This window comes from Bradyrhizobium sp. 164 (assembly GCF_023073715.1).
Lineage (GTDB): Bacteria > Pseudomonadota > Alphaproteobacteria > Rhizobiales > Xanthobacteraceae > Bradyrhizobium.
Genome location: NZ_JADPKA010000029.1, coordinates 387,411 through 445,081 on the forward strand (window position 1 = coordinate 387,411; position 57,671 = coordinate 445,081).

The window sequence follows — 57,671 nt, forward strand, 5'->3', positions numbered from 1 at the left end:
CGTCACCTCGTATTCGTCGAGCCTGAGCAGCCCGGCACGCACCAGCGCGATCAGGCGGGTTGCTGCGTCCGGCGGGTACATCCAGACGCCGTGGATGCTGATGCAGTTGCGCATGATCCAGGGGTAGGGCAGCTCGAGCCCTGCACCGCCCGCCATCCCGACGCCGCCCATCAGCACGACGCGGCCATACGGGCGCACCGTCATGACCGCCGCGCGCACCACATTGGTGCTGACCGAGGGCGGCATGATGTCGAGCACGCAGTCGATCGGACCTGATGCCGCGTGCTTCATGCTCTCGCGGTCGTCGTCCTCAACGCCAGTGAGCTTGACCGGCTTCACGCGGCTGCCGAAGCGGCGGACGAGGTCGGCCAGGATTGTTTCGTTGCGGCCGGGCGCGATCACGCAGACCGCGCCCATTGCCAGCGCGACCGAGACGGCCGCGCTGCCGAAATTGCCGGTGGCCCCGCTCACCAGCACAGTTTCGCCTGGTCGCAGGTTCGCGGCAAGGAAGCCGCCATAGGGCACGAGCAGTGTCCCAAGGGCGCACCATTGCGCCGCTGCCTCCGGTGTGATCGCGCCGAGACGTGTGACGTTCTCGGTCGGGACCCGCATCTGCTCGGCAAACGAGCCGTGGCGAAAATGCTTTTGCAGGCGCATGCCGCCAGGGCCGGCGGCCGTGAGCCCTTGCAGGGCAATGTCGGGCGCAACGGCATCGTCGCGCGAACGCACCGTCGGATCGCAGAACACCCAGTCGCCGATCGCAAGCCTGGTTGCGTCCGGGCCGATCGCGCGCACCCGGCCGATGCCGCCGGGACCGGGGATAACCGGCAGGTCGAGCGCATAATTGCGTGTCCCGTCGAAGACCTCGTTCATGTAGGACAGCACGCGCGTGGCAACGACATCGACGATGACCTCGCCGGTGCCGAGCACCGGTTCGGGGGCATTCTCGATCACCAGTGGCGAGCCGAAGGATTTGAGTACGGCAGCTTTCACGATGTTCACCTCTCAAGGTCGGGTGAAGCGCATATGCGCTGCCTTGGAGGGGACAAGAAGGCCTGGTATTATCCTAGTATTGCAACGACCCTCCATCGCGGGAACGACATCATGGCCGACCCACGCCGCGTCGAATTCGGCGACTTCCTCAGGTCACGCCGCGAAAAGCTGTCACCGAAGGCAGTAGGTCTTCCGGCGGGCCGCCGGCGGCGCACGGCGGGGCTGCGGCGTGAGGAGGTCGCGCAGCTTGCCGGCATCGGTGTCGACTGGTACATCCGCCTCGAACAGGGTCGCACCGTCAGCCCCTCGATCACCACCGTCGATGCGCTCGCCCGCGCGCTGCGTCTCAGCAAGACCGAGCATGCGCATCTGAAGGCGCTGGCGCGCGACGGCGCGAGGGCGGCCTTCGTGCCCGAGATCGTGCCGCCGCCGATCCGGCGGATGATCGACAGCTTGACGCAGCCCGCCTATGTCACTGGGCGGCGCTGGGACGTGCTGGCCTGGAACGCGGCGGCCGAGGAGATCTTTGGCTTCGGCCAGCTGCCGGAGCAGGATCGCAATACGTTGCTCCTGGTGTTGACGAACAAGCAGACGCGAAAATTCTACGGCGCGAGCTGGACCGACGTGGCCAAGAGCATGGTCGCGATGTTTCGCGCCACTCACGACGTCTGGGCGGGCGATCCCGCCTTCACCGAGCTGCTCACGCGGCTGCGTCAGGGCAGTCCGGAATTCGTCAATTGGTGGGAGGCGCACGAGATCCGCAGCACCGCCTCGGGCCTGAAGACCATGAACCATCCGACCAAGGGCGTGCTCCGGTTCGAGCACACGAGTTTTCAGGCCAACGACGATCCCGCGCTGAAGCTCGTGATCTATACGCCGGTGTAGGGCACCAAGACATCGAGGCCAGCGCGTCTGCTTTCGAAAGGCAAGCGGAGACGCTGCGGTTCGGATTGCAACGCTTGATCAGGAAGAGGACCCTTCGAGGGTACTGAGAAGCGGATCAAGGGCTTGACCGCAACCACTGCGAAAAAGCCCGGATGGTCGTGCTCGCGGATGGCTTGGCTTACTGACCACATGGAAGCCGTAGCCAGGCAAGCTCAACTTGAACGCCTTCACGAGCGTGCCAGCTGCGAGCTCGTGTGCCACGGGCACATCACTGAAATCCCGACACCGTGTCCGGCGATCACCGCCTCGATGGCGTACAGTTCCTCCCGGAAGCTCAAATGCTGCATGTCCTTGAATTGGGGCACCTCGCGCCACCTGCGCTGAGCCGCAGCAAGCCATCTCTGCCATGTCGGTGGCTCACGATCGGCGGGCGACCAATAGGAGTGAATCAGAACGTGATTTGCAGGATCGATTGGTCTCTTCAGGCGCTCCGCTGCAAGCAAATGCGGACTGCAAACCGGCCAGAACGTATCGATGAAGAGATCATCGACCATTCCGTCTGTTGGCCGTGCTCGGCTGGTCGCATAGCGAATGGCGACATCGCCGTCTCCGGCCTGGACATGCACACCTGCGACCTGCTCAAGAGCGGCGTAAAGATCGAAAAGCTCGCGCTGGTGCAGGCGTGGGCCGAGGCTGGCAATCTCTTCGACGAACGCGAGCGCGCGGCTCTCGCATGGGCCGAGACGGTGACCTGCGTCGCTCAGACCAACGTTCCGGATGAGGCGTATCAAGCCGCCCGCACGGTCTTCAGCGAGCGCGAGCTGGTCGATCTCACGATCGCAATCAGCCTGATGAATGCATACAATCGAATGTCGATCAGCTTCCGGAATTCGCCGCAGGCGGCCGTGGAGAAAACAGCCTGACAGGCCGAACGGCGTCAGCCGAAATGCAAAGCAGAGCCTGAAAATGACGAGCGTGATTTCCGGCGTGAAAATTCCCGACAGCAAGCTGGCGCGCGAAGCCGCTGAACTGGTGCGCCAGTACGAAGACGAGATGTTGTTCAACCATTCGGTTCGCGTCTACGTATTCGGCGCGATCAAAGGACTGCGACAAAAGCTCAAATTCGATTCCGAGCTGCTCTATGTCGCGGCGCTGTTCCACGACCTCGGCCTGGTCGATCATTACCACACCGAGACCAAGCGGTTTGAGGTCGATGGCGCAGACGCGGCACGCGACTTTCTTCGAGCGCGCGGCATTGCCGAGCCGCAGGCCGATCTGGTGTGGGAAGCGATCGCGCTGCACACCACTCCCGGCATTCCGCAATATATGAGGCCGGAAATTGCTCTCACCAACGCTGGCGTTCTGGTGGACGTCGTCGGCGTTGGATTTGACGACTACACACCGGATCAACGCGAAGAGGTGATCACTGCGTTTCCGCGCGGTGACTTCAAGAACGAGTTCCTGAAGGTGCAGACCTGCTCGGCCCTGAAGAAGCCGCAGACGACGTTCGGAACGGTCAATTTCGACTACATCGAAGATCACGATCCGACGTTCCGCAAGCCAAATGCGTGTACGCGCATCCGCAACACGTCCTGGCAAAGCTGAGAGACGCCAGGCCATACGATCGCTGGGATTATCCGGCGCCAGCGGCGGCGCGGCTCGATCGGCGAGGGGACGTCGGTTTGCTTGCCGGGAAATAGGGATTCACGACGCAGCTCGCCGAACGTCCGACGGCGAGATATCTGCACTGCTCGAGCGAACCGTAGCGACAGTCGAAATAGCCGACGGGGCCGTAGATCTGCATGCAGACCGGATAGCGCGGATCATAGGTCTGCGCGTGCGCAAGAGTGCTCGTAAGGAGCAAGCCGATTGCGACGAGCGTGGTCCACGCGCCGCGTATTTCAGCGCGGCAAGGCATAGCCCGGCGTCTGCGCGCGCGGACGATTTTGATACGCGTAGGGATCATCGCTCTGGCCTGCGAAGAACGGATTGGCGATGCAGGTCAGCGCGCGGCCCGATGCGCTCGCCTGACACTGCGCATAGGTATCGAACCTGCAATTGCTCAGCCCCGGCCATTCATCGCCGGTGAGGCAGAATGGATGGTGCGTGCCGAAGGCGCGCGCCGGCGAGCTCGCGCTGAGCCCGAGCGCAAATGTGGCAAGCCCGAGCGAAAATGTGGCGACAATGGGGAGAGAAGCTTGGACTCGCATCTGAATTCTCCAATCACGCGAATGTGCCCGCGACGTTGTTACGCGCGCGTGCAGGTTAGGTCGTGTAGTCGACATTGGAACTCCTGAAAACACTAGTTTCAAAGGGTTTCCAGTGCGCTCTGCTAAATGTTCATTAATGAAGCGCGGCCCTTTGGCTCTAACTGTTGCGTCGCGGTTACAGCAATTCTGTCGATCGCTGATATGACGACGGCACGGCCCGGGGGCCTACTGAAGAAACTGGAACGGGAATCAAATGAAGAAGAATTTGTTGCTTGCCGCTGTCAGCCTGATTGCGCTCAGCGCGGCTGCGCCGGCGGTGGCTGCTGACCTGGCGGCGCGGCCTTACACCAAGGCTCCGCCGGCGGCGATCGCCGCAGTTTACGACTGGAGCGGCTTCTACATCGGCATCAACGGCGGTGGCGGTTCGGCTCGCACCACCTGGGATTTCGTTGGTGTCGGCCGCGAAGGCTCGCACGATGCGACCGGCGGCACGGTCGGTGGCCAGATCGGCTATCGCTGGCAGTCCGGCCAGTTCGTGTTCGGCGTGGAAGGCCAGGGCAACTGGGCTGACTTCACGGGCGACAACGTCAGCGCGCTGTTCGCCACCCGCAACCGCACCAAGATCGATTCGTTCGGTCTGATCACCGGCCAGGTCGGCTACGCCTGGAACAACGTGCTGCTCTACGTCAAGGGCGGTGCGGCTGTGGTCGGCGACAAGTACGAGATCTATGGCCTCGGCGGTCCCTTGCTCGCCTCGTCCAGCGACACCCGCTGGGGTGGTACGGTCGGTGCCGGCCTCGAGTTCGGCTTCGCCCCGAACTGGTCGGTTGGCGTCGAGTACAACCACATCTTCCTGGCCGACAAGGACGTGACGTTCGCTGGCTTCGCTGGCACCGAGCGCATCCGTCAGGACGTCGACATGGGCCTCGTCCGCCTGAACTACAAGTTCGGCGGCCCGATGGTTGCCCGCTACTAAGACGAACCGCTTCCTTCAGGAAGCGATCGTCGAAAAGCCCCGGCCTCGCGCCGGGGCTTTTTTGTTTTCGAATTCAACGAGTTAACCATTCCCTTTCGGAATGGTTGAGCTGGCTTGACTCCAGAGAACGAAATGAGAACAATGTTCTTCCTACGTTCTAGCAAAAGGAGCGAGACATGTTCAGGGTTTTCGTGGAAGAAGCCGCCGCACTGGCCTCGATCACACTGTTCGTCGGGATGATCGCGATCTGGGCCCAGGTAATTCCCCAGCTCTAGAGGACGCGGTTGGGGAAAAGCGGGACGACGCGGCGGATTGGCCGCTCCGCCGTGGACTCTCGCGGCGCCACACCGCACCATTAGGAGGCGAGTCGGCCGGGCGAGTGCATGATGCCTTGAGGAGCCGGCGACCGCTCCATTCCCCCTGCAAGAGGCCGTCACGCGACCATGCCGAGCGCCGGATTTGTCCACCTTCACGTTCACTCGGCCTATTCGCTGCTCAAGGGCTCGATCAAGATCGCCAAGCTCGCCGAGCTCGCCAAGAGAGACCACCAGCCGGCCCTGGCGCTGACCGATACCGACAACATGTTCGGTGCGCTGGAGTTCTCCGACAAGATGGCGGGTTCCGGCATTCAGCCGATCGTCGGCTGTGAGCTGGCGGTCGATTTCGGCGACCAGGATCCGAATGCGCGCAACGCGCTGGGGCCGTCGCGCGTGGTGCTGCTGGCGGCGCAGGAGCGCGGTTATCGCAGCCTGATGCGGCTGAACTCGCGGGCATTCCTGGAGACGCCCGACACCCACGCCCCCCACATCAAGTTCGACTGGCTCCAAGGTGAGACCGAGGGGCTGATCGCGCTCACGGGCGGTCCGGATGGACCTGTCTCGCTGGCGCTCGCCACCGGGCAGGCCGAAATCGCGGCGTCGCGCTGCGAGCGTCTCGCCAGCCTGTTCGGCAACCGCCTCTATGTCGAATTGCAGCGCCACAACACCGACAAGGAGCGGCGCGTCGAGAGCGGCCTGATCGACATTGCCTATGCCAAGGGCCTGCCGCTGGTCGCGACCAACGAGCCGTATTTCGCCGCGACCGACGATTACGAAGCGCATGACGCGCTGCTGTGCATCGCCGGTGGGCGCCTGATCGCCGAGACCGACCGCGAGCAGCTCACGCCCGATCACCGCTTCAAGACCCGCGCGGAAATGGCGGTGCTGTTCGCCGACATTCCGGAGGCGCTGGCCTCGACGGTGGAGATCGCCGAGCGCTGCTCGTTCCGCCCGATGACACGCAAGCCGATCCTGCCGTTCTTCACCGTCGGCGCCGCATCGAGTTCGGATGCCGCCGCAGTCGAGGCCGCCGAATTGAAGCGCCAGGCGGAGGAGGGGCTAGCCAACCGCCTGCGTGTCCACGGACTGTCGCAGGGCACGACGGAGGAGACATACGCCAAGCGGCTTGCCTTCGAGTTGGACGTCATCATCCGCATGAAATACGCGGGTTACTTCCTGATCGTGTCGGACTTCATCAAATGGGCGAAGTCGCAAGGCATTCCGGTCGGGCCGGGCCGCGGCTCCGGCGCCGGCTCGCTGGTCGCCTGGGCGTTGACCATCACCGATCTCGATCCGATCAGGTTCGGCCTGCTGTTCGAGCGCTTCCTCAATCCCGAGCGCGTCTCGATGCCGGACTTCGACATCGACTTCTGCCAGGACCGTCGCGGCGAGGTGATCCAATACGTGCAGCAGCGCTACGGCCGCGACCAGGTCGCGCAGATCATCACCTTCGGTACGCTGCAGGCGCGGGGCGTGCTACGCGATGTCGGCCGCGTGCTGCAGATGCCCTACGGGCAGGTCGACAAGCTGACCAAGCTCGTACCGCAGAATCCGGCCGCCCCGGTGACGCTTGCGGCTGCGATCGAAAGCGAGCCGAAGCTCCAGGCGTTCCGCGACGAAGACCCGGTGGTGGCGCGCGCCTTCGATATCGCCCAGCGCCTCGAAGGCCTGACCCGTCACGCCTCGACCCATGCGGCCGGCATCGTGATCGGCGATCGCCCCTTGAGCGAGCTCGTGCCGCTGTACCGCGATCCAAAATCCGACATGCCGGTGACCCAATTCAACATGAAGTGGGTCGAGCCGGCGGGCCTCGTCAAATTCGACTTCCTCGGCCTGAAAACGCTGACGGTGCTCGACGTCGCGGTGAAGCTCTTGAAACCGCGCGGCATCCACGTCGATCTGGCCACGCTGCCGATCGACGACGCCGAGAGCTACCAGATGCTGGCGCGCGGCGACGTGGTCGGTGTGTTCCAGGTTGAAAGCCAGGGCATGCGGCGCGCGCTGATCGACATGCGCCCCGACCGTTTCGAGGACATTATCGCGCTGGTGGCACTCTATCGCCCGGGTCCGATGGCGAACATCCCGACCTATTGCGCGCGCAAGCACGGCGACGAGGAGCCGGAATATCTGCATCCCGTGCTGGAGCCGATCCTCAAAGAGACCTTCGGCGTCATCATCTACCAAGAACAGGTGATGCAGATCGCGCAGGTGATGTCGGGCTATTCGCTCGGAGACGCCGACCTCTTGCGCCGCGCCATGGGCAAGAAGATCCGCGCCGAGATGGAGAAGCAGCGCGAGATCTTCGTCGCGGGCGCGGTGAAGAACGGCGTGCCCAAGGGGCAGGCCGAGACCATCTTCGAGCTGCTCGCCAAGTTCGCCGATTACGGCTTCAACAAGAGCCACGCCGCGGCCTATGCGCTGGTGTCCTATCACACCGCCTACATGAAGGCGCATTATCCGGTGGAGTTCATCGCGGCGTCGATGACGCTCGATCTCAACAACACCGACAAGCTCTCCGAATTCCGCTCCGAGGCGCAGCGCCTCGGTATCAAGGTCGAGCCGCCGAACATCAATCGCTCGGGCGCGACCTTCGAGGTCGGCGAGAAGACGATCTATTACGCGCTCGCCGCGCTCAAGGGCGTCGGCATCCAGGCGATCGATCAGATCATTGCGGAGCGGACCAAGAACGGCCTGTTCACCTCGCTCGCCGATTTTGCCGCGCGGGTGTCGCCGCGCGCGATCAACAAGCGCATCATCGAGAGTCTCGCCGCCGCCGGCGCCTTCGACACGCTGGAGCCGAACCGGGCGCGCGTGTTCGCCGGCGCGGACGCGATTCTCGCCGCCTGCCAGCGCGCGCATGAAGCCGCGACGATTGGCCAGAACGACATGTTCGGCGGCTCGGCTGATGCGCCCAGCATCATGCTGCCGCAGGTCGAGCCCTGGCTGCTGGCCGAGCGGCTGCGGCGTGAATACGACGCGATCGGCTTCTTCCTGTCCGGACATCCGCTCGACGATTACGCCACCGTGCTGAAGCGCCTGCGGGTGCAGAGCTGGGCGGAGTTCTCGCGCGCGGTAAAGACCGGCGCGACTGCCGGGAAGGTCGCGGCCACCGTGGTCTCGCGCATGGAGCGGCGCACCAAGACCGGCAACAAGATGGGCATCATGGGCCTGTCCGATCCGACCGGCCATTTCGAGGCCGTGCTGTTCTCCGAAGGCCTTGCGCAGTATCGCGACGTGCTGGAGCCGGGCGCCGCCGTGCTGCTCCAGCTCGGCGCCGAGCTCCAGGGCGAGGACGTCCGCGCCCGCGTGCTGCATGCCGAGCCGCTGGATGATGCCGCCGCCAAGACGCAGAAGGGCCTGCGCATCTTCGTGCGCGATACCAAGCCGCTGGAGTCGATCGCCAAGCGTCTCGCCGGGCCAGAGATGGCGCCCGCGAACGGTGCCGCGCCAAAGATCGGCAGTCCCGGCACCGCACCGCGCTCCAACGGCGACGGCGAAGTCTCGCTGGTGATGATGCTCGACCTGGAGACCGAGGTGGAGATGAAGCTGCCCGGCCGCTTCAAGGTCTCGCCGCAGATCGCCGGTGCGATCAAGGCGGTCGCTGGCGTGGTCGACGTGCAGCAGCTCTGACGTTGCCGGCACCGCCGCAAACCAAATCTTGACTATCATTCTTGCACGGTTTCGAAATCTGCCTGGCGCAGCTATCAGTTGTTTGCCGGATAATCGTGTTCGGCGGGTCTTCAGGGAGGACAACAGCCATGTGCGAAAAATGCTCTGAAAATCTGCATCAAACGGTTGCTCCCTCCCGGCGCTCGATGGTGCTTTTTGCCGCCTCGGCGCTCGGGATGGCGGCGTTTGGCGGGACGGCGGTGGCCAAGGAGGCAAAGGCGCCGCCCAAGCCGCAGAACGTGCTGTCGCCCGATGCCGCACTCAAGCGGTTGATGGAGGGCAATGCGCGCTATGTATCGGGCGTTTCCCGTCGCCACGACTTCACGCATGAGCGCGAGGCATTGGTCGGCGGTCAAAATCCGTATGCGGCCGTTCTGAGTTGCGCCGATTCGCGCATCGCACCCGAATATGCCTTCGACAGCGGACGCGGAGACCTCTTCGTGTGCCGCGTCGCCGGAAATTTCGCGGGCGATGAAACCGTTGCCAGCCTGGAGTACGCGGTCGCGGTGCTCGGCACGCCCTTGATCCTGGTGCTCGGCCACGACAGCTGCGGCGCGGTCGACGCGACGATCAAGTCGCTGAAGGACGACAAGCCGCTGCCGGGGCACATCCCCTCGCTCGTGTCCGCGATCGCGCCGGCGGTGAAGGCGGTTGCCCAGCAAAGTGGGAATGCGCTCGACAACGCCATTCGTCAGAATGTCATCGACAACGTCGCCAAGCTGAAATCGGCCGCCCCAATTCTCAACGCAGCGGTCGAGCAGGGCAAGCTCAAGGTGGTCGGCGGCATCTATCGGCTCAATACGGGGACCGTCGAGTTGATTGCCCAGGGCTGAATCCACCTCGCGAAGCATCGGGGGCGGTCGCGCCTCTTTCCGGCAGAGGCCGGCCGCAAGGTCGACCCGTAGCAATTGCAGTGGAGCGGCACAGGACAACCATGCTGACTGTGTTGCAATCAAAAGCTGTTTTGCGCTAGCCTCACGCCTGGGTAGGCGGGGGCTTCGATGGTTTTGCGTGGGGTTTTGCTGCTCATTGCGGCGGCTATGCTATGTGGCTGCCAAACAGAGCGGAGCGGGCTGGATTACGCGACCGCGATGCAGAAGATTGGACCGCCGAAAGCGGGGCAGGCGCGCATCGTGGTGTTCCGCGAGAAGGGTTTCGGTGGCGTAGCCGACGCGGGCTGGGAGTTTGCGTTGGATGGCGCGGTGCTCAAGGGACTGAAGACCGGCACCTACCTCTACACCGATCGGCCGGCCGGCGAGCATCAGTTTTTCGCGGCAGAGCCCGGTTTTCCTGGGAAGACGCGTCAGGACATCTCGGTCCAATCCGGCCGAACGTATTTCTATCTGGCCCGAAACAGCGACCGCAAGAACGCCGTGATCGCGAATGCCAGCACCGGATTGCTGGGATATGGCCTCACCCTGGCCATGACTTCGGCCTACAAGAATCCGGGCCCGGTGGATTTCTCGCCGGTTGATGAGGCGGCTGCGAGGACGACCGTCGCGGAGCTCCGGCTGGCGGAGTAGTGCGCTTTCATATTTTCGAGTGAGGTGGCTTGCCGAACAGACGTTGGCTAGGGCCATCGGCTGCCGCAATCCGTTCAAATTCCGTTCAGGCTGCCACGGGCCTAGTGTACGGTAGGGACTTCAACAACAACAGCGGCGGACAAGCCATGCGTGGGACAAACCGGGTTCTTATCTTCGCCTTGCTGCCAATGCTGTTGCTTGCGGCCGCTAACATCGCGGGCCCCGCAAACGCGCAGCAGCCGGAGAAGCGCATCGCGCTCGTGGTCGGCAATGGCGCTTATGCCAAGTCGCCGCTGGCCACGACTGCGAACGATGCCGGCCTGATCGCGCAGACGCTGCAGGCCGCGGGCTTCGACGTCGTCGGCGCGCGCGATCTCGACGGCGACACGTTGCGCAAGAGCCTTCGCGACTTCATTCAGAAGGCGCAGGCCTCAGGCCCCGGCACCGTCGCGATGATCTATTTCGCAGGCTATGGGGTACAGCTTGCCGGCGAGAACTATTTCATGCCGGTCGATTCCAACGTCACCCGCGACACGGATATTCCGACCGAGGCCCTGCGCGTCAGCGACTATATCCGCCAGCTCGCCGCCATTCCGCTCAAGGCGAGCATCGTCGTGCTCGATGCGGCCCGCGCGCAGCCCTTCATCGAGGGCGGCCAGCCGATCGCGAGCGGCCTTGCGCTGGTCGAGCCCGAGGCGAACATGCTGATTGCCTTCAATGCGGCGCCCGGCACGGTAGCGCCGGAGGAGGCGGGGCCCTACGGCATCTATGCGCAGTCGCTAGCCGAAATGATCCGCACCGGCGGCCTGCCGCTGCCCGAGGTATTCGACCGCGTCCGCCTGCGCGTCAACGAGGCCTCCAAGGGTGCGCAGGTGCCCTGGAACGAGCAGAAGATCACCACCCAGTTTTCCTTCTTCGAGCGGGCGCCCGACGCGCCGCCGCCGGAGGCCGCGCCCGACCAAGTCGCCGCGATCCGGAGCAAGCCGATCCGCGATCTCGGCGTGCAGGATGCCTACGCCGCCGCGCTCGAGCGCGACACGCTGGCGGCCTATGAGGAATTCCTCGCCGCCTTTCCGAATGATCCGCTCTCCAAGCGGGTCATGGCGATCGTCGCGGCGCGTCGCGAGGCGATCACCTGGCGGCGGACCTATCGGACCGACACGCCGGAGGCCTATTGGTCTTATCTGCGCCGTTATCCGCGCGGGCCGCATGCGGCCGATGCGCGCCGCCGCCTTGCGATCCTCACCGCACCGCCCGAGCCGCCGCCGAGCTTTGCGATGATCGACTACGACGTGCCGCCACCGCCGCCGGAGGAGGTGGTCTATGTCGACCGCCCCGTGCTGTATTTCAGCGACCCCGATTTCGGCTTCGCGCCGCCACCACCGCCGCCGGTCTACTATTTGCCGCCGCCGCCGCCCGATTTCGTCGTGCTGCCGCCGCCGCTGCCCGTGGTCGGCCTGTTCGTGCTGCCGCAGCCGGTGTTCGTCCCGATCCCGGTGTTCGTCCGGCCGCCGGCCTATGTCGCGCCGCCGCCGAACAACATCATCTATGCGAACATTCATAATACGACGGTCATCAACACCGTGATCAACCGGCCGCCGGCGCCGCCGACCGGGGCAGCGCCCGCGCTGGGCAATCTGGCACCAGCCGTCGCCGGACGCGCCAACCCGGCAGGTCCGGCGGTGCCGCAGGCCGTCATCCAGCGCGCCGCCCTGATCCAGCAGGGCAAGGCGCCGATGCCGCCGAGTGCGACCATCCAGCCGACCGCGCGACCGGGTATCTCTGCACCGGCTCCTGCTCCCGCCAATCTCACTCCTGGTGCGAGACCGGGTGCACCCAGTCCGACCGCGACAGCCCCCGCCGGAGGTGCTCCTGCTGCCACGCCGCAAGCGCCGGCTCCGGCCAGGCTACCGCAGGCCAATACGCTGCCTGCGCCCGGCACCCCTGGCGGACCGCCACCCCCGGCCGGGGTAGGAGGGGCGCCTGGCGCTGCCACGCCCCATGGCAAACCCGCTTCGACCGCGACGGCGCCTGTCGGCAACGCTCCGCCTACGCCGCCGCACGCGGCGACGGCGCCGGCAAACCCGACGGCTCCCGCGGGTCCGATGACCCCGTCAGCGCGGTTGTCTAGGCCAGGGGCAACGACGCCGCCTGGAGCCGAGGTGCGCGGCAGGCCAGCCGGACCGCAGCCCGGCGCAGTGCCGCCGCCCGGTGCAGCCGCCGGTGGTAAGCCGGCGGTCCCGAGCACGGCCAAGCCGGCGGCGCCAGTGGCGGCGCGAGAGCCATCCAGGGTTCAGGATCATCGACCGGCGCCGCCGCCGCAGGCGGCCAAGCCCGTTGCGCCGCCGCACCCCCAAGCTGCGGCGAGACCGACGCCACCGCCGCCGCCCCGTGTCGCGCCACCTCCGCCGCCGCGGGCCGCGCCTCCGCCGGTGGCCGTGGCTCGACCGGCGCCATCGCCGCCCGTGGCCCGGCCCGCGCCGCCCCCGCCTGCGATGGCGCGACCGGCGCCACCTCCTCCGATCGCACGGCCTGCGCCGCCGCCACCCCCAGTCGCACGGCCGGCGCCACCTCCGATGGCCGCCGCGCCGCCGCGCCCGGCGCCTCCACCGCGGCCGGCCGGCCCGCCACCGAAGACCTGCCCGCCCGGCCAGCCGAAGTGCTAGGGATCCGAAAAGGGGCGCCAGGAAGCGACTGAAGCTTTCGGGCGCCCTGGAGGAGCCGCCTTATTTCCTTGCTTCTGGCCGAAATGGCGCTATATAGCGCGCCATCTCACACGGAAACATGGCTCACAAGGCCGTCCGGTGGCAACCGGGGCGAGAACGCTCCGTTTTGCTCACACGTTTCCGGAGGAACCAACCGGAGAATTAGAACGATGGCGCTACCCGATTTCACCATGCGTCAGCTGCTCGAAGCTGGCGTGCACTTTGGTCACCAGTCTCACCGCTGGAACCCGAAAATGGCTCCGTTCATTTTCGGCACCCGCAACAACATCCACATCGTCGACCTCGCCCAGACCGTGCCGATGCTGCATCAGGCTCTCCAGGCCGTCAGCGACACGGTTGCCAAGGGCGGCCGCATCCTGTTCGTCGGCACCAAGCGCCAGGCGCAGGACGGCGTTGCGGACGCGGCCAAGCGCTGCGCGCAATATTTCGTCAATTCGCGCTGGCTCGGCGGCACGCTGACCAACTGGAAGACGATCTCGGCCTCGATCAAGCGCCTGCGTCACCTCGACGACGTGCTGTCGGGCGGCGAAGCCAATTCCTACACGAAGAAGGAGCGCCTGACGCTGCAGCGCGAGCGCGACAAGCTCGACCGCTCGCTCGGCGGCATCAAGGACATGGGCGGCCTGCCCGACCTGATCTTCGTGATCGACACCAACAAGGAAGACATCGCGATCCAGGAAGCGCAGCGGCTCAACATCCCGGTTGCGGCGATCGTCGACACCAATTCGGATCCCAAGGGCATCACCTATGTGGTGCCGGGCAATGACGACGCCGGCCGCGCGATCTCGCTCTATTGCGACCTGATTGCGCGTGCGGCGATCGACGGCATCTCGCGCGCTCAGGGCGATTCCGGCATCGATATCGGCGCCTCGGCCCAGCCGGTCGTCGCCGAAGAACTGCCGGCCGCTTCCCCCAGCGGCTTCCAGGGCCTTGCGGGGCCCCGCGGCACCGCCGACGACCTCAAGAAACTCCCGGGCGTGTCGGGTGCGATCGAGAAGAAGTTCAACGATCTCGGCATCTTCCACTATTGGCAGCTCGCCGAGCTCGACCACGACACCGCGCACAGGATCGGTGAAGAAGTCGGTCTGCCGAGCCGCGCGGATGCCTGGGTGGCCAAGGCCAAGGCGCTGACCGCGGAAGCGGAATAGTCAAACAGAGCGACGGGTTGGCCGGATAGGGTCCGGCCACCATTTCAGTTGACGCGAATTCCTGAGATGGACCGCGGCGGGGCGCCTCGATGCCGCGCCGCGGCGAACCGGCAGGCACAAAGGATTTTCAACGATGGCAACGATCACAGCTGCGATGGTCAAGGACCTGCGCGAGTCGACCGGCGCGGGCATGATGGACTGCAAGGCCGCGCTGACCGAAAACGACGGCAATATGGAAGCGGCGCAGGACTGGTTGCGCAAGAAGGGCCTGTCGAAGGCCGCCAAGAAGTCGGGCCGCGTCGCGGCCGAGGGGCTGATCGGCGCGCTCACCAAGGGCACTAAGGGCGTCGTGGTCGAGGTCAACTCCGAGACCGATTTCGTGGCACGCAACGGCCAGTTCCAGGGTCTGGTCAAGATGATCGCCCAGGTCGCGTTCGACGTCGGTGCTGATGTCGAGAAGATCAAGGCCGCCAAGGTCGGCGACGTCACGATTGAGACCGCGATCAATGACGCGATCGCCACCATCGGCGAGAACATGACGCTGCGCCGCGCCGCCCAGCTCGAAGTCAGCCAGGGCGTGGTGTCGAGCTACGTCCATGGGGCCGTCGTCGATGGCGCCGGCAAGATGGGGGTGATCGTGGCGCTGGAATCGCCTGGCAAGGCCGACGAGCTCGCCGCCCTCGGCCGCCAGATCGCGATGCATGTCGCCGCCGCCAACCCGCTTGCGCTCGATCCCACCGGCCTCGATCCGGCGGTCGTCAAGCGCGAAAAGGACGTGCTCGCCGACAAATACCGCCAGCAGGGCAAGCCCGAGAACGTGATCGAGAAGATCGTCGAGTCCGGCCTCAAGACCTACTACAAGGAAGTCTGCCTGCTCGAGCAGGCCTTCATCCACGATACCGGCAAGTCGGTGGCGCAGGCAGTGAAGGAGGCCGAAGGCAAGGTCGGCGGGCCTGTGAAGATCGCGGGCTTTATGCGCTATGCTCTCGGTGAGGGAATCGAGAAGCAGGAAAGCGACTTCGCAGCCGAGGTCGCGGCGGCCAGCGGCAAGAAGTAAGCGCCGGAACGTTCCTTCCGGCGTGCCGCCGGAAGCGGCGCCCGGACGAGGAAAGTGCTCATGACTGATCCGGTCTATCGTCGCGTCGTGATCAAGCTGTCCGGCGAATATCTCGCGGGACAGCAGGGTTTTGGTATCGACCAGGTGACCGTCGACCGGGTCGCGGACGATCTGATCGCCGCCCGCAAGCTTGGCGCCGAAGTGGCGGTCGTGATCGGTGGTGGCAACATCGTGCGTGGGGTCGAGGTGTCGTCCCGCGGCGTGTCGCGCCCGACCGGCGACACCATGGGCATGCTTGCGACCATGATGAACTGCCTCGCGCTGGAAGCGGCGATCGAGCGCAAGGGCACGCCGGCGCGCACGCTGTCGGCCTTCGTCATGCCAGAGATTTCCGAGCTGTTCACCCGCACCGCGGCGCACAAATACCTCGCCGAGGGCCGGATCGTGCTGCTTGGCGGCGGAACCGGCAATCCGTTCTTCACCACCGACACGACCGCGGTGCTGCGCGCCGCCGAGATCGGCGCCCAGGCAGTGCTGAAGGCGACCAATGTCGATGGCGTCTACTCAGCCGATCCGAAGAAGGATCCGACCGCCACGCGGTTCGACCGTCTGACGCACTCCCAGGCCATCGAGGGTGGCTACAAGGTGATGGATGCGACCGCCTTCGCGCTTGCCCGCGAGACGTCGCTGCCTATCATCGTATTCTCGATCGCGGAGCCGGGCTCCATCGGTGCGATTCTGCGTGGCACCGGCCACGGAACCATTGTCGCCGGCTGACCGCTCGTCGTCGCGCCCGAGAGAAGGGCGCGGACCGGTCGCCGGGATTTGAAGGAGAAACGTGATGGCCACGGGTAGTTTCGACCTCAACGAAGTGAAGCGCCGCATGCAGGGCGCTGTGCAGTCTCTCAAGCACGAGCTTGGCGGCCTGCGGACGGGGCGCGCCTCGGCCTCGATGCTCGATCCGGTGCAGGTCGATGCCTATGGCACCCACATGCCGCTGAACCAGCTCGCCACCGTCAGCGTGCCGGAGCCGCGCCTGATCTCGGTGCAGGTCTGGGACAAGTCGATGGTCAAGGCCGTGGAGAAGGCGATCGTCGATTCCAATCTCGGCCTGTCGCCCGCGACCGAGGGCCAGGTGCTGCGCCTGCGCATTCCCGAGCTCAATGAGGAGCGGCGCAAGGAGCTGGTGAAGGTCGCGCACAAATACGCGGAGGCCGCCAAGGTCGCCGCGCGGCATGTCCGTCGCGACGGTCTCGACGTGCTCAAGAAGCTCGAAAAGAATCACGAGATGTCCGAAGACGATCAGAAGCGTCACGCCGACGAGGTGCAGAAGGCGACCGACGGCACGATTGCCGAGATCGACCAGCTGCTGGCCGCCAAGGAAAAAGAAATCCTCACCGTTTAAGGCATCGCCTTCATGTCCAACGCCGCCGCGCCCGCAACGGAAGGATCTGACCGGTCCGACGCGCCCGCGCATGTCGCCATCATCATGGATGGCAACGGGCGTTGGGCGGCCGCGCGCGGCTTGCCGCGTGCGGAAGGGCATCGCCGCGGCGTGGACGCGCTGCGCCGCGTGGTACGCGCCTCGCACGAGCTCGGCATTCGCTATCTCACCATCTTCTCGTTCTCTTCGGAGAACTGGTCGCGCCCGGCGAGCGAAATCGGCGATCTCTTTGGCCTGCTGCGGCGCTTCATCCGCAACGATCTGGCGAGCCTGCATCGCGACGGCGTCAAGGTCCGCATCATCGGCGAGCGCGAAGGGCTCGAGAGCGACATCTGTGCGCTCCTCAACGAGGCGGAGGAGCTGACGCGCGACAACACGCGCCTCACGCTCGTCGTCGCCTTCAACTACGGCTCGCGGCAGGAGATCGCGAAGGCCGCGCAGAAGCTCGCGCGCGAGGTCGGAGAGGGCAGGCGGAATCCAGATACGATCGACGCCGAGACGCTTGGCGCGAATCTCGACGCGCCCGACATTCCCGATCCCGATCTCATCATCCGCACCAGCGGCGAGCAGCGCCTGTCCAACTTCCTGATGTGGCAGGCCGCCTATAGCGAGCTCGTCTTCGTGCCGATCCATTGGCCCGATTTCGACAAGGCGGCGCTGGAAGGCGCGATCGCCGAATTTGCCAGGCGCGAGCGCCGTTTCGGCGGCCTGGTCGCGAAAACCGCCTCGTGAGCGAACCCGACGCCGCACCGGCGGGCTCCGCGCCTGCCACGAGCAATCTCGTGCTGCGGGTCCTCGCCGCGCTCGTGCTGGCGCCGCTCGCCATTGCGCTCGCCTACGTCGGCGGCTGGCTGTGGGCACTTCTCGTTACCCTGGTATCGATCGGGCTGTTCGCTGAATGGCTGATGGTGGTGGGCGCGGGTTCGGTCGCGCTGACGGGGACGGGGACCATCGCCATCGCCATCATGGGATTCTGCGTTGCCTTCGGCGCGCTCAGGACCGCTGTCATCGCCGGCTTCATAGGCGGCGTGATCGTGATGCTGATCGCGCGGGGCAAGTTCGTCTGGGCGGCTACCGGATTTGCCTATGCATCGGCGGCGCTGCTGGCCTCGATCCTAGTGCGGCAGGATCTCGTCAACGGCTTCGCCGCCCTGATATTCGTGCTGCTCGTGGTGTGGGCGACAGACATCGGCGGCTATTTCGCCGGCCGCAGCATTGGGGGACCGAAGCTATGGCCGCGCGTCAGTCCGAAGAAGACCTGGGCGGGCGCTCTCGGCGGCTTTGTCGCAAGCCTCTTGGTTGCGGCAGGCTTCGCGGCCTGCGGGCTTGGAAAGCTGGCCCCATTGCTGCTCGTCAGCGCTGTCCTGTCGGTGGTGTCGGCTCTGGGCGATCTGTTCGAATCCGCGGTGAAGCGGCGCTTCGGTGTTAAGGATTCCAGTCACTTAATTCCCGGCCATGGCGGACTTATGGATCGCCTGGACGGCTTTGTCGCCGCCATCTTGGCGGCATGGATTATCGGCTTTCTCCGCCACGGTGTGCATAGCGCCGGAAGCGGTCTTATGGTTTGGTGAGGATATGAGCGCAGTCCCATTGCGAAACAACAGGCTTGCTGCGTCCGACGTTCGCAGCATCACGGTTCTCGGCGCCACCGGCTCGATCGGCGACAGCACGATGGATTTGCTTCGCGCCTCGCCCGAGCGCTACCGTGTCGAGGCGCTGACGGCGAACGGCAATGTCGCAGCGCTGGCCAAACTCGCGAAGGAATTTTCCGCGCGCTACGTCGCGATCGCCGATACCTCCAAGCTCGGCGAGCTCAAGGCTGCGCTGGCGGGCACCAGCACCGAATGCGGCGCCGGCGAAAGCGCGGTGATCGAGGCCGGTGCGCGTCCGGCCGACTGGGTGATGGCGGCCGTGAGCGGCGCCGCCGGGCTGAAGCCGGCGCTGGCCGCGGTTGATCGCGGTGCGCATGTTGCGCTCGCCAACAAGGAATGTCTGGTCTGCGCCGGCGATTTCTTCATGCAGCGCGCGGCAAAAGCCGGCGCCTGCATCCTGCCGGCCGATTCCGAACACAATGCGCTATTCCAGGCGTTGAGCTCAGGCAATCGCGACGAGCTCGTGCGCGTCATCATCACCGCCTCGGGCGGCCCGTTCCGGACCTGGAAGCCTGTCGACATCGAGCAGGCCACGCTCGAGCAGGCCCTGAAGCATCCAAATTGGAGCATGGGCCAGAAGATCACGATCGATTCCGCCTCGATGATGAACAAGGGGCTCGAAGTGATCGAGGCGTCCTATCTGTTTGCGCTCGCGCCCGACGAGATCGACGTGCTCGTTCATCCGCAGTCGATCATCCACGGCATGGTCGAGTTTTCCGATTGCTCCGTCGTGGCGCAGCTCGGTGCGCCCGACATGAGGACGCCGATCGCGCATTGCTTGGGCTGGCCCGACCGCATCAAGGGTCCGGCGGCCAAGCTCGACTTGGCCAAGATCGGCGAGCTGACCTTCGAGGCGCCGGATTTCGAGCGGTTCCCGGGCCTCCGCCTAGCCTACGATTCGCTCCGGACCGGGAAGGGGGCGACCACCGTCTACAACGCCGCCAACGAGGTCGCGGTCGCCGCCTTCATTGCCGGCAAGATCCGGTTTGGTGCGATCGCGCGCCTGGTCGAGGCGACGCTGGACGACTGGATCCGCAGCGGGAATCAGGCGCCGATGACCTCGGCTGACGACGCAATATCCGTTGACCATGTTGCGCGAAATAGAGCTGCCGCCCTATTGCCTCAAATTGCCTTAAAGGCATCCTAGATAGTTCGGGCCAGGGCCTTGCGGCGCTGGATGAGGGGAATCGATGATCGACTTTTTCGTCCATAGTTTCAATACGTTGAGCCATGGGCTCCTCGGCTACGCGGTACCCTTCCTGTTCGTCCTGACCATCGTCGTGTTCTTCCACGAGCTCGGCCATTTCCTGGTCGCGCGCTGGGCGGGCGTTCGCGTTTTAACCTTTTCACTCGGCTTCGGACCCGAGCTGGTCGGTTTCAACGACCGTCGCGGCACCCGCTGGAAGATCTCCGCGATTCCGCTTGGCGGCTACGTCAAGTTCTTCGGTGACGAGAGCGAGGCCTCGACCCCCTCGGCCGAAACGCTCGCGGCCATGACGGCCGAGGAACGCGCCGGCAGCTTCCATCACAAGAAGGTCGGCCCGCGCGCCGCCATCGTCGCGGCCGGACCCATCGCCAATTTCATCCTGGGCGCTCTGATCTTCGCCGGCATGGCGCTGTACTACGGCAAGCCGAGCACGATTGCGCGCGTCGACGGCGTCGTCGCCGACGGCGCTGCGGCTGCCGCCGGCTTCAAGGTTGGTGACGTCGTCGTCCAGATCGACGGCAAGCCGATCGAGAGCTTTGCCGACATGCAGCGGATCGTTGCGATGAGTGCGGGTTCAACGCTTGCGTTCCAGGTCAAGCGCGACGGCGCCATCGTATCGCTGACCGCGACCCCGGCGCTGCTCGAGCGCAAAGATCCGTTCGGCAACCGCCACCGCGTCGGTGTGCTCGGTGTCGAGCACAAGTCGCAGGCCGGTGAGGCTTCGACCGCCCCCGTGGGCGTCGGCGAAGCGCTCAAGATCGGCGTCGAGCAGGTCTGGTTCATCATCACCAGCACCTTCAAGTTCCTGGGCTCGTTGTTCGTCGGAAACGGCAATCCCAACGAGGTCAGCGGCGTGCTGGGAATCGCAAAGATGTCGGGGCAGGCGGCCAGCGCCGGGTTCCAGTTCGTGATCAATCTGTGTGCGGTGCTGTCCGTGTCGATCGGTCTGCTGAACCTGTTCCCGATTCCGCTTCTCGATGGCGGCCATCTGATGTTCTACGCGGCAGAAGTGGTCCGCGGCCGGCCTCTGTCCGAACAGACCCAGGAAATGGGGTTCCGAATCGGGCTCGGTTTGGTGCTGATGCTGATGGTGTTTGCGACCTACAACGACATCCTTCGGATGGCGGCGTCCTGATACGGGCTTTTTTGTGGCGTTGCTGTTGAGCAACGTCTTGCAATGAAATTGAAATCACGGCGCTTTCGGCCGTTTGCGGCGTCCGGGAAATTGGCTACAAGCGGCCTGAACTTGGGGAATCTTCCAGACCGGTGTTGGGTGGGTCTGGTATGGAATGATAAGGGCGCGTTGCGCGATGAAGTTTGGACTGCGACTCCGGGGGGGCTTGCTCGCAACCCTGATCATGTTCGGCGCGCCGGTGATTGCCCCGGTTGGGGCTGTTTTCGTGTCTTCGTCTGCGCTCGCGCAGACCGTGCAGTCGATTTCCGTCCAGGGGAATCGCCGTGTCGAGGTGGAGACAATCCGCTCCTATTTCAAGCCGGGTCCGGGCGGCCACCTGGATCAAGGCGCCATCGACGACGGCCTCAAGGCGTTGATCGAAACCGGCCTGTTCCAGGACGTCAGGATCAATCGCGGCCCCGGCGGCCAGATCATCGTCTCCGTGGTGGAAAACCCGGTGATCGGGCGCGTCGCCTTCGAGGGCAACAAGAAGATCAAGGACGAGCAGCTCACCACTGAAGTCCAGTCCAAGGCGCGCGGCACCTTCTCCCGCGCCATGGTGCAGTCCGACACGCTGCGAATCGCCGAAATCTATCGGCGGTCCGGCCGTTATGACGTGCGCGTCACGCCCGAGATCATCGAGCAGCCGAACAATCGCGTCGACCTGATCTTCACGATCGAGGAGGGCGCCAAGACCGGCGTCAAGTCGATCGAGTTCGTCGGCAACAATGCGTTCTCGTCCTATCGGCTGCGCGACGTCATCAAGACGCGCGAATCGAACCTGCTGAGCTTCCTCGCCAGCGGGGACATCTACGATCCCGATCGCGTCGAGGCCGACCGCGACCTGATCCGCCGCTTCTATCTCAAGCATGGCTTTGCCGACGTCCAGGTCGTGGCCGCGCTCACCGAATACGATCCGGAGAAGAAGGGCTTCAACGTCACCTTCAAGATCGAGGAAGGCGCGCAATACCGCGTCGGCGCGGTCGACTTCCGCTCCAGCATTCCGAACTTCGATCCTTCGTCGATGCGGGGCTATTCGCGTGTCAATGTCGGCTCGCTCTACAACGTCGAATCGGTCGAGAAGTCGGTCGAGGAGATGCAGATCGAGGCTTCGCGCCGCGGTTTCGCCTTCGCAGTCGTTCGTCCCGGCGGCGACCGCAATTTCGAGGCGCACACCGTCTCCGTCGTTTTCAACATCGACGAGGGCCCGCGCACCTATATCGAGCGCATCAACCTGCGCGGCAACACCCGCACGCGCGACTACGTGATCCGCCGCGAGTTCGACATCTCGGAAGGAGATGCCTATAACCGCGCGCTGGTCGACCGCGCCGAGCGGCGGCTGAAGAACCTCGACTACTTCAAGAGCGTGAAGATCGCGACGGAGCCCGGCTCGTCGAGCGACCGCGTGATCCTGGTCGTCGACATGGAAGAGAAATCGACCGGCGACTTCTCGATCTCGGGCGGCTACTCCACGACCGACGGCGCGCTGGCCGAGGTCTCGGTCTCCGAGCGCAATCTGCTCGGGCGCGGCCTGTTCGCCAAGGCCGCGGTGACCTATGGCCAGTATGCGCGCGGCTACTCGCTGTCGTTCGTCGAGCCGTATCTGCTCGACTACCGCGTCGCGCTCGGCCTCGACCTCTATCAGCGCCAGCAGCTTTCAAACAGCTACATCTCCTACGGCACGAAGACGCTCGGCTTCTCGCCGCGCCTCGGCTTCTCCTTGCGTGAAGATCTGTCGCTCCAGCTGCGCTACTCGATCTACCAGCAGGAAATCACGCTGCCGAGCTACCTGGCGAACTGTAACAACAATCTGGGCACCTCGGCGTTCAACCCGAGCCCGGCCTTCGCCGCGTCGCAGATCCCGCCGCTCGACCTGAGCTCGACCAACGGCCTCGGCTGCTACAGTGACGGTGAAGCCTCGCTCCCGGTGCGCAAGGAGCTTGCCAACGGCAAGACCTTGACCTCGGCGCTCGGCTACACGCTCACTTACAACACGCTGGACAACAACAAGAACCCGACCGACGGTCTGCTCATCGACTTCCGGCAGGATTTCGCCGGCGTCGGCGGCGACGTCAGCTATCTGAAGACCGTGGCGGACGGAAAGTACTACGCCCCGCTCGTGTCCGATATCGTCGGAATCGTCCGTCTCCAGGGCGGTATTCTGACCAAGATCAACGATGATCTGCGGATGCTCGACCACTTCCAAATGGGCCCGAACCTCGTCCGCGGCTTTGCCCCGAACGGCATCGGCCCGCGCGATCTGAATCCTTTCGGTACGCAGGACGCGCTCGGCGGCACCAAATATTGGGGCGCTTCGCTCGAATTGCAGATGCCGTTCTGGTTCCTGCCCAAGGAAGTGGGTCTGAAGGGCGCGGTCTATGCCGACGCCGGCGGTCTCTACGATTATAAGGGACCGACGAGTTGGACCGCTACCAACGAGGTCAATGTGCCGGGCTGTATCCCGTCGACGGTCAATCCGTCGAGCACCGGAACCTGCACCGGGCTCGTGTATGACGACAGCAAGGTGATCCGTTCGTCGGTCGGTGTCGGCCTGATCTGGCAGTCGCCGTTCGGTCCGCTGCGCTTCGACTACGCCGTGCCGCTCAGCAAGGGCAAGTACGACCGCACGCAGGAGTTCCGGTTCGGCGGCGGCACCACGTTCTAATTCGATCAGCACGGCACGATCCGGATTACTGGAGCCGGTTTCCGAAAGGGATCGTGCCAATCCTGGAGATGAGGCATGATGCGGCTTGGCCGCTTCATGCCGAAGCCGGACCGCGACGGGGTGGAATGGCGCAGCCGACCTTCTTCACAAAACCGCCTGCCTCAGCGCTGGCCGACATTGCTGCGCTGGCCAAGGCGCAGCTGGTCGACCCCGCGAGAGGTAACGACACCATCACGGGCCTGGCGTCGCTCGACGAAGCCGGACCGATGCATCTGGCGTTCTTCGACAACCTGAAATACGCCGATGAGTTGAAGGCGACCAAGGCCGGGGCGTGCCTGGTGAGTCCCCGATTTGAAGCCCAGGTCCCCGCGCATGTGGCCGTGCTGCGGGTGGCGCAGCCTTTCCGCGCCTTCGTCAGGCTCGCCCGGGAATGGCATGGCGATGCGCTCAGGCCGCAATCCTGGATCGGCAATGACGGCATCGCGCCGTCCGCCATCATCGATCCCACGGCCCGGCTCGAAGACGGCGTGATCATCGATCCCCTCGCCGTGATCGGCCCGGACGTCGAGATCGGCAGCGGCACCGTGGTCGGCGTCGGAGCGGTGATCGGCCCCGGCGTCAAGATCGGCCGGGACTGCAATGTCGGCGCCCGTACCGCCATCCAGTGCGCCCTGATCGGCAATGACGTGCTGATCCACGCGGGCTGCTCCATCGGCCAGGACGGCTACGGCTTCATCTTCTTCGGTCCCGAAGGCCACCTGAAGGTGCCGCAGACCGGCCGCGTGCTGATCCAGAACAATGTGGAGGTCGGCGCCGGCACCACCATCGATCGCGGCTCCTTGCGCGACACCGTGATCGGGGAGGGCACCAAAATCGACAATCAGGTCCAGATCGGCCACAATGTGACCATCGGCCGGAATTGCCTGCTGGCGGCTCAAATCGGGCTGGCGGGTAGCCTGACCATCGGCGACAACGTGGCGCTCGGAGCAAAGGTTGGCATCAACAACCACCTCAAGATCGGCGATGGAGCCCAGGTCACCGCGATGAGCGGCGTCAAGGACGACATCCCGCCGGGCGGACGCTGGGGTGGTTTTTTTGCCAAACCGACCAAGCAATGGTTCAAGGAGATCATCGCGGTGGAGCGTCTGGTGCGCGACAGCAAGGTCGATCCGAAGGACGAGGGACGGGAATGACGCAGGAATCGCCTGTTAAGTTCGAGCTGGTAGATATCAATGCAATCCTGCAGACCCTGCCGCACCGCTTTCCGATGCTCTTGATCGACCGCGTGATCAACATCCGCGCCGATTACAGCGGCATCGGCATCAAGAACGTCACGTTCAACGAGCCGGCCTTCCAGGGGCACTTCCCCGAGCGCCCGGTCTATCCGGGCGTCATGATGATCGAGGCGATGGCGCAGACCGCTGGCGTGATCGGCATCAAGTCGGTCGAGGGTACCGAGAAGCCGCGGGCGGTCTACTTCCTCACCATCGACAAGTGCAAGTTCCGCAAGCCCGTGCTGCCCGGCGATACCATCGAATATCACATGCGCTCGCTCGGCCGCCGCAAAGCCATGTGGTGGTTTCACGGGGACGCCAAGGTCAACGGGCAGGTGGTTGCGGAAGCCGATGTCGGCGCCATGCTGACGGACTGAGCGCTCTCGTCATGCCCGGCAGTCGTAGCGGCTGCCGGCCACCTCGCGGCTGATATTGCGGTTGAAGAACTGGCCCATGGACGGTGCGCCCAGAAGGCCCTCGACCGTCTCCGCCGCCACGCCGCAATAACGATCGTACCTGCCGTTGATGGCGACGACGAGGTCCTGCCGCGCCCGGTCGTAGCAGACGCGCTGAAGCATCGTGCTGCGGTTGATGTCGCGGCATTCGAATGTCGCCAGATCCACGGGGCCGCGTTGGTCGGTCTCGATCGTCTCGGAGACGACCGGTGTGGCCACGAGCTGTGCGAGCAACAATGCAAGGGCTCTGACCACGATCGCTGAATCTCCGCATGAACTTGCTGACGAGCCGGGTAGGCCGCCTCATCCAGCACATGAAACACGGCGAGATGATACGTCACTGGACAGATCGGGCATAGTCGCGCTAACCACCCGAAAACCGAGCGACTTCAATACATAACCTGACCTTCTTGACGAGTAAGATTGGCTTGATGAGCAAGATTGATCCCACCGCACGGATCGCGGACGGCGCGGTGATTGGCGATGGCAGCGAGATCGGACCCTATTGCATCATCGGCCCGAACGTCGTCATCGGCGCGAACTGCAAGCTGATCGGACACGTCACCGTCATCGGCCACACCTCGCTCGGCGATGGCTGCGTGATCTCGCCCTTTGCAGTGCTGGGCGGCGCCCCGCAGGATCTCAGCTACAAGGGCGAGCCGACGAAACTCGAGATCGGTTCCGGCTGCACCATCCGGGAAGGCGCGACGATGAATGTCGGCACGATCAAGGGTGGAGGGCTGACGCGAGTCGGCAACGGCGGCTATTTCATGAACAGCAGCCATGTCGGCCATGATTGCGTGGTCGGCGACAACGTGATCTTCGCGACGTCAGCGACACTCGGCGGTCATTGCGAGATTGGCGACGCCGTCTATATCGGCGGCCTGTCGGCGGTGCACCAGTTCACGCGCGTCGGCCCCTATGTCATGGTCGGCGGCGTGTGCGGTGTCCGCGACGACGTCATCCCATACGGGCTGGTCAACGGCCAATATGCGGTCCTGGAGAGCCTCAATCTGATCGGCATGAAGCGGCGCAAGTTCACCAGGCAGCGGCTTGCAACCGTGCGTGGGTTCTACCAAAAACTCTTCCATGGTCCCGGCACGTTCGCCGAGCGGCTGGAGGCGGCGCGGCCGCTCGCGGGCGAAGACCCTGCGATCGCCGAGATCCTCGACTTCATCGGCAAGGGCAAGCGCCCGCTCTGTCTTCCCGCCATCGCGAAGTGATCCTGGGATGGCCGCGGGCATGACATCGGCGGCTGCGGAGGTTTCCTCGCCGGTCGGCATCGTCGCCGGCGGCGGCGCCATGCCGTTCGCGGTCGCCGAATCGCTTGCGGCGCGCGGCATCACGCCGGTGCTGTTTCCGCTGCGCGGGGCCTGCGATCCGGCGCGGGTCGAGAAATTCCGCCACCGCTGGATCTCGGTCGGCCAGCTCGGCCGCGCGATGCGGCTGTTTCGCGAAGAAGGCTGCAGCGACCTGATCTTCATCGGCACATTGGTCCGCCCTTCGCTGTCCGAGATCCGGTTCGACGTCAAGACGCTGCGCCTGCTCGGCAACGTCATTCGCGCCTTCCGCGGCGGCGACGATCATCTGCTGTCCGGCGTCGGCCGCATGCTCGAGCAGGACGGCTTTCGCATGGTCGGCATCAAGGACGTCGCGCCCGATCTCCTGATGCCCGAGGGCTGCATCAGCCGCGCTTGGCCGAGTGACACCAGCAAGACCGACATCGAGCGCGGGCGGGCGGTGCTGAGCGCGCTCGGTCCGTTCGACATCGGGCAGGCCGCGGTGGTGATCGACGGTCATGTCGTGGCGATCGAGGACATCGAGGGCACTGACGCGCTGCTCGCGCGTGTCGCGCGGCTGCGTGAGGAGGGTCGCATCCGCGCGGCCAGGGGCCGCGGCGTGCTGGTGAAGGCGCCGAAGAGCGGCCAGGACCTGCGCTTCGACCTGCCGACGATCGGCCCGCGCACCATCGAGGGTGTTGCCAAGGCCGGCCTTGCCGGCATCGCTGTCGTCGCAGGCAACACCATCGCCGCCGAGCCGCAGGCGATGATTGCGCTCGCCGACGCAAAATACCTCTTTGTCATCGGCCTGCCGGCGTGATGCAGGGCCGCGATCGCAAGCGCAAGATCTTCCTGATCGCCACGGAGGAATCCGGCGACCGGCTTGGCAGCGCCTTGATGAAGGTGCTGCGCCAGCGGCTCGGCGACGGCGTTGAGTTCGTCGGCGTCGGCGGCCGCACCATGGCGCGCGAGGGGCTCGAGACGCTGTTTCCGATCGAAGAGCTGTCGATCGTCGGCTTTGCCGCCGTCGTTCAGCAATTGCCGAAAATCCTGCGGCTGATCCGCAAGACGGCGGACGCCGTGCTAGAGGCCGCGCCCGACGCGCTCGTCATCATCGACAGCCCCGATTTCACCCATCGCGTCGCCCGCCGCGTGCGTGCCCGCAATCACGCGATCCCGGTCGTCGATTACGTCTCGCCGCAGCTCTGGGCGTGGCGGCCGGGACGGGCGCGGACCATGCTCGGCTATGTCGACCATGTGCTCGGTCTTTTGCCGTTCGAGCCGGAGGAATACCGCAAGCTCGGCGGGCCGCCATGCAGCTATGTCGGCCATCCCCTGGTCGAGCAATTGGCGTCGCTGCGGCCGAACGCGGAGGAGCAGGCGCGCCGCGACGGCGAGCCGCCGGTGCTCCTGGTGCTGCCCGGCAGCCGCCGCAGCGAGATCCGGCATCACCTCGACGTGTTCGGTGCAGCACTCGGCCGCTTGCAGGCGGACGGGCGCGCGTTCGAGCTGATGCTGCCGACCATGCCGCACCTCGAAGCCACCATCCGCGAGGGCATCGCGAATTGGCCGGTCAAGCCGCAAATCGTGATCGGCGAGAACGACAAGCGCGCCGCTTTCCGCATTGCCCACGCGGCGCTGGCGAAGTCCGGCACGGTGACGCTCGAGCTCGCGCTGTCGGGCATTCCGATGGTGACGGCCTATCGCGTCGGCGCGATCGAGGCCTTCATCCTGCGCCGCGCGATCCGGGTCTCCTCGGTGATCCTCGCCAATCTGGTGATCGGCAAGGATGTGATCCGCGAGTTCCTGCAAGAGGACTGCACGCCGGAGAAGCTGGCAACGGCCCTCGCTACCCTGCTGACGGATTCGCCGCTGCGACGGGAGCAGGTCGAAGCGTTCGCCCGGCTCGATCAGGTCATGTCGACCGGCAACAAGTCGCCGAGCGTGCTCGCCGCCGACATCGTGCTCGCGACGATGCGCAAAGGCACTCGGGCGAGCTAGCCGAGGCCGCCGTCGACCTGGAAACATTGACGCGTGATACGCTGGCTTTCGTCCGAGGCGAGGAACAGCGCCATGTTGGCGATGTCGTCGGGTGTCACCGCATCGGGAACCGCCTGACGCGCGCGCACCTCGGCGATGGCCTGCTCGTCCGGATACCACAGCCGGCGCTGGCGCTCGGTGATCACCATGCCCGGCGCGATCGCGTTGACGCGAATGCGGTCGGGCCCGACCAGCCGGGCCAGCGAGTTGGTGAAGCCGACGATCGCTGCTTTCGCCGCGGCATAGGCCGGCAGCGCCGGTGCGCCACGCATCCAGGCGATGGACGACATGTTGATGATCGAGCCGCCGCCGCGCGCCTGCATCTGCGGCACCACCGCCTGTGCTGCGAAGAAGACGTGCTTGAGGTTGACACCGATCATCCAGTCGAACTCGGCCGGCGTTACCTCGGAGAGAACCTGGCGTTGATCGTTGGCGGCGTTGTTGACGAGAACGGCGGCGTCGCCGAGCGAACGGTGGACCTCTGCCATCGCGGTGCGCAAGGCGTCGATGTGCAGGAGATCGCAGGGCACGAACAGCGGCGTGGTCCCGCGCGCTGCCGCCACTTCCCGCACCAGCGTTTCACCGGCATTCGTATCGATGTCAAGGAAGGCGACGTGGGCCCCCTGGGCCGCGAAAGCCCGTACGAAGGCGGCGCCGATGCCGCTGGCGCCGCCGGTAATCAACACCACGCGGCCCGCCAGGCCGGAATAGGTGGTCTTCGTCATGCGATCAGTCGCTCCGTTTCGGGGTCGAAAAGGCAAATACGGCGCGTGTCGAGCGCAAAGGAGGCGGACGCGCCGGGCGCGGGGCGGATATCGGGCGAGACGCGCGCCATCGCGGGCTCGCCCCCGAGCCGCAGCAACACCATGGTCTCGGCTCCAGTCGGCTCGACCATCTCTACCGGCGCGTCGACGAGGACAGGCGCGTCGCCGGAAAATGCGCGGCTGCCTTCGGCAATGCATTCCGGCCTGATGCCAAACACCACCTCGCGACCGACGAAGGATGCCGCGGCGTCATATCCTCGAAGGCGAAGACGAACCTCCTCCGGCCGCCCGGCGCCGATCACGACCACCGGCCCGTCATTCCCGTTCTCGAGCCGTGCCGGCATGGTATTCATTGGCGGCGAACCCATGAAACGCGCGACGAACAGATTGGCCGGGTAGCGGTACACGGTATCGGGGTCGGCGAATTGCTGCACGCTACCCTGATGCATCACGGCGATCCGCGTCGCCATGGTCATCGCTTCGATCTGGTCGTGGGTGACATAGACGATGGTGGCGCCGATCCGCTGGTGCAGCCGCTTGATCTCCATCCGCATTTCGACGCGCAGCTTGGCGTCGAGATTGGACAGCGGCTCGTCGAACAGGAAGAGCAGGGGATTGCGCACCAGCGCCCGCCCCATCGCCACACGCTGGCGCTGGCCGCCGGACAATTGCGACGGCTTGCGGCCGAGCAGCGGCTCGATCTGGAGCAGCTTCGCCACGTTCGCGACCGCCTTCTCCTGCTCGGTCTTCGGCACATGGCGGCATTCCATGCCGAAGGTGATGTTCTGGCGCACGGTCATCGACGGATAGAGCGCGTAGGACTGGAACACCATGGCGATGTCGCGGTCCTTGGGCGGGATGTCGTTGACGATGCGCCCGCCAATCTCGATCGTCCCCGCGCTCGGTCGGTCGAGCCCGGCGACGATGTTGAGCAGCGTGGACTTGCCGCAGCCGGATGGCCCGACGAGGACCGTGAACTCGCCGCTCTCGATGTCGAGATCGACGCCCTTCAGTACCTCGAGGTTGGCGTACCGCTTGGACAGGGCGCGAATGCTCAGTGCTGCCATGACAAATCCATCATTTCACTGCGCCGGCGGTAAGGCCGCGCACGAAGTACCTGCCGCCGAGGAGATAGATCAACAAAGTGGGCAGGGCTGCGATGATCACCGCCGCGCTCTGCACGCCGTGCTGCGGGATATCTGCGACTGCAGCAGACAGCGCGATGAGAGCGGCCGTGACCGGCTGCTGTTGGCCGCTTGTGAACGTCACGCCATAGAGAAACTCGTTCCAGATGTGCGTGAACTGCCAGATCACGGTGACGATCAGGATGGGAGCCGAGAGCGGCAGAATGATGCGCCAGAAAATGCGAAAGAACCCGGCCCCATCGATGCGCGCGGCCCTGATCAATTCATGGGGCACGGCGGCATAGTAGTTTCGGCAGAACAACGTGGTGAAGGACAGCCCCTGGATCGTGTGAATCAGCACGAGGCCCGTCAGCGTGTTGATGAGACCGATGTCCCGCAGCACGATTGTCCAGGGCAGCAATCGCATCTGCTGGGGAAGGAAGAGGCCGAGGGTCACGATGCCGTAGATCCAGGTATCTCCGCGAAAACGCCAGAGCGACACGGCGTAGCCGGCGATCGCACCGAGCATGGTCGAGAAAATCGTCGCGGGAATCGTGATGAATGCCGAGTTCAGCATGTACGGTCTGATGCCGGCGCAGGTCTCGGCCACGCAGAATCCGCTCCAGGCAGTGGCGTAATTGCTCCAAGCCCAGTGTTTCGGCCAGCCGATCATCGAGGCCTGCGCGATTTCCTCATTGGTGCGGAGCGAGTTCAGCACGACAACGACCAACGGCGTGAGCCATGCCGCCGCGATCAGCAATACGATGAGATAGATCGATATCCGACTTGGTGCGAAGGTTCTGTCACGCATGAATAGCACGCCGCCGCTGGACATAACGCCACGCTGCATAGGGCAGCAGGACCGCGAGAAGAATGAGCAACATCAGCACCGCCGCCGCCGCCCCCCGGCCGAGCAGGCTGCGCTGGAACATCAGGTCGTAGACGACAAGGGCCGGCAGCTGGGTCGCGATTCCCGGTCCGCCGTTGGTGAGCGCGCGGACGAGGTCGAAGGCCGAAATCGCAAACTGCAGCTGCACCACGATCACGGTGATGGTGATCGGCCACAGCGTCGGCAAAATGACGCGCCGGTAGATTCGGATCGGACCGGCACCGTCGATCTGCGCGGCCTTGATGATGTCGGCGTCGACAGATCTGAGGCCGGCAAGAAAGAGCGCCATGGCAAAGCCGGAGGATTGCCAGATCGCGGCGATGACAATGGTCCAGATGGCCATGTCGCGGTCAATCAGCCAATCGAACTTGAAGGAGGTCCAGCCGAGATCGTGCACCAGTTTCTGGATCCCGATGCCAGGACTGAGCAACCAGCTCCAGACCGTGCCCGTCACCACGAACGACACCGCAAGGGGGTAGAGGAAGATGGATCTCAGCAGGTTCTCGCCGCGAATGCGCTGGTCGAGCAGGATCGCAAGGACAAGCCCGGTCACCACGCTCAGCAGCACGAAAGCGCTGCCGAACAGTAGGAGATTATCGAAGGCGATCTGCCAATTCCGCGATGCCGCGACCGCCGTGTAGTTGCGCAAACCCACCCAGCCCGAGACCGGGACCAGAGTGGATGGCGTGAAAGAAATCCAGATCGTCCACAGCGAGAACGACACGAGGTGCAGAGCGGACAGCAGCAGCGGCACCCAGATCATCAGATATTCAGGCAGCCGGCGCAGCGCGCCCGCAATCGCCGGCCGGACGGGCCGCGTTGCTATGGAGACGGTATCGATCAACGCGCGCCCTCGACGGCCTCGGCGAGGCGGGTGACCGCCTGCTCCGGCTTGATCGTCTTGTTCTTCACATATTCGGTGATCACGTCGATCATCGCAGCGGTCATACCGTTCTCCTGCGCCATATTGTGCGCGAGGCTCAGGACCGCCTGATTGCTGGCGATAGCGTCTTTCAGAGCTGCTGCGGTCCGCCGTTGACCATCCGACCAGCCTTCACCGGAAAGATCGACATCGGTGCGCACGGGTATCGATCCCGTAATCTGCGAATACATCGTCTGGATCGCTGGATCCATGACGAGCTGGGCCATCAGCGTCTGGCCGGCTTGGAGGTCGGGCTCCTTGCGCTGCCAGAATATGAACGCATCGGCATTCAACAGAAAGACCGGCTTGGTATTGTCGCTCGGGCCAGGGGCGATGATGAAGTCGTCGAACTTGAAACCGGCGTTGCGCAACACGCCCTGTGCCCACCCGCCCATGATCATCATGCCCATGTCGCCGTCGACGAAGCGCTTCAGGTTGGTCGAAAAGTGTTGAGCACCGACGTTGGGATCCATCCAGTCGGCGATCTTGCGCACCTGTGCGAAGGCAGCGCCTACCTCGGGCCCCTTCAATGCCTTCTCGTCAAGATTCATGATGGCTGCGCGGTAGGAGGCGGGACTGATGCCGGCGAGAGCGGCCTCGAATTTCTGGCCATCGTCGGGGCGGGTACCACCGTTAGCGATGGGATAAGTGACGCCGCCCGCTTTCATTTTTTCGGCAAGGTCGTTGAAGTCGGTCCATGTGACGGGGATCTTGCCGGCCTTGGCCTTGTCCATCGCGCGCTTGGAGAGAAACAGCATGTTGGTGCTGTAGATCTGCAGCGGCAGTGCAATCCATTTGCCGCCCGGCTTGTGCAGTCGTGCAAGATCAGGAGCGACAACCTTTTCGTAGCCGACGGCCGCAACAAGGTCGTCGAGATTGACGGTTGGAGCAATCTTCGACCAGGCCGCAATCTCCGGGCCCTTGAGCTGCGAACAGGCCGGTGGATCGCCGGCCATGATCTGAGCGCGTAGCTTGTTCATCATCTCGGTGGTGAACCCGGGGACTGGCGAGTGCTGCCAAACCCCGCCTTTCTCCTCGAATTTCTTGCCGAGCGCGGTGATAGCCGCCCCATCGCTGCCTGCGGACCATTGCGAGATCGCGGTCAGGCGCGGCTTGACCGCGCCTTGCGCGCGGGCAAAGGCCGGCAGCGCGAGCGCGGCGGCAGATCCAGCGAGCAGACGACGCCTTGTTGTTGTGATCGGCATGGCAAGTTCCTCCGTTTTAGGTGCTTTGCGCGTTGAGGCCGAACGACTTGGCGCATGTCAGGCGGCCTCCCTCGATGTGGCGGGCATGCCGCCGCGGCTGGCCAGGCAAAAGGCGGCGAAAGCGAGGGCAGCCTGCGGATCGTTGCCGGTCGAGGGTGGCACGAAAGCGATGGACACTTGCGCCAATGTCCGGCCGCCCAGCAGGCAGGCGTCGATCCCCTCGACCACGGCATTGCGATCGTCGTCGGAGAGAAGCGATGGCCAGCCGCTGATGGCGACGCCATCGCATGGCTTCACGTTCAGCGTGTTGCCGATCGCAAGGCCAAGCCGGAACAGCCGCCGCCGCAACTCCTGGCGCACCCGCCCCGAGCGCGGGATCGTGTGCACCCATTGGCTGCCGGGCTGGAGCAATTCGGCGTCGGAGATGTCGAGGAGCTCGGCCAAGGCGGCGAGCGAAGTATAGGCCTCGACACAGCCGAGATGGCCGCAGCGGCAGCGCGGTCCGTCCGGTCCAAATACCATGTGGCCCAGTTCGACCGGCTGGAGTGCATCGGCTTCAGTCGGGTCATCCATCCACGCGCCGGCAACGCCATGGCTGACAAAGACGAACAGATGCGTGCCGCTGAATGGATAGTTCTGCGTGCGGCAGCGGTGAAAGGTGGCGTGCGCCACCACGGAATTGGTGAATTCCAGCGGCACGCCGGCAAACATCTCGCCGATCAGGCCGCTGATGCGCCCGACGTCGCAGGGGATGATCGGATTGCCGGATATGGTCAAGCGGCCAAGGCCCGGAATGGAGACGCCGATCTGTGACAGTGTGATGTGGCGGCGGCGCGTCCAGTCGCGCAGCAATGTCATCGCTTCGCGGAACACGCGGCCGACCGTCTCGACCGTCGGCGCTTTCGGCAACGGCAGGCGCTCGGTGTAATGCAGCTCGCCGGAGAGACCGCCGACGCCGACGCTGAGCCATTGGGCGGTCAGCTCAACAGCTGCGAGCGCCACCGAGCCGTCGAGGGACACGAGGCCCGTCGGGCCGCCGACGTAAGGGGCAGGGCGCCGCACTTCCTCGATCAGGCGTTCGGCCTTGAGGTCGAGCAGGATGCGCGACAGGCTCGCCTCGGACAGGCGCACCGCCTTCGCCAGCGGCGGCCGAAACGAGCCGCCCGACTGCAGCAAGTGAGTCAAAATGGCAGCGCGCGTCTGCCGCCGACTTCTCGGCTGCTCCGGCATTTCCATCCCAGTCGTCATTCTTACTTAGTGTAAGAATTTGCGCGCGGAGCGTTTCGGCTGTCAAGCGATTACCGCTCCGATGCGCCGACTTGTTGTTGTGCGAGGCAGCAAGTTTGTACCGGTGGGAAACCTCGCTGCCGATGGTGCGCTCAGTGATGGGCGCGCCATCGTGGATGGCCGAACAAAAACGGCGCCATTGTGAGATGGCGCCGTTTCGAAAGCCGTGATGGTTCGAACTTATTGGCGGTTGGCGATCGGCACGTAGTCGCGCTTGGCGACGCCGGTGTAGAGCTGGCGCGGACGACCGATCTTCTGATGCGGGTCCTCGATCATCTCGCTCCACTGGCTGATCCAGCCGACGGTGCGGGCGACCGCGAACAGCACGGTGAACATCGAGACCGGGAAGCCCATCGCCTTCAGCGTGATGCCCGAATAGAAATCGACGTTCGGATAGAGCTTGCGTTCGATGAAGTACTGGTCGCTGAGCGCGATCTTCTCGAGCTCCATTGCCACCTTCAGCATCGGATCCTCGCCATGGCCGGTCTCCTTGAGCACGGCGTGACACATCTTCTGCATGATCTTGGCGCGCGGATCGTAGTTCTTGTAGACGCGGTGCCCGAAGCCCATCAGGCGGACTTCAGAGTTCTTGTCCTTCACCTTGGCGATGAACTCGGGGATCTTATCGACCGTGCCGATATCGTAGAGCATGTTGAGCGCGGCTTCGTTGGCGCCGCCATGCGCCGGGCCCCAGAGGCAGGCGATGCCCGCCGCGATGCAGGCGAACGGGTTGGCGCCGGAGGAGCCGGCGATGCGCACCGTGGAAGTCGAGGCGTTCTGCTCGTGGTCGGCGTGCAGGATGAAGATCTTCTCCAGCGCGTCGGCGAGAACCGGGCTCACCTTGTAGTCCTCGCAGGGCACCGCGAAGCACATGTTCAGGAAGTTCTCGGCGAAGCCGAGCGAGTTCTTCGGATAGATGAAGGGCTGGCCGACCGTGTACTTGTAGGCCATTGCCGCCAGCGTCGGGATCTTCGCGATCATGCGCATGGAAGCGATCATGCGCTGCTTCGGATCGTTGATGTCGGTGCTATCGTGATAGAACGCGGCGAGCGCGCCGACGGCCGCCACCATGATCGCCATCGGGTGGGCGTCGCGGCGGAAGCCCTGGAAGAAGCGAGCCATCTGCTCGTGCACCATTGTGTGATGCGTCACGCGGTGGTCGAAATCCTTCTTCTGCGCGGCGGTGGGCAGGTCCCCGTAGAGCAGGAGGTAGCAGGTCTCCAGGAAGTCGCCGTGCTCGGCAAGCTGCTCGATCGGGTAGCCGCGGTATTCCAGCACGCCCGCGTCACCGTCGATATAGGTAATCTTAGACTGGCAACTCGCCGTCGAGGTGAAGCCCGGGTCATACGTGAACAGGCCGGACTGGCCGTAGAGCTTACCGATATCGATGACATCAGGCCCGACGCTGCCGCTGAGGATCGGAAGATCGTAATTCTTGTTTCCGACCGTCAGCGTGGCGGTCTTATTGCTTGGTTTTGCGTCCATCGTAGGTCCCCGATGTGTGGTGAAACGGGCCGGAGCCGGAGCCCCAAAGGAGATCGTTGGGGGGCAGGCCGGATGTTCCAGAATGTACGGGGAGATGGGTATATTATTGCTGTGTGCGCTGCAAGATCACCGCACGCATGGTCGACTTACGTCGTAGACTGATCTTTAAGCCGGCCCAGGCTTTCCTGGCGTCCAAGGACCTCCAAAACCTCAAAAATACCAGGCGAGGTGGTCCGCCCCGTCAGTGCGGCCCGCAAGGGCTGGGCGACCGCGCCGAGCTTGAGACTATTTTCCTCGGCAAAACTGCGCAGCGCAGCTTCCGTGCTGGCGCCGCTCCATGTCTCGACTTTCTCCAGCGCGGAATGAAGCTGGCCGATCAGCTTGCGGTTCTCGGCTGTCAGCAGCGCCTGCGCCTTGGCATCGAGCTGCAACGGGCGGTCGGCAAAGATGAAGTAGGCGCCATCGATCAGCTCGATCAGCGTCTTGGCGCGCTCCTTCAGGGCCGGCATGGCCTTCAGGAGCTGCGCCCGCGTGTTGTCGTTTAACTTGGCCTTGATCTCGTCGCGGCTGGGCACGACGTGATCGAGCACATCTTCGAACATCTTCACGAGTGATTGATCGTCGGCATGACGGATGTAATGGCCGTTGAGGTTTTCCAGCTTGGCGAAATCGAAGCGGGCGGCGGCGCGGCCGACGCCGGCGAGGTCGAACGCTGCGATCATCTCCTCGGTCGAGAAGATCTCCTGGTCGCCATGGCTCCAGCCGAGCCGGACGAGGTAGTTACGCAGCGCCGCCGGGAGGTAGCCCATGGCGCGATAAGCATCGACGCCGAGCGCGCCGTGGCGCTTCGACAGCTTCGAGCCGTCCGGGCCGTGGATCAGGGGGATGTGGGACATGCTCGGCAGCGTCCAGCCCATCGCATCGTAGATCTGCTTCTGGCGGGCGGCGTTGATCAGATGGTCGTCGCCGCGAATGACATGGGTGACGCCCATGTCGTGATCATCCACGACCACTGCGAGCATGTAGGTCGGATTGCCATCGCCGCGCAGAAGCACGAGGTCGTCGAGGTTCTCGTTCTGCCAGACCACGCGGCCCTGGACCTGGTCCTCGATCACGGTCTCGCCGGTCTGCGGCGCGCGCAGGCGAATGGTGGGCTTCACATCGGTCGGGGCGGTCGCCGGGTCGCGGTCGCGCCATAGGCCGTCATAGAGGCGGGTACGGCCCTCTGCGCGCGCCTTCTCGCGCATGGCGGCGAGTTCTTCGGCCGTGGCGTAGCAGCGATAGGCTTTGCCGTCGGCGAGCAGCTGCTCGGCGACCTCGCGGTGGCGGGCGGCGCGGGCGAACTGGTAGATGACCTCGCCGTCCCAGCCGAGCTCAAGCCATTTGAGTCCATCGAGTATGGCAGCGATGGCGGCCTCGGTGGAGCGCTCGCGGTCCGTGTCCTCGATCCGCAGCAGCATCTTGCCGCCGTGCTTCTTCGCATAGAGCCAGTTGAACAGCGCCGTGCGGGCGCCTCCGATATGGAGGAAGCCGGTCGGCGAGGGAGCGAAGCGCGTGACGACGGAATCGGTCATTCTTGGCAGGGCCTATGCATGGGAAGCGGTGGTGTATAGCAGGAACGGGACATAACTAAAGCCCGTCGGCGGACCTCGTGGGCCTTGGCGCGGCCACACGAATTTGGCAGAAGAACCGCTGATTTCCCTACAGGATTTTCGTAATGACAGAACCGGTGGCGACTGAGGTTGGGCGCGATTTCATTCGTGACATCATCCAGGCCGATCTCGATCAGGGCAAGTACAAGGAGATCGTGACCCGGTTCCCGCCGGAGCCGAACGGCTATCTGCATATCGGCCACGCCAAGTCGATCGCACTCAATTTCGGCATCGCGCAGGAGTTTCCAGGCCGCTGCCATTTGCGCTTCGACGACACCAATCCGATCAAGGAAGAACAGGAATATATCGACTCCATCCAGGCCGACGTGCGCTGGCTCGGTTTCGACTGGGGCAAGAACCTGTTCTTCGCCTCCGACTATTTCGATCGCCTCTATGAATGGGCGGAGCAGCTGATCCGCGACGGTCTCGCCTATGTCGACGACCAGACCCAGGAGGAGATCCGCCTCACGCGCGGCACGCTGACCGAGCCCGGCAGGAACTCGCCGTTCCGCGAGCGCACGGTGGAGGAGAATCTCGAGCTGTTCCGCCGCATGAAGGCCGGCGAATTCCCGAACGGGGCGCGCGTGCTGCGGGCCAAGATCGACATGGCCGCGGGCAACATCAATCTGCGCGACCCCGTGCTGTATCGCATCCTGCATGCGCATCATCCGCGCACCGGCACCAAATGGAGCATTTATCCGAGCTACGATTATGCCCACGGCCAGTCGGATGCGATCGAGGGCATCACGCACTCGATCTGCACGCTGGAGTTCGAGGACCACCGCCCGCTCTATGACTGGTTCATCGAGAAGCTGCCGGTGCCCTCGAAGCCGCACCAGTACGAGTTCGCGCGGCTGAACCTGACTTACACGCTGCTGTCGAAGCGCGTGCTGACCCAGCTCGTTCGCGACGGCCATGTCGCGGGCTGGGACGATCCGCGCATGCCGACCATCGCGGGGATGCGCCGCCGCGGCGTGCCGCCGGCCGCGCTGCGCGAATTCGTCAGGCGCATCGGCGTCGCCAAGGCCAACAGCGTGGTTGACGTCGGCATGCTCGAGTTCTGCATCCGCGAGGAACTAAACCGCACGGCGCAGCGCCGCATGGCGGTGCTGAAGCCGCTGAAAGTGGTGATCGAGAACTATCCGGAGGGGCAGGTCGAGGAGCTCGAGGCGATCAACCACCCGGATGACCCCAGCGCCGGCACGCGCAAGATCAGCTTCGGCCGCGAGCTCTATATCGAGCGCGACGACTTCATGGAGAACCCGCCGAAGAAATTCTTCCGCCTGTCGCCAGGCAACGAGGTGCGGCTGCGCTATGCCTATTTCGTCAAGTGCACCGGCGTGATCAAGAACGACGCAGGCGAGGTGGTGGAGCTGCGCTGCACCTACGATCCCGCGACCAAGGGCGGCAACGCGCCCGATGGCCGCAAGGTCAAGGCGACGATGCACTGGCTGCCGGCAGCGACGTCGAAGCCTGCTGAAATCCGCATCTACAACCAGCTGTTCTCCAATCCGAGCCCGGACGCCTCGAATTTCGCGGCCGATCTCAACCCGCAGTCGCTGGAGATCTTGTCCGATGCGCGGATCGAGGCATCGGTCGCGGAGAGCAATTCGACCGAGCCGATGCAGTTCGAGCGCCAGGGCTATTTCGTGCGCGACAAGGACTCGACGCCGGGCAAGCCGGTGTTTTCGCGCACCATCGGTCTGCGCGACACGTTTGCAAAGGAAGTCGCGAAAGGTTGAGGCACCCATGAGCAACGAAACCGACGCCATCGTTTCCGCCATCATCGCGAAATGGTGCGCCGGCTTCGCGACGCTCGACGCCGCCGCGCTGTCCTCGCTCTATGCGAGCAACGCATTCTTCTTCGGCTCCAACCCGAAACTCTATCGGGGCAGGGACGGCGTTGCGGACTATTTCAACGGCCTGCCGCGATGGCGCAAGCCGAGTGCGACGTTTTCCGAGGTGCATGCCGCGCAGGCAGGTCCTGACATGATCAACATGGCGGCAACCGTCTCGTTCGACCTCGCCGGCGAGCGTCCTGATCTCGTCGTCAAGGTGAGCTGGGTCATCATCCGCGAGGACGGCGCGTGGAAGATCGTCAACCACCATGCCTCGTCGAAGGAACCGCTGATCTGACGAGCGGGCGGCACACGGCATCGTCATTTTCGCGTGGGAAACGAACGCGCGCCTCTGACGTTGGGGTGAATCCAAACGAGGGTCCATCCATGCAGAACATCGCAGAACATATGGAAATCATCGGCGCCGATGGCGTCCATATCGGCACCGTCGATCGCGTTGAGGGCAACCGCATCAAGCTGACCAAGAAGGACAGCGGCGAGGGCCGCCACAAGGGCCACCATCATTTCATCGATAAGGGTCTCGTTGCCGACGTCGAAGGCAACAAGGTCCGCCTCTCGGCCAAGGCCTCGGTCGCCGTGACCATGGAAGAGGAAAAGTAGGGGACGTCCAAGTTCGTTCCTGATCCGTACCGCTATTCGCACAGCCGCACGTTCCGGTAGCCTCTGCACCTATCGCGTATCGTAAGGTGCAGGGAATGGCGGAGCCTGGCCGGCCAGTGCGCTCCCAGGGAGTTGCCGGAACGTGGCCGGTTGGCCGCGCCGCGCCCGCTGGCGGCTTTGCGCCGGCGGGCTTTGGCGCCTGGCCCGCGATCGTCGAGACGGCGCGCGAATGGGCGCGTGCCGATGCCGGCGCCGGTCGGCTGTTGCCCTGGGTGCCGGTCGCCTTCGGCGGCGGCATCGCGCTCTATTTCGCTGCCGATCACGAGCCGGTGCTGTGGGTCGTTGCCGCGTCGGCCATCGCGCTCATGCTCGGCGCCGTCCTGCTGCGGCGGAGTCGGCTGTTCGCGCCCGCGATCATGATCGCGGCTGTCGCGGCTGGCTTTGCCATGGCGACCTGGAAGACCGCGCGCATCGCCCATACGGTGCTGGCCAAGCCACTCTATTCGGTATCGCTGTCGGGCTACGTCGAGACCCGCGACATCCGCGAGCGCACGGATCGCTTCGTGCTGCGCGTCACCGCCATGGAGGCGCAGCGCAGCGACGTCAGGCTCGAGCGCGTCCGCCTCTCGGTGCGCAAGGGGATGGCACCGCAGGTCGGCAGTTTCGTGCAGCTGAAGGCGCGCTTGATGCCGCCGATCTCTCCCGTGCGCCCGGGTAGCTACGATTTCTCCCGCGACATGTTCTTTCAAGGCATCGGCGCCTCCGGTTTTGCAATGGGCGCGATTACGGTGGCAGCCCCGCAGGAGACCGGCGGCTTGCGGCTGCGCTACGCAGCCTTCACGCAGGGCTTGCGTGATGCGATCGACGCACGCATCCGTGCGACGCTCGAGGGCGACAACCGTGCGATCGCGACCGCGCTGCTCACCGGACGGCGCGATGCCATCACCACGCCCGTCAACGACGCCATGTTCATCTCGGGGCTTGGCCATGTGCTGTCGATCTCCGGCTATCACATGGCGGTCGTCGCCGGTGTCGTGTTTTTCGCGGTGCGCGCCCTGCTGGCCTTGATCCCGGGGCTGGCGGCGGGATTTGCCATCAAGAAATGGTCAGCGGCCGCCGCGCTGGTGGCGGCTGCGTTCTACCTGCTGCTGTCAGGCGCGGAGGTCGCCACGCAACGCTCGTTCTTCATGACGGCGGTGGTGCTGATCGCGGTCATGGTCGATCGCCGCGCTATCACCTTCCGCACGCTGGCCGTGGCGGCACTGATCGTGCTCGCGGTCGCGCCGGAAGCGCTGGTGCATCCGAGCTTTCAAATGTCCTTCGCCGCAACGCTCGGGCTCGTGGCGCTGGTGCAGATCGGCATGCCGAACCTGTTTGCCTCGCCCGATCATTCCGCGACGGCCCGTATCGCGCTGTGGGGCGGCCGCGAGATCGCGATGCTATTCCTGGCCTCGCTGATCGCAGGACTTGCGACCACGCCCTATGCCGCCTTCCACTTCCATCGCGTCACCCCGTTCGGCGTGCTCGCCAATCTCGGCGCGATGCCGGTGGTCTCGGCACTGGTGATGCCGGCTGGCCTGTTGGGACTGCTCGCGGCTCCCTTTGGGCTTGACAGCGTGTTCTGGTGGCTGATGGGGATCGGCATCGACTGGATGGTCGCGGTGTCGCGCTGGGTGGCGGCACTGCCGGGTGCAGTCGGCCGGATCCCTGCCTTCGGCACCGCGCCGCTGATCGCGGCAAGCCTCGGGATCATCTTGATGGGCCTGTTGCGCACGCCCTTGCGCTGGTCTGGCGCCTTGGTGCTGCTGGCCGCCATCGCGTGGGGCCTGTCGGTGCGGCAGCCCGACATCCTGATTGCCGGGGACGGCGCCAGCGTCGCGGTGCGGGGCAGGGACGGGCAGTTGCATGTGATCCGGGCGAGCAAGGATGGCTTTCTGCTCAAAGAGTGGTTAGCTGCCGACGCCGATCCGCGCGATGCCGGGAGTAGCTCGCTGGCTGACGGCGTGTCGTGCGACGAGTCCGGCTGTGTGACGCCGCTTGCCGACGGTCGGCTGGTCGCGCTTTCACTGCGCATCGATGCGCTGGCTGAGGATTGCAGTCGCGCCGCGCTGGTGGTCACGACGCGCCCCGCGCCGCCCGATTGCGCGGCGATGGTGGTCGACCGGCAGCGTCTCACCAGCCAGGGCGCGCTGGCGTTGACGCAGCGTGGTGACGGCTTTGCGATACAGGCGGTGAGAGCAAGAGGCACAAGCCGTCCCTGGTTGCCGGCCGGCGCCGGCGAGGGTGATTTCGATGGGAGCCTTGTGCCGAGGACGGCCGCGGCCCGCAACCGGGATGCAACGCCGGCGGAGACCGACTTGCAGGTCGACGATTAGGGGCCGGACGATTAAAAACAAATGCGAAGAGTAGGTCCGGGTCCGACCGGACTCCGCAGCACACAAATTATACCATCTCGCCGGCCTCGGCCGGCGATGGCATTTCAATCCTGGCCCGACCCCGCGGGCGGGGACGGCTCAGCCAATCGGCAGGCGCGTGATCGTCGACCGGCTATCGGCAACGATCTGCGGCTTGTGCTCGCGCTCGCTGACCGGCTGCGTCACCGGCAATTGCAGCACGGTTGCGCGCTGGCCTTCGACGAGCTGCGTCACCAGCACGTATTTGCCGTCGGGGAATTCGATCGCGTCATGATGGCGGTCGGGTATGTGCGGATCGATCTTGCCGAACTTGCCGACGCGGGAGTTGATGGTGCGCGTCCAGATCCAGCGATTATCGTAACGGACGTTGTCGGCGAAGGCGAGCTCCGTTCCCGGCAGCAGGCAGACGGCCACGGTCGGATCGGCCGCGGAAGCAAAGCCGCGCGTTGAGGTGCCGCGGAACGTTGTCGACACGATCGTCTCGCCGACTTCGGCGGGGCGAGATGCAACGGCATGCAGGCTGTAGTCACACATCGGGTGCTCCTCATTCGAAGATAGCAACCCGCGCCTCCTTCGGAGGCGCAAGCCTCTATCAGAGTGGAAGCACGTAACGCTCTGCTCGGTTGTGGGCAAATCTGCGGCTGGCGTTGCCGGACACGATCACATTATCTTTCCCGAAGTCATAGGAACAAAGCTCGCTTCAGTGCATTCGGCGGATGCGAGCGCCCGTGGCCTGCGGGCGCCGAGAGGGGGAATGTGGCCAGCTTCGCCGTGGCTGTCGGTTGATGGGAGTTTAGGCGTTGCGGAATAGCTCGCTCCCTACGTGCGCAGATTGCGTGCATGGTGCTGCAATTGAGTTGCGAATGCTTGCGCGGCCGATGCAAGCGATCAGCACGCTGCGAAGGCGCTTAAAGCGATCCTGCGCACGATCTCTTCACAAGCGATGCGTGCTTGGAGCCGCATGCCGAGGATGGAGCGCCGGAGAGAGGGGCCGGATAATCTGCGCAAGACCAAAAGACTATCCAGCTGGAGCGGACCATCGTCCGCTCCAATCGGAATCATTGGTATCGAATGACCGCTGGCCCGTCTCAGTACTTGCGGTACAGCCCGATCAGCTTGCCCTGAATCTTCACCCGGTTCGGCGGCAGGATGCGCACCTCGTAGGCGGCATTGGCGGGCTCGAGCGCGATCGACGCCCCCCGGCGACGAAAGCGCTTGAGCGTCGCTTCCTCGTCGTCGATCAGGGCCACCACGATGTCGCCGGTATCGGCGCTCTCGTTACGCTGGATCAGCGCCATGTCGCCATCGAGAATGCCGGCTTCGACCATCGAATCGCCGCGCACTTCGAGTGCGTAGTGTTCGCCCGAGCCGAGCATGTCGGGCGGCACGCTAATGGTGTGACTGCGGGTCTGCAACGCTTCGATCGGCGTGCCGGCCGCGATGCGACCCATCACGGGCACCGCAACGGGACGCTCGCCTTCGTCCGCGGAAGAACTGGAGCTCGCGCGCACCTTGCCGAGATTGCCCTCGATGACGCTCGGCGTGAAGCCGCGGCGGCTGCCGGCGGCGGCCTGGAGCTCGGGCAGCTTGATCACCTCGATGGCGCGGGCGCGGTTGGGCAGGCGGCGGATGAAGCCGCGCTCCTCGAGCGCGGTGATCAGGCGATGGATGCCCGATTTCGAGCGCAGGTCGAGCGCATCCTTCATCTCGTCGAAGGAGGGCGGCACGCCACTTTCCTTCAGACGTTCGCTGATGAACCGCAGAAGCTCGTATTGTTTGCGCGTTAACATCTCGACCAAAGTCCCCCGGTTGATGTCGTTCGATTCCGAGACGCTAAATTGGAGCGGTGAACCGCTACATGCTCGAAACAAATCATGAACGGACACTATATGTTCGATATGTGTTCCGCAACTGCTTAATTTACCGTGAACGGGACAAAGTTCGCGGAACGCGTGTGGTGGATGCGTTCAGACGGGCAGGCGCAGGACCTCGCAAGGCGAGCCGGCTTCTGCCTTCGGAGCGAACGGTGCGCGGACGAGAAGTGCCTGTGCTGCAGCGAGATTCGCAAGCAGCGAGGAATCCTGGTGTTTGACGGGAAGGGCCACCAACGTGCCATCGTCGCGCGTCTCCAGATGTGCGCGCAGATAGTCCGCGCGCATATCGTTTGCATCCACATCGCGGCCGAGCACGGCGCGTTCTTGTCGGTGATGAATCATGGATCGTCCCGACAAGGCGCGAATCAGCGGCACCAGGAACAGGAAGGCGCACACGTAGGATGACACAGGATTGCCCGGCAGGCCGATCACGCGCATCGCGCCGAGCCGCCCATGCATCATCGGCTTGCCCGGGCGCATCGCGATCTTCCAGAACGCCATCGCGATGCCTTCGTCCCTCAACGCCTGCTGGACCAGATCATGGTCGCCGACCGACGCGCCGCCGCTCGTGACCAGGATCTCGGCGCCGCTCTCGCGGGCGCGGCGGATGCCGGCAGTGGTGGCCTCCAGCGTATCGGCGGCAATGCCGAGGTCGATGGTATCGGCCCCCTCGCTGCGGGCGAGCGCGTGCAGGGCATAGCCGTTGGAATAGACGATCTGGCCGTGAGCGGGTGTGGTTCCCGGCATGACCAGCTCGTCGCCGGTGGCGAGGATCGCGACCTTCGGACGGCGGCAGACGGCAAGCTGCGGATGATTCATGGCGGCGGCGAGCGCGAGATCGCGCTCGGTGAGACGGGTTCCCTTGCGCAGGAGCACGTCTCCTTCGGAGAAGTCGACGCCCGCGGGGCGGATGTGGCGGCCGGCAATCGCGGCTTCCTTGATCGTGATGCGCTTGCCGTCCGCAACCGTGTCCTCCTGGATCACGACCGCGTCGGCACCGTTGGGAATGACGCCGCCGGTGAAGATCCGCACGGCTTCGCCGGGGCCCAGCGTTCCCGCGAACGGACGACCCGCCGCCACTTCGCCAATCAAGGTGAGCGTACTATCGAGCTTTGTTGCATCGCTCGCGCGCACCGCGTAGCCGTCCATCGCCGACATTGCTTCCGGCGGCTGTGTGCGCAGCGCCGGGACATCGCGTGCGAGCACGCGATGATAGGCCTCGTTGAGGGAAACCATCGCTTCAGGCAGCGGCTCCGCACCCGCCAGCACCGCGGCAAGCGCGTCAGAAACCGGCATCAGGGCCAAGGGCGGAAACTCCTGCTGAGCATATCGGCAATGGGCGGCGAAAGTTCTAGCCGAGTGCAGGCGCGAGGCAAAGGCGCCGACAGGATGATTTATCCTGCGTGATCTCCGTCATGAAGAATCGTGCTCAGACCGGTCACGGCATGATCCGGAAGGCGAGACAGACCGGTACGAGGATAGCCATGGCGAGGACGAGAAGGATGAGCGCCACGGCCGGCATCGGATCAACTCTGCGTCTGTTCGCCCGAACTGACGCTGGATGTCACGTCCGGAGCTTTGGGGCTTTGATCCTTGTCCGGCAGCGGATCGGCCTGCGACTTTAGGTCGGCGGCCTTGCTGATCAGCTTGGCGGAGAGGCGCGAATCCGAAGTTGTCTTGGCGAATTCGAGCAGCAAGGAGGCTTGCTTTGTGAGGTAGGCTTTGCCCAGCACGAGAATAAGTCCGATGTAGACGTCCCAACGGACTCATAGAGTCCGGAGGGAGGTATTCCGTTCCCGGAACTCTGTACAAAAATGTACAAAGTGAATTGGTTCCATACCCGAGCGGATTTGGGTGCCCGAAACCCGACCCCGATCCTGTTCGGCATCGGTGGTCAAATTCCCAACGCTAGCAAGGCGTTGCCGACATCACCGGGCGAGGTGACATGCACCGCCGTCAGTCCACGCGCTCGCGCCCCCTCGACGTTCTCGGCCAGGTCGTCGAAGAAGACGATTCGGCTGGCTGGCACGCCGATCGCCGCCACGACATGATCGAACGCCTCCGCATCCGGTTTGCGCAGGCCGATGCTGGACGACAGATAGAGCTCGCGGAAATGCCCGAGCACGCCGGCATATTCCTTCGAAAAATAGTCGACATGCGGCCGATTGGTGTTGGAGAAGGCATAGAGCGGCATCTGCTTCGCCGCGCGCGGCAAGAGCTCGGCGATCTCAGGCATCTCGCCGGCGAAGATCGCGTTCCATCCCTCCAGAAACTGCGCGTCGGAAATGCCGATCCCGAGCGATGAACGCAGCGATTGGAAATAATCCTCGTCGCCGATCTTGCCGACCTCGTGCAGCCGGTAGGCCTCGTCACGCACATAGCGCGCGACGATGGCCTCGGGCTGGCAGCCGGCATGCCCCGCCCAGCAGGCGATCGCCTTGGAGAAATCGATATCGAGCACCACGCGGCCGAGATCGAACAGGAGCGCATCGGCGCTGCCGGGGGAGAGTGAGGTCATCGTGTTCTTTCACATTTCAGTATCGGTAGGGCTCGTGGTCGAACAGCGGGAACGCGCTGAACACGCTCGGCGCATTCGTTGCGGTCGCCTGATGCAGGCAGGATTTGTCGATTTCGGCGAACGAGGTGGCACCCAAGAGGCCGAGGCAGCGCAGCACTTCGTCCTCCAGCAATTCCAGCATTCGCATCACGCCGGCTTCGCCGGCCGCCGCCAGCGCCCAGCATTGCAGCCGGCCGATGCCGACGATGTCGGCGCCGGCCGCGATCGCCTTGACGATGTCGGTGCCGCGGCAGAAGCCGCCATCGACCATGATCTTGGCGCGGCCCTTCACCGCCTCGACGATTTCAGGCAGCACATGCATGGCGCCGCGGCCGTGATCGAGCTGACGGCCGCCATGGTTGGAGACGTAGATCCACTCGACACCGTGATCGATCGCGATCTGAGCGTCCTCGGCGGTGGCGATTCCCTTCAGGATCAGTGGGATCCTGAACTTGTCCTTGATCATCTTCACCGTCCGCCATTCCAGACCCTTCTGGAAATCGCCGCCGGTCGCGCGCAGGCGGCTTTCGCGAACGTAGCGCTTGGCGATGTCACGTTCGCGACGGCTGTAATGGGCGGTGTCGACAGTCAGGCAGAACGCGGCATAGCCGTTCTTCTCGCTCCGGCTGACGACATCGGCGACGAAGGCATCGTCGCCGCGGACATAGAGCTGATAGAGCCGCAGCGCGTCGGGCGCGGCCTCGGCGGTCTTCTCGAGCCCCGGCTCGGACACCGAGCTCAACATGTGCGCCGCACCGAAGGTGCCGGCGGCGCGCGCGACGCTTGCCGCGCCATCGGGATCGAAGATCTCCAGGGCACCGACGGGGGCGAGCACCACCGGCAGCCGCATCCTGCGGCCGAGCTGCTCGACGGAGCCGTCGACCTTGCGAACGTCGCGCAGCACGCGCGGGCGGAAGGCGATCTCGTCCAGCGCCATGCGGTTGCGGCGCATCGTGGTCTCGGTCTCGGCAGCGCCGACGATGTAGTCCCAGGCATTCTGGTTGAGATTGGCGCGCGCCTTCCGGATGAACTCGTGTAGATTCTGGAACGGCTCGTTGCTGGCGCCGAGTTCGACGTTCCTGTCCGGCCGGATGCGGGGCGCGTCATTCATTGGTGTCCTCCCGAGAATTTGAAGTCTTGTCGCCATCGCCTAGCGTGTCCGGCCCCCCAAAACCATCCTAAAATCGCATAGCTGCGAGGCGTGGGCGGCCGACCGATGCCGCGTTGCGCGAAGCGGTTTCGGAACGTTGCCAAAAGCTTAAGCCGAGGCGAAGGGATTTCGCCGGTGTACCGCCGCCGGCCTTCCAGGCGGCCTTGAAGAAACCAGAATGGTGTTGTGAGAGGTGACCTGGATCGCCATTTGCATGGCGGCTTCCAAGCCCGAGAGATAAGCCCTCAACAGAACCGCTAAGCAAAAGGCCAGCCTATCCATGCGGAAAACCCTGCTGTTCCCCCTGGGCGCGCTCACGGGAGTGTGTCTGACCCTTCTGGTAGCCAGTCCCCACGGCAGCGTGTGGGCGGCACGGGCGGCGGCGAGCGCGGACGATGCCTATTCCCAGCTCAATCTGTTCGGCGCAGTGTTCGAGCGGGTCAAGGCGAACTATGTCGAGAAGCCCGACAGTGCCAAGCTGATCGAAGGCGCGATCACGGGCATGGTGACCTCGCTCGATCCGCACTCGCGCTACATGAATGCCAAGGCCTGGACCGAGATGCAGGAGACCACCTCCGGCGAGTTTGGCGGGCTCGGCATCGAGGTCACGATGGAGGATGGGCTCGTCAAGGTCGTCTCGCCGATCGACGACACGCCGGCCTCGAAGGCCGGCATCATGTCCGGCGACCTCATCAGCAAGATCGACGGCGAGGCCGTGCAGGGCATGACGCTCGAGCAGGCCGTCAACAAGATGAAGGGGCCGGTCGCCACCAAGACCAAGCTCACCATCGTGCGCAAGGGTGCCGACGCGCCGCTCGATGTCGCGATCACCCGCGAGATCATCCATGTGCGCCCGGTGCGCTTCCACGTCGAGAATGGCGACATCGGCTATATCCGCATCACCTCGTTCAACGAGCAGACCACCGACGGCCTGAAGAAGGCGATCGCGTCGGTCTCCAAGGAGGTCCCCCCGGAGAAGCTCGCAGGCTATGTGGTGGACCTGCGCAACAATCCCGGCGGCCTGCTCGACCAGGCCGTCTCGGTGTCGAGCGCATTCCTCCAGCGTGGCGAGGTCGTCTCGACCCGCGGGCGCAATCCGGAAGAAACCCAGCGCTTCACCGCGCATGGCGGCGATCTCACCAAGGGCAAGCCGCTGGTGGTTCTGGTCAATGGCGGCTCGGCGTCGGCTTCCGAGATCGTGGCCGGCGCGCTGCACGATCACAAGCGCGCGACGATCATTGGCACGCGCTCGTTCGGTAAGGGCTCGGTGCAAACGATCATTCCGCTCGGCGCCGGCAATGGTGCGCTGGCGCTGACCACGGCGCGCTACTACACGCCGTCGGGCCGCTCGATCCAGGCCCAGGGCGTCGCGCCCGACATCGAGATCCTCCAGGACGTGCCGCCCGAGCTGAAGGGCCGGATGGATACGATGGCGGAGTCCCAGATGCGCGGGCACTTGTCGGCCGCCGATGGCACCGAGCAGACCGGTTCCCAATCCTACGTCCCGCCGGAGGAGAAGGACGACAAGGCGCTGCATGCGGCCTATGACTTCCTTCACGGCGTCACCGCGAATGCCGTCGCCGCCAAGCGCGCGACGAAGGCTGCGGTGCCGAACTAGACTTGACGGCCTCAGACATGGATCGCCTGGGAGCGGATGACCGCTTCTGGGCGATTTCGTTTGCGGCGCAGTCTGCGAGCCTAACCGGCCTCGCGGCGTCGGCTCTCGCTGCCTTCGCGTCGGGCGAGACGGCTGCGATGCAGCGCGAACAGCTCCAGCATCTTGTCGGCCGGTTTCGCGGCGCTGAAAAGATAGCCCTGCATCTCCGAACAACCGAGCGCCCGGAGCAGGCGCTGCTGCTCTTCGGTTTCGACGCCCTCGGCCGTGGTGGTCATGCGGCGGGCGGCAGCTAAGTTGACAACGGCCTGGACGATGCTGGCGGAGCCGTCGGGGCCGGCGATGTCTTCGACGAAGCAGCGGTCGATCTTGATCTTGTCGAAGGGGAAGCGGTGCAGATAGCTCAGCGACGAGTAGCCGGTGCCGAAATCGTCCAGCGCGATGCGCACCCCGATGGCGCGAAGCTGGTGCAGGATCGCCAGCGCTGCTTCGTCGTCGCGGATCAGCACGGCCTCGGTGATCTCGAGCTCGAGCCGGCTCGCCGGGAGGTCCGAGGCGGCCAGCGCCGCCATGATCTTGAGCGCCAGCGTGCCGCTCTTGAATTGCACTGGCGAGACGTTGACGGCGAGGCGGATGTCGTCGGGCCAGATGGCTGCGTCCCGGCAGGCGGTCGCCAGCACCCATTCGCCGATCTCGTTGATCAGGCCGGTGTCTTCGGCGATCGGGATGAACTCGGCTGGCGAGACCATGCCGCGCTCGGGATGGCGCCAGCGCACCAGCGCCTCGCAGCCGGTGATGTGGTCGTCGTTCAGGCCGAGGCAGGGCTGGTAATAGACCTCGAGGCCGCCATGGGCGATGGCGTGACGCAGGTCGATCTCGAGCTGCCGCCGATCGCGAACCTTAGCGTCCATGTCCGGCTCGAAGAAGCGATAAGTGCGGCGTCCGGCGGCTTTGGCGGCATACATCGCCATGTCCGCGTTCTTCAGGATCTGATCGAGCACCTCGCCGTGTTCCGGCGCCAGCGCAATGCCGATGCTGGCGTCCGCGGTGAGATGATGGCCCATGCAGTCGAAAGGGGTGCGGATGGCCCGGAAGACCCGTGCGACGAGATCGTTGACCTGGTCCGGCGAGGTCACCGCGCTCTGCACGATGGCAAATTCGTCGCCGCCGAGCCGGGCCACGAAATCCGCCGGGCCGGCACAGCGGCGCAGGCTCTGCGCGATCGACTTGAGCAGTTCGTCGCCGACGAGATGGCCAAGCGCGTCGTTAACGCCCTTGAACTCGTCGATGTCGATATAGTGCACCGCGATCTGTTCGCCGTCGGCGATGGCGGCCAGCTGTTGCCGCAGATGCTCGTGGAACATGGCGCGATTGGGCAGATCGGTCAGCGCGTCGTAATGGGCGAGGTGCGTGATGCGCGCCTCGATCCGCCGGCGCTCGGTGATATCCTCATGCGTCGCCACCCAACCGCCGTCCGCAAGCGGCTCGTTGACGATCTGGATCGAGCGGCCGTCGGAGGTGTCGACGACCATGGCGTTGCGCACATGGACGCCGCTCAGCACGCGCGCAACGTAGTCGTCGACATCGCCGGTGAACGAGCCCGTCGCTTTCCGATGGGCGATGATGTCGTGGAAGCTGCAACCGGGCTTCACGATCGCGGCCGATAGCCCGTACATGTCGATGTAGCGTTGGTTGCAGATCACGAGCCGCCGCTCGGAATCGAACAGCAGAAGGCCCTGGGTCATGTTGTTGACGGCGCGGTCGAGACGCTGCATTTCCAGCATCAGCCGTTCCCGCGAGAGGCGGTGCTGCTCCAATAGCTTGCGCACGATCGCGATCAGCACGCCCGCGATGGCGAGCGCAGAAGACGCGGCGACCGAGATCAGGATGCCAATCTGCTCGCGCCAGTCCGTCAGGGCCGCCGCGCGCGTCAGGGTGGCCATGATCAGGATCGGGAAGTGGGGCAGGGCGCGCGAGGAGATCAGCCGGTCTTCTCCGTCGACGGGGCTCACGAAGCGGCCGGCGAAGTGATCGAGCCCGAAAACCCTCTGTTGCGAGAACGGGCCGGTCTTGAAATTCCGGCCCATCAATTCGCTGGAAAGCGGATAGCGGGCGAGCAGCGTGCCGTCTCGATGCAGCATCGAGATCGTCGCGCCTTCGCCGAGCACGACGGAAGCGAAGAATTTCTCGAAATTAGCGGGCTCGATACCGCGCCCGACGACGCCCAGGAACTCGCCGTTCGGTCCCAGGATCTTGCGCACGATCAGGATGGTCCAGGCACCCGAGATGCGACTGTGCAGCGGCTCGATCAGCACGTCAGGCGAATGCGGATCGTATTTGAAGGTGCGGAAATAGGCGCGATCGGCAACGTTCACTTTCGGGGCCGGCCATGCCGTCGACGAATTGACCAGATTGCCTTCGGCGTCGATGACGTTGACCCCACCCATGTAGGGCAACGCCTCGATCTTCGAGCGCAGCATCCGGTGGACGTCCTGCCCCGAGAGGCGCCTGCGATAATCCTCCGCGTCACGGATGCCGGTCGCGCGGACGTGGTCGACGAAATCCCGTTGGATGACCGCAAAATCCTGCAATTGCTGGTCGAAATGATGGGCGAGCATCAGCACGGTGTTTTCCAGCTCGCGGCCGGAGTTGCGCAGCGCACGTTCGCGGAAATTCTGCGCCATCAGCGTCGCGCCGACGGCGATCGCCGCGATCAGCAGCGTGCCGCCCACCACCAGCCAGCGGATCGGTCCGCTGCGCACGAAGGCCTGGTCAAAGAGGCGACTGCCGAATCTCGTCATCATGCTGGATCATTGCCGTGCACACGCCAGGATGAATTCCTGACCTCGAAAACACCCGTTGGTTTACGGGAACGGTATGGAGGCGAAGTTAGGAAGCGCGGTTAACGCGATGTGAACGGCCGGGTGCAAAGGCAACCGATGTGCGCGGCGCAGAAGGTGGATCGCTGACGTCCGCGTGTCAGGCGCGGTGATGGCCGGACTTGCCGCCGAGCTTCTCGACGAGATGGATGCCCTCGATGCGTACGCCGCGCTCCACCGCCTTGATCATGTCGTAGATCGTGAGGCAGGCGACCGAGACGGCGGTGAGCGCCTCCATCTCGACGCCGGTGGGACCCGTAACCTTCACGCTGGCGCGGACAAGGCAACCCGGCAGTTTCGCATCGGGCCCGATGTCGACCGTGACCTTCGACAGCGCGAGCGGATGGCAGAGCGGGATCAGCTCGGAGGTGCGCTTGGCGGCCATGATTCCGGCAATGCGCGCAGTCCCGAGCACGTCGCCCTTCTTGGCGTTGCCGGACACGATCAGCTCGAGCGTCGCCTTGGTCATGATGACGCGGCCTTCCGCCACCGCAAGCCGCTCGGTCGCGGGCTTGTCCGAGACGTCCACCATCCGCGCTTCACCGGACGCGCCGATATGGGTGAGGGCAGCGCCGGCCTTCGACTTGGCTGGGATTGTCTTGGATGGCTTGCGCGCCATGTCAGCGCGTACCCGTCGCGCGCGGCGCCGTCTCGCGCGCCAGCAGCGTGCGCGTGGCGGCGGTGACGTCGGCCTGCCGCATCAGGCTCTCGCCGACGAGGAAGGTCGACATGCCGACGCGCTCGAGCCGCGCAAGATCCGCGGCTGTGAAGATGCCGCTCTCGCCGACCATCAGCCGGTCCCCGGGGATCAGAGGCGCCAGAGCCTCGCTGGTCGCAAGCGTGGTTTCGAAGGTGCGCAAATTGCGGTTGTTAACGCCGATCATCGGCGAACGAAGTTTCAGCGCGCGGTCGAGCTCGGCGCGGTCGTGGATCTCGATCAGCACATCCATGCGGTAGGCGAAGGCGGCATCTTCGAGGTCTCTGGCAGTCGCATCATCGAGCGCGGCCATGATGATCAGGATGCAGTCGGCGCCATGCGCGCGAGCCTCCGCCACCTGATAGGTGTCGAACATGAAGTCCTTGCGCAGCACCGGCAGCGAGGTTGCCGCGCGCGCCGCCACCATGAAGTCGAGATGGCCCTGGAACGAGGGCGTGTCGGTCAGCACTGAGAGGCAGGCGGCGCCGCCGGCCTCATAGGCCTTGGCAAGCTGGGGCGGATCGAAATCGGCGCGGATCAGTCCCTTGGACGGCGAGGCCTTCTTAATCTCGGCGATCAGCGCGTAGTCGCCATTGGCGTGCTTCGCCTTGATCGCGCGCACGAAGCCGCGCGGGGCGGCTTGCGCCTTGGCCTTTGCCTCGACAATCGAGAGCGGCTGCGCGCGCTTGGCCGCGGCAATCTCCTCGCGCTTGTACGCTTCAATCTTGGTCAGGATATCCGACATGTCAGGCTCAGCCGTTCGAAACCGCGATCAGATGTTTTAGCCGCGCGCTCGCGGCGCCGCTGTCGAGCGATTTTGCGCCGATCGCAACCCCTTCCTTGAGGTCCTTGGCGCGTCCGGCCACGACGAGCGCGGCGGCGGCGTTGATCAGCGCGACGTCGCGGTAGGGGCTCGGCCTGCCGTCGAGCACGCTTTTCAGCGCGATCGCGTTGGCATCGGCGTCGCCGCCTTTGAGTGCGCCCGTCTCGCAGCGCGATAGGCCGGCCTCCTCGGGCGTCACCTCGAAATTCCGGATCTCGCCATTGTGGAGCGCGGAGACGAAAGTCGGGCCGGTGAGGGTGATCTCGTCGAGGCCGTCGGAGCCGTGCACCACCCAGGCTGACTCCGAGCCGAGGTTCTTGAGCACCTGCGCCAGCGGCTGCACCCATTGCCGCGAAAAGACGCCGACCATCTGCCGCTTCACGCCAGCCGGATTGGAGAGCGGACCGAGCAGATTGAAGATCGTGCGCGTCGCGAGCTCGACCCGGGTCGGGCCGACGTTCTTCATCGCGGGATGGTGCGCGGGGGCGAACATGAAACCGATGCCGCATTCGCGCACGCAGTGTCCGACCTGCTCGGGCCTGAGGTCGATCTTCACGCCGAGCGAGGCCAGCACGTCGGCGGCGCCCGAGCGCGACGACAGCGCGCGGTTGCCATGCTTGGCCACCGGCACGCCGGCGCCGGAGACGATGAAGGAGGCGCATGTCGAGACATTGACGGAGCCGGAGCCGTCGCCGCCGGTGCCGACGATGTCGACCGCATCAAGCGGCGCCGTCACGGTCAGCATCTTGGAGCGCATCGCCGTCACAGCGCCGGTGATCTCGTCCACGGTCTCGCCGCGCACCCTGAGCGCCATCAACAGGCCGCCCATCTGCGAGGGCGTGGCCTCGCCGGACATCATGGCATCGAAGGCGGAGGCGGCTTCGTCACGCGACAGGCTGGCGCCGGTCGCCACTTTTCCAATGATCGATTTCAGGTCGTCCATCGCGTGCTTTCAACTCACTGGTTCGCGCCGGTCACCTGCGCGAAGGCGGCCTGATTAATGGTGGTCCCGATGTCGGTTTCAAGCTTGTTGACGTAGGAAGCGACCTGCTCCTCGGTCTGCGCACGGTCGAGGCTGTCCTTCAGCTTCTTCACCGCCTCGGAGGCTGCGTCGACCGCGGGTTCGACGATGTCGGTGACGCGGAAGATGATCACTTCGCTGCCGCCGCTCACGGGCGTCTGCCCGACGCCGTCCTTGGCGGTACGGAAGGCCGCCGACACCACAGTTGCGGGCACGCCGGCAGGCGAATCGTCGCGCTTGAAGCCGGTTGCGGTCTCGACTTTGGCGCCGATCGCAGCGGCCTCATCGGCGAGCTTGCCGCCGGATTCGAGCTTCTGCACCATCTCGGTCGCCTTGGCCTTCAGCTTGGCCGCGACCTGGTCCTGGCGCCAGCGCGCCTCGACCTGGTCGCGGACCTCGTCGAGATTGCGGTCGCGCGAGGGCGTGATGGCGAGGACGTCGTACCAGACATAGCCGCCTTTGAACGAGATCGGGTCGTTGTCGACGCCGACGTCGGTGTTAAAGGCCTGCGACACCACGTCGAGACCCTGCGGAATGTTGGCGACCGGCTGGCCGTTCGGGGCGCGGCCGGAACGGTCGACGGCGTCGATGGTCACGGCCGTGAGCCCGAGCTTCTGTGCCGCGTCGATCACGCTGGAGCCGCCCCCACGCTCGTCCTCCATCTTGTCGCGGAGATCCGCGACCTTGACGCGCGCGCGCTCGGTCGCGATCTCGCGCTTGATATCGCTGGCAACGCTCGCGTAGTCCGCCTCCTTGCCCGGTTCGATTTTCTCGACCTTGACGATCGCGACGCCAAGCCCCCCCTGGATCGGCTGGCTGATCTCGCTGGCAGGAAGCGCGAAGGCGGCTTCGCCAACGGCGGGATCGAGCGAAGACTTGGTCACGAGCCCGAGGTCGACGTCGGAGGCGCTCAGCCCGCGCTCCTTGCCGAGGTCCTCGAACGACGTCCCGCCGACGAGGCGCTCGCGTGCGGTCTGCGCGTCGGCCATGTTCGCAAACACGATCTGCTGGATCTGGCGCTTCTCCGGCGTGCCGAGCCGGTCCTTGCGCTGGTCGAACACTTTCCTGGCGTCCTCGTCCGAGACCTCGGTCCACTTGCCGATCTCCTCCGGCGAGACCACGACGAAGGCGACCTTGCGATATTCGGGCGCGCGGAACTGGACCTTGTGATCCTCGAAATAGGCGGGGAGCGTCTCGGGCGAGGGCGCATCGATGGTGCCTGCCTGCGCGGCGTCGAGCCTGACGAACTCGATGGCGCGCTGCTCGTTCTGGAAGCGCGTCAGTACGTCGAGCATCGTTTTCGGCGGCTCGAGGCCGGCGCCGATCGTGCCGGTGATCTGCCGGCGCAGCGACACCTTGCGCTGCTCGGCGACGTAGCGCTGCTCGGTGTAGCCGAAATTGCGGATCACGGCCTGGAAGCGGTTCGCATCGAAGTTGCCGCCGACGCCCTTGAAGTTCGGGTCGTTCATGATGACCTGGCGGATCTGCTCGTCGGACTGGCCGAGCCCGAGCCGACGCGCCTCCTCGTCCAGGGCGGCCTCCGCAATGGTCTGCTGCAGCACCTGACGATCGAGGCCGAAGGCGCGCGCCTGATCGGGCGTCAGCGGACGGCCGAACTGGCGGCTGATCTGTTGCAGGCGGTCCGTGTAGATCTGGCGGAACTCGTTGAGCGCAATCTCGGTGCTGCCGATCTTGGCCACCGTGGACTGCCCGAAGCCGCGGAAGATGTCGGCGATGCCCCAAATGCCGAAACTGACAATCAACACGCCCATCACCACGGCCATAATGGTCTTGCCGAGCCAGTTTGATGAGGCCTTGCGCATTCCTCGAAGCATTTGGTCCAACTTGTTTGGCAGGAGGGGAACGGGAGCGCGTCTTAATGCAGATTCCGCAAAAGCGCGTCACCAAATTGATAGATCATCATAAAGTGGCGGCTTTCCCCCCGCAACCTCGCCTCAAGCGGCTGCTCGAAGCTGCGGTTAAAAGCCCCGAGGTCTGGAACTGGCGCGACAGCTCTGCTAGCGCATGCACAAACCTCATTTTGCTGGACATTGACATGACCGACGCCATCCGACCGCTGATCGCCGGCAACTGGAAGATGAACGGCCTGAAGGCCCAGGTTGCGGAATTCGACGCCATGCTCAACGGCGCGGCAGATG

At 64.8% G+C, this 57,671-nt stretch carries 51 protein-coding genes (2 of these 51 cut by a window edge); 28 read left to right on the forward strand and 23 right to left on the reverse strand.

The genetic code is table 11. The annotated features are described in order from the left end of the window. Positions 1-993 carry the 5' portion of a zinc-binding alcohol dehydrogenase family protein gene (locus IVB01_RS13075; RefSeq protein ID WP_247275920.1) on the reverse strand. The gene continues 87 nt to the left of window position 1, outside the view, so 993 of the gene's 1,080 nt are visible here — the first part of the coding sequence; the start codon lies at positions 991-993; its stop codon lies off the left edge, out of view. 111 nt (positions 994-1,104) lie between these two features. Between IVB01_RS13075 and IVB01_RS13080 the strand changes: the two genes are divergently transcribed. The 3 genes from IVB01_RS13080 to IVB01_RS13090 all read left to right on the forward strand — a co-directional run bounded on the left by IVB01_RS13080 (position 1,105) and on the right by IVB01_RS13090 (position 3,483). After that, complete coding sequence (locus IVB01_RS13080) at positions 1,105-1,878, forward strand: helix-turn-helix transcriptional regulator (protein WP_247275921.1); 774 nt, start codon at positions 1,105-1,107, stop codon at positions 1,876-1,878. Between the two features lie 443 nt (positions 1,879-2,321). Continuing rightward, the gene (locus IVB01_RS13085) at positions 2,322-2,801 is read left to right on the forward strand and encodes a carboxymuconolactone decarboxylase family protein (RefSeq protein ID WP_247275922.1); all 480 of its coding nucleotides are present in this window, start codon (positions 2,322-2,324) and stop codon (positions 2,799-2,801) included. Between the two features lie 43 nt (positions 2,802-2,844). Continuing rightward, on the forward strand, positions 2,845-3,483 hold the full coding sequence (locus IVB01_RS13090) for an HD domain-containing protein (protein ID WP_247275923.1): 639 nt from the start codon (positions 2,845-2,847) through the stop codon (positions 3,481-3,483). 28 nt (positions 3,484-3,511) lie between these two features. On the opposite strand, the gene IVB01_RS13095 is transcribed toward IVB01_RS13090, so the two are convergent. Next, positions 3,512-3,796, reverse strand: coding sequence for a DUF3551 domain-containing protein (locus IVB01_RS13095; protein WP_247418412.1), 285 nt, complete (start codon positions 3,794-3,796; stop codon positions 3,512-3,514). Beyond that, positions 3,780-4,088, reverse strand: a complete 309-nt coding sequence (locus tag IVB01_RS13100; RefSeq protein WP_247275925.1) for a DUF3551 domain-containing protein — start codon at positions 4,086-4,088, stop codon at positions 3,780-3,782. The genes IVB01_RS13095 and IVB01_RS13100 overlap by 17 nt, the downstream gene beginning before the upstream one ends. A 253-nt stretch (positions 4,089-4,341) precedes the next feature. On the opposite strand from IVB01_RS13100, the gene IVB01_RS13105 reads away from it, so the two are divergent. The 16 genes from IVB01_RS13105 to fabZ all read left to right on the forward strand — a co-directional run bounded on the left by IVB01_RS13105 (position 4,342) and on the right by fabZ (position 25,297). Then, positions 4,342-5,064 carry an outer membrane beta-barrel protein gene (locus tag IVB01_RS13105; protein WP_247275926.1) on the forward strand — a complete coding sequence of 241 codons (723 nt, stop codon included), beginning with the start codon at positions 4,342-4,344 and terminating at the stop codon, positions 5,062-5,064. 443 nt (positions 5,065-5,507) lie between these two features. Next, positions 5,508-9,011, forward strand: a complete 3,504-nt coding sequence (gene dnaE / locus IVB01_RS13110) for a DNA polymerase III subunit alpha (protein ID WP_247494589.1) — start codon at positions 5,508-5,510, stop codon at positions 9,009-9,011. Positions 9,012-9,139: 128 nt separating this feature from the next. Continuing rightward, complete coding sequence (locus IVB01_RS13115; protein ID WP_247276043.1) at positions 9,140-9,883, forward strand: carbonic anhydrase; 744 nt, start codon at positions 9,140-9,142, stop codon at positions 9,881-9,883. Between the two features lie 258 nt (positions 9,884-10,141). Further along, positions 10,142-10,573: a DUF2846 domain-containing protein gene (locus IVB01_RS13120; protein WP_247275928.1), complete on the forward strand. Its 432-nt coding sequence runs from the start codon at positions 10,142-10,144 to the stop codon at positions 10,571-10,573. Positions 10,574-10,719: 146 nt separating this feature from the next. After that, positions 10,720-13,239, forward strand: a complete 2,520-nt coding sequence (locus tag IVB01_RS13125) for a caspase domain-containing protein (protein ID WP_247275929.1) — start codon at positions 10,720-10,722, stop codon at positions 13,237-13,239. A 209-nt stretch (positions 13,240-13,448) separates the two neighbouring features. Then, positions 13,449-14,447 (forward strand): 30S ribosomal protein S2, encoded by a 999-nt coding sequence (locus IVB01_RS13130; protein ID WP_247275930.1) that lies wholly within the window; start codon positions 13,449-13,451, stop codon positions 14,445-14,447. Between the two features lie 133 nt (positions 14,448-14,580). Continuing rightward, on the forward strand, positions 14,581-15,504 hold the full coding sequence (gene tsf, locus IVB01_RS13135; protein WP_247275931.1) for a translation elongation factor Ts: 924 nt from the start codon (positions 14,581-14,583) through the stop codon (positions 15,502-15,504). A 60-nt stretch (positions 15,505-15,564) separates the two neighbouring features. Then, positions 15,565-16,281, forward strand: coding sequence for a UMP kinase (gene pyrH / locus IVB01_RS13140; RefSeq protein ID WP_247275932.1), 717 nt, complete (start codon positions 15,565-15,567; stop codon positions 16,279-16,281). Positions 16,282-16,345: 64 nt separating this feature from the next. Further along, entirely contained in the window at positions 16,346-16,909 is a 564-nt protein-coding gene (gene frr, locus IVB01_RS13145) for a ribosome recycling factor (protein WP_247275933.1), read from the forward strand. 12 nt (positions 16,910-16,921) lie between these two features. Next, on the forward strand, positions 16,922-17,680 hold the full coding sequence (locus IVB01_RS13150; protein WP_247275934.1) for an isoprenyl transferase: 759 nt from the start codon (positions 16,922-16,924) through the stop codon (positions 17,678-17,680). Continuing rightward, positions 17,677-18,519, forward strand: coding sequence for a phosphatidate cytidylyltransferase (locus tag IVB01_RS13155; RefSeq protein WP_247275935.1), 843 nt, complete (start codon positions 17,677-17,679; stop codon positions 18,517-18,519). The genes IVB01_RS13150 and IVB01_RS13155 overlap by 4 nt, the downstream gene beginning before the upstream one ends. 4 nt (positions 18,520-18,523) lie before the next feature. Then, the gene (gene dxr, locus IVB01_RS13160; RefSeq protein ID WP_247275936.1) at positions 18,524-19,747 is read left to right on the forward strand and encodes a 1-deoxy-D-xylulose-5-phosphate reductoisomerase; all 1,224 of its coding nucleotides are present in this window, start codon (positions 18,524-18,526) and stop codon (positions 19,745-19,747) included. A 43-nt stretch (positions 19,748-19,790) separates the two neighbouring features. Continuing rightward, positions 19,791-20,942, forward strand: a complete 1,152-nt coding sequence (gene rseP, locus IVB01_RS13165; RefSeq protein ID WP_247275937.1) for an RIP metalloprotease RseP — start codon at positions 19,791-19,793, stop codon at positions 20,940-20,942. Positions 20,943-21,117: 175 nt separating this feature from the next. Further along, complete coding sequence (bamA, locus tag IVB01_RS13170; protein WP_247275938.1) at positions 21,118-23,646, forward strand: outer membrane protein assembly factor BamA; 2,529 nt, start codon at positions 21,118-21,120, stop codon at positions 23,644-23,646. Between the two features lie 125 nt (positions 23,647-23,771). Next, positions 23,772-24,839: a UDP-3-O-(3-hydroxymyristoyl)glucosamine N-acyltransferase gene (gene lpxD, locus IVB01_RS13175; RefSeq protein WP_247275939.1), complete on the forward strand. Its 1,068-nt coding sequence runs from the start codon at positions 23,772-23,774 to the stop codon at positions 24,837-24,839. Further along, positions 24,836-25,297, forward strand: a complete 462-nt coding sequence (fabZ, locus tag IVB01_RS13180; RefSeq protein WP_247275940.1) for a 3-hydroxyacyl-ACP dehydratase FabZ — start codon at positions 24,836-24,838, stop codon at positions 25,295-25,297. Before lpxD ends, fabZ begins: the two co-directional genes overlap by 4 nt. A gap of 9 nt (positions 25,298-25,306) precedes the next feature. On the opposite strand, the gene IVB01_RS13185 is transcribed toward fabZ, so the two are convergent. After that, entirely contained in the window at positions 25,307-25,630 is a 324-nt protein-coding gene (locus IVB01_RS13185; RefSeq protein ID WP_247275941.1) for a KTSC domain-containing protein, read from the reverse strand. Positions 25,631-25,806: 176 nt separating this feature from the next. Here IVB01_RS13185 and lpxA point away from each other — a divergent pair, with 176 nt between their 5' ends. Genes lpxA through lpxB form a run of 3 tightly spaced genes read left to right on the forward strand, consistent with a single transcriptional unit; the run spans position 25,807 to position 28,656 of the window. Further along, positions 25,807-26,598 (forward strand): acyl-ACP--UDP-N-acetylglucosamine O-acyltransferase, encoded by a 792-nt coding sequence (lpxA, locus tag IVB01_RS13190; RefSeq protein WP_247275942.1) that lies wholly within the window; start codon positions 25,807-25,809, stop codon positions 26,596-26,598. 19 nt (positions 26,599-26,617) lie between these two features. Then, positions 26,618-27,475 carry a UDP-2,3-diacylglucosamine diphosphatase LpxI gene (lpxI, locus tag IVB01_RS13195; protein WP_247418443.1) on the forward strand — a complete coding sequence of 286 codons (858 nt, stop codon included), beginning with the start codon at positions 26,618-26,620 and terminating at the stop codon, positions 27,473-27,475. After that, the gene (gene lpxB / locus IVB01_RS13200; RefSeq protein WP_247275944.1) at positions 27,472-28,656 is read left to right on the forward strand and encodes a lipid-A-disaccharide synthase; all 1,185 of its coding nucleotides are present in this window, start codon (positions 27,472-27,474) and stop codon (positions 28,654-28,656) included. Before lpxI ends, lpxB begins: the two co-directional genes overlap by 4 nt. Here the strand turns inward: lpxB and IVB01_RS13205 are convergent. From IVB01_RS13205 to gltX, 8 genes are all read right to left on the reverse strand, one after another. Beyond that, on the reverse strand, positions 28,653-29,420 hold the full coding sequence (locus tag IVB01_RS13205) for an SDR family oxidoreductase (protein WP_247275945.1): 768 nt from the start codon (positions 29,418-29,420) through the stop codon (positions 28,653-28,655). The two genes, lpxB and IVB01_RS13205, sit on opposite strands and share 4 nt — an antisense overlap. Further along, entirely contained in the window at positions 29,417-30,526 is a 1,110-nt protein-coding gene (gene ugpC / locus IVB01_RS13210) for a sn-glycerol-3-phosphate ABC transporter ATP-binding protein UgpC (protein WP_247275946.1), read from the reverse strand. The genes IVB01_RS13205 and ugpC overlap by 4 nt, the downstream gene beginning before the upstream one ends. A gap of 10 nt (positions 30,527-30,536) precedes the next feature. After that, a complete protein-coding gene (locus tag IVB01_RS13215) occupies positions 30,537-31,394 on the reverse strand; it encodes a carbohydrate ABC transporter permease (RefSeq protein ID WP_247275947.1) in 858 nt (285 codons plus the stop codon). Continuing rightward, complete coding sequence (locus IVB01_RS13220) at positions 31,387-32,316, reverse strand: sugar ABC transporter permease (RefSeq protein ID WP_247275948.1); 930 nt, start codon at positions 32,314-32,316, stop codon at positions 31,387-31,389. Before IVB01_RS13220 ends, IVB01_RS13215 begins: the two co-directional genes overlap by 8 nt. After that, a complete protein-coding gene (locus tag IVB01_RS13225; RefSeq protein ID WP_247275949.1) occupies positions 32,313-33,599 on the reverse strand; it encodes an ABC transporter substrate-binding protein in 1,287 nt (428 codons plus the stop codon). Before IVB01_RS13225 ends, IVB01_RS13220 begins: the two co-directional genes overlap by 4 nt. 57 nt (positions 33,600-33,656) lie before the next feature. Further along, positions 33,657-34,835 carry an ROK family transcriptional regulator gene (locus IVB01_RS13230; protein WP_247275950.1) on the reverse strand — a complete coding sequence of 393 codons (1,179 nt, stop codon included), beginning with the start codon at positions 34,833-34,835 and terminating at the stop codon, positions 33,657-33,659. A gap of 231 nt (positions 34,836-35,066) precedes the next feature. Further along, a complete protein-coding gene (gene gltA / locus IVB01_RS13235; RefSeq protein WP_247275951.1) occupies positions 35,067-36,371 on the reverse strand; it encodes a citrate synthase in 1,305 nt (434 codons plus the stop codon). A 146-nt stretch (positions 36,372-36,517) separates the two neighbouring features. Beyond that, positions 36,518-37,945, reverse strand: a complete 1,428-nt coding sequence (gene gltX / locus IVB01_RS13240; protein ID WP_247275952.1) for a glutamate--tRNA ligase — start codon at positions 37,943-37,945, stop codon at positions 36,518-36,520. A gap of 143 nt (positions 37,946-38,088) precedes the next feature. Between gltX and IVB01_RS13245 the strand changes: the two genes are divergently transcribed. The 4 genes from IVB01_RS13245 to IVB01_RS13260 all read left to right on the forward strand — a co-directional run bounded on the left by IVB01_RS13245 (position 38,089) and on the right by IVB01_RS13260 (position 42,857). Then, complete coding sequence (locus IVB01_RS13245) at positions 38,089-39,765, forward strand: glutamine--tRNA ligase/YqeY domain fusion protein (protein WP_247275953.1); 1,677 nt, start codon at positions 38,089-38,091, stop codon at positions 39,763-39,765. Between the two features lie 7 nt (positions 39,766-39,772). Further along, complete coding sequence (locus tag IVB01_RS13250) at positions 39,773-40,159, forward strand: SgcJ/EcaC family oxidoreductase (protein ID WP_247275954.1); 387 nt, start codon at positions 39,773-39,775, stop codon at positions 40,157-40,159. Positions 40,160-40,248: 89 nt separating this feature from the next. Further along, positions 40,249-40,482: a DUF2171 domain-containing protein gene (locus tag IVB01_RS13255; protein ID WP_247275955.1), complete on the forward strand. Its 234-nt coding sequence runs from the start codon at positions 40,249-40,251 to the stop codon at positions 40,480-40,482. Between the two features lie 95 nt (positions 40,483-40,577). After that, a complete protein-coding gene (locus tag IVB01_RS13260) occupies positions 40,578-42,857 on the forward strand; it encodes a ComEC/Rec2 family competence protein (RefSeq protein ID WP_247494590.1) in 2,280 nt (759 codons plus the stop codon). Between the two features lie 138 nt (positions 42,858-42,995). Here the strand turns inward: IVB01_RS13260 and IVB01_RS13265 are convergent, their stop codons facing one another. From IVB01_RS13265 to IVB01_RS13290, 6 genes are all read right to left on the reverse strand, one after another. Next, on the reverse strand, positions 42,996-43,430 hold the full coding sequence (locus IVB01_RS13265) for a hypothetical protein (protein WP_247275957.1): 435 nt from the start codon (positions 43,428-43,430) through the stop codon (positions 42,996-42,998). Between the two features lie 554 nt (positions 43,431-43,984). After that, positions 43,985-44,686 carry a transcriptional repressor LexA gene (gene lexA, locus IVB01_RS13270; protein WP_247275958.1) on the reverse strand — a complete coding sequence of 234 codons (702 nt, stop codon included), beginning with the start codon at positions 44,684-44,686 and terminating at the stop codon, positions 43,985-43,987. A 177-nt stretch (positions 44,687-44,863) separates the two neighbouring features. After that, complete coding sequence (gene glp, locus IVB01_RS13275; protein WP_247275959.1) at positions 44,864-46,075, reverse strand: gephyrin-like molybdotransferase Glp; 1,212 nt, start codon at positions 46,073-46,075, stop codon at positions 44,864-44,866. A 221-nt stretch (positions 46,076-46,296) separates the two neighbouring features. After that, on the reverse strand, positions 46,297-46,503 hold the full coding sequence (locus IVB01_RS13280) for a hypothetical protein (RefSeq protein WP_247275960.1): 207 nt from the start codon (positions 46,501-46,503) through the stop codon (positions 46,297-46,299). A 161-nt stretch (positions 46,504-46,664) separates the two neighbouring features. Beyond that, the gene (locus IVB01_RS13285; protein ID WP_247275961.1) at positions 46,665-47,288 is read right to left on the reverse strand and encodes an HAD-IA family hydrolase; all 624 of its coding nucleotides are present in this window, start codon (positions 47,286-47,288) and stop codon (positions 46,665-46,667) included. A gap of 16 nt (positions 47,289-47,304) precedes the next feature. Beyond that, entirely contained in the window at positions 47,305-48,438 is a 1,134-nt protein-coding gene (locus tag IVB01_RS13290) for an alpha-hydroxy acid oxidase (protein ID WP_247275962.1), read from the reverse strand. 319 nt (positions 48,439-48,757) lie between these two features. Here IVB01_RS13290 and IVB01_RS13295 point away from each other — a divergent pair, with 319 nt between their 5' ends. Then, positions 48,758-50,095: a S41 family peptidase gene (locus tag IVB01_RS13295; protein WP_247275963.1), complete on the forward strand. Its 1,338-nt coding sequence runs from the start codon at positions 48,758-48,760 to the stop codon at positions 50,093-50,095. An 80-nt stretch (positions 50,096-50,175) separates the two neighbouring features. Here the strand turns inward: IVB01_RS13295 and IVB01_RS13300 are convergent, their stop codons facing one another. The 5 genes from IVB01_RS13300 to IVB01_RS13320 all read right to left on the reverse strand — a co-directional run bounded on the left by IVB01_RS13300 (position 50,176) and on the right by IVB01_RS13320 (position 57,347). Further along, positions 50,176-52,896 carry an EAL domain-containing protein gene (locus tag IVB01_RS13300; RefSeq protein ID WP_247418384.1) on the reverse strand — a complete coding sequence of 907 codons (2,721 nt, stop codon included), beginning with the start codon at positions 52,894-52,896 and terminating at the stop codon, positions 50,176-50,178. A gap of 175 nt (positions 52,897-53,071) precedes the next feature. Beyond that, positions 53,072-53,590, reverse strand: a complete 519-nt coding sequence (moaC, locus tag IVB01_RS13305) for a cyclic pyranopterin monophosphate synthase MoaC (RefSeq protein WP_247418383.1) — start codon at positions 53,588-53,590, stop codon at positions 53,072-53,074. Between the two features lies 1 nt (position 53,591). Then, positions 53,592-54,413 (reverse strand): indole-3-glycerol phosphate synthase TrpC, encoded by an 822-nt coding sequence (gene trpC, locus IVB01_RS13310; protein WP_247418382.1) that lies wholly within the window; start codon positions 54,411-54,413, stop codon positions 53,592-53,594. A gap of 7 nt (positions 54,414-54,420) precedes the next feature. Further along, complete coding sequence (trpD, locus tag IVB01_RS13315; protein WP_247275967.1) at positions 54,421-55,434, reverse strand: anthranilate phosphoribosyltransferase; 1,014 nt, start codon at positions 55,432-55,434, stop codon at positions 54,421-54,423. Between the two features lie 14 nt (positions 55,435-55,448). Beyond that, entirely contained in the window at positions 55,449-57,347 is a 1,899-nt protein-coding gene (locus tag IVB01_RS13320) for a SurA N-terminal domain-containing protein (protein ID WP_247494591.1), read from the reverse strand. Positions 57,348-57,568: 221 nt separating this feature from the next. On the opposite strand from IVB01_RS13320, the gene tpiA reads away from it, so the two are divergent. Continuing rightward, on the forward strand, positions 57,569-57,671 hold the start of the coding sequence (tpiA, locus tag IVB01_RS13325) for a triose-phosphate isomerase (protein ID WP_247276044.1). Its footprint extends 653 nt past the window's final position; the window shows 103 of its 756 coding nt (coding positions 1-103); its start codon is at positions 57,569-57,571; its stop codon lies off the right edge, out of view.

Coding starts and splice junctions, on each gene's coding strand:
- rseP (WP_247275937.1), top strand. CDS start 19,791: ATGATCGACTTTTTCGTCCATAGTTTCAATACGTTGAGCCATGGGCTC.
- lexA (WP_247275958.1), bottom strand. CDS start 44,686: ATGTTAACGCGCAAACAATACGAGCTTCTGCGGTTCATCAGCGAACGT.
- IVB01_RS13265 (WP_247275957.1), bottom strand. CDS start 43,430: ATGTGTGACTACAGCCTGCATGCCGTTGCATCTCGCCCCGCCGAAGTC.
- tsf (WP_247275931.1), top strand. CDS start 14,581: ATGGCAACGATCACAGCTGCGATGGTCAAGGACCTGCGCGAGTCGACC.
- IVB01_RS13230 (WP_247275950.1), bottom strand. CDS start 34,835: ATGGAAATGCCGGAGCAGCCGAGAAGTCGGCGGCAGACGCGCGCTGCC.
- IVB01_RS13105 (WP_247275926.1), top strand. CDS start 4,342: ATGAAGAAGAATTTGTTGCTTGCCGCTGTCAGCCTGATTGCGCTCAGC.
- lpxD (WP_247275939.1), top strand. CDS start 23,772: ATGGCGCAGCCGACCTTCTTCACAAAACCGCCTGCCTCAGCGCTGGCC.
- IVB01_RS13290 (WP_247275962.1), bottom strand. CDS start 48,438: ATGAATGACGCGCCCCGCATCCGGCCGGACAGGAACGTCGAACTCGGC.
- IVB01_RS13255 (WP_247275955.1), top strand. CDS start 40,249: ATGCAGAACATCGCAGAACATATGGAAATCATCGGCGCCGATGGCGTC.
- IVB01_RS13295 (WP_247275963.1), top strand. CDS start 48,758: ATGCGGAAAACCCTGCTGTTCCCCCTGGGCGCGCTCACGGGAGTGTGT.
- fabZ (WP_247275940.1), top strand. CDS start 24,836: ATGACGCAGGAATCGCCTGTTAAGTTCGAGCTGGTAGATATCAATGCA.
- IVB01_RS13080 (WP_247275921.1), top strand. CDS start 1,105: ATGGCCGACCCACGCCGCGTCGAATTCGGCGACTTCCTCAGGTCACGC.
- IVB01_RS13120 (WP_247275928.1), top strand. CDS start 10,142: ATGCAGAAGATTGGACCGCCGAAAGCGGGGCAGGCGCGCATCGTGGTG.
- IVB01_RS13130 (WP_247275930.1), top strand. CDS start 13,449: ATGGCGCTACCCGATTTCACCATGCGTCAGCTGCTCGAAGCTGGCGTG.
- moaC (WP_247418383.1), bottom strand. CDS start 53,590: ATGGCGCGCAAGCCATCCAAGACAATCCCAGCCAAGTCGAAGGCCGGC.
- IVB01_RS13205 (WP_247275945.1), bottom strand. CDS start 29,420: ATGACGAAGACCACCTATTCCGGCCTGGCGGGCCGCGTGGTGTTGATT.
- gltA (WP_247275951.1), bottom strand. CDS start 36,371: ATGGACGCAAAACCAAGCAATAAGACCGCCACGCTGACGGTCGGAAAC.
- trpC (WP_247418382.1), bottom strand. CDS start 54,413: ATGTCGGATATCCTGACCAAGATTGAAGCGTACAAGCGCGAGGAGATT.
- IVB01_RS13285 (WP_247275961.1), bottom strand. CDS start 47,288: ATGACCTCACTCTCCCCCGGCAGCGCCGATGCGCTCCTGTTCGATCTC.
- IVB01_RS13150 (WP_247275934.1), top strand. CDS start 16,922: ATGTCCAACGCCGCCGCGCCCGCAACGGAAGGATCTGACCGGTCCGAC.
- IVB01_RS13260 (WP_247494590.1), top strand. CDS start 40,578: ATGGCGGAGCCTGGCCGGCCAGTGCGCTCCCAGGGAGTTGCCGGAACG.
- IVB01_RS13320 (WP_247494591.1), bottom strand. CDS start 57,347: ATGCTTCGAGGAATGCGCAAGGCCTCATCAAACTGGCTCGGCAAGACC.
- dnaE (WP_247494589.1), top strand. CDS start 5,508: ATGCCGAGCGCCGGATTTGTCCACCTTCACGTTCACTCGGCCTATTCG.
- lpxA (WP_247275942.1), top strand. CDS start 25,807: ATGAGCAAGATTGATCCCACCGCACGGATCGCGGACGGCGCGGTGATT.
- IVB01_RS13115 (WP_247276043.1), top strand. CDS start 9,140: ATGTGCGAAAAATGCTCTGAAAATCTGCATCAAACGGTTGCTCCCTCC.
- IVB01_RS13125 (WP_247275929.1), top strand. CDS start 10,720: ATGCGTGGGACAAACCGGGTTCTTATCTTCGCCTTGCTGCCAATGCTG.
- IVB01_RS13090 (WP_247275923.1), top strand. CDS start 2,845: ATGACGAGCGTGATTTCCGGCGTGAAAATTCCCGACAGCAAGCTGGCG.
- IVB01_RS13300 (WP_247418384.1), bottom strand. CDS start 52,896: ATGATGACGAGATTCGGCAGTCGCCTCTTTGACCAGGCCTTCGTGCGC.
- bamA (WP_247275938.1), top strand. CDS start 21,118: ATGAAGTTTGGACTGCGACTCCGGGGGGGCTTGCTCGCAACCCTGATC.
- IVB01_RS13250 (WP_247275954.1), top strand. CDS start 39,773: ATGAGCAACGAAACCGACGCCATCGTTTCCGCCATCATCGCGAAATGG.
- IVB01_RS13225 (WP_247275949.1), bottom strand. CDS start 33,599: ATGCCGATCACAACAACAAGGCGTCGTCTGCTCGCTGGATCTGCCGCC.
- IVB01_RS13215 (WP_247275947.1), bottom strand. CDS start 31,394: ATGCGTGACAGAACCTTCGCACCAAGTCGGATATCGATCTATCTCATC.
- IVB01_RS13100 (WP_247275925.1), bottom strand. CDS start 4,088: ATGCGAGTCCAAGCTTCTCTCCCCATTGTCGCCACATTTTCGCTCGGG.
- IVB01_RS13245 (WP_247275953.1), top strand. CDS start 38,089: ATGACAGAACCGGTGGCGACTGAGGTTGGGCGCGATTTCATTCGTGAC.
- ugpC (WP_247275946.1), bottom strand. CDS start 30,526: ATGGCAGCACTGAGCATTCGCGCCCTGTCCAAGCGGTACGCCAACCTC.
- dxr (WP_247275936.1), top strand. CDS start 18,524: ATGAGCGCAGTCCCATTGCGAAACAACAGGCTTGCTGCGTCCGACGTT.
- trpD (WP_247275967.1), bottom strand. CDS start 55,434: ATGGACGACCTGAAATCGATCATTGGAAAAGTGGCGACCGGCGCCAGC.
- pyrH (WP_247275932.1), top strand. CDS start 15,565: ATGACTGATCCGGTCTATCGTCGCGTCGTGATCAAGCTGTCCGGCGAA.
- frr (WP_247275933.1), top strand. CDS start 16,346: ATGGCCACGGGTAGTTTCGACCTCAACGAAGTGAAGCGCCGCATGCAG.
- gltX (WP_247275952.1), bottom strand. CDS start 37,945: ATGACCGATTCCGTCGTCACGCGCTTCGCTCCCTCGCCGACCGGCTTC.
- lpxI (WP_247418443.1), top strand. CDS start 26,618: ATGACATCGGCGGCTGCGGAGGTTTCCTCGCCGGTCGGCATCGTCGCC.
- IVB01_RS13095 (WP_247418412.1), bottom strand. CDS start 3,796: ATGCCTTGCCGCGCTGAAATACGCGGCGCGTGGACCACGCTCGTCGCA.